Origin of the sequence: Streptomyces sp. NPDC052396 (genome assembly GCF_044593195.1) — a bacterium.
In the GTDB taxonomy this organism is placed as follows: Bacteria; Actinomycetota; Actinomycetes; order Streptomycetales; family Streptomycetaceae; genus Streptomyces.
The window spans coordinates 222345-279288 of record NZ_JBIUAW010000003.1; the positions used below are offsets into that span (position 1 = coordinate 222345).

General features: G+C 71.5%; 49 protein-coding genes (2 of these 49 only partly in view). 22 read left to right on the forward strand and 27 right to left on the reverse strand.

Annotated features, from left to right (window positions below; translation table 11 throughout):
- Positions 1 to 552 carry the 5' portion of an ArsR/SmtB family transcription factor gene (locus ACIHFE_RS09425; protein ID WP_400105239.1) on the reverse strand. 426 nt of this gene lie to the left of the window's left edge, so only the first 552 of its 978 coding nucleotides appear in the window; it begins with the start codon at positions 550 to 552; its stop codon lies beyond the left edge, outside the window.
- 121 nt (positions 553 to 673) lie between these two features.
- On the reverse strand, positions 674 to 1576 hold the full coding sequence (locus ACIHFE_RS09430; RefSeq protein ID WP_400105240.1) for a DMT family transporter: 903 nt from the start codon (positions 1574 to 1576) through the stop codon (positions 674 to 676).
- Between the two features lie 317 nt (positions 1577 to 1893).
- On the opposite strand from ACIHFE_RS09430, the gene ACIHFE_RS09435 reads away from it, so the two are divergent.
- Positions 1894 to 2586: a hypothetical protein gene (locus tag ACIHFE_RS09435; RefSeq protein ID WP_400105241.1), complete on the forward strand. Its 693-nt coding sequence runs from the start codon at positions 1894 to 1896 to the stop codon at positions 2584 to 2586.
- A gap of 3 nt (positions 2587 to 2589) precedes the next feature.
- Here ACIHFE_RS09435 and ACIHFE_RS09440 read toward each other — a convergent pair whose 3' ends face one another.
- From ACIHFE_RS09440 to ACIHFE_RS09450, 3 genes are all read right to left on the reverse strand, one after another.
- Positions 2590 to 3009 (reverse strand): nitroreductase/quinone reductase family protein, encoded by a 420-nt coding sequence (locus tag ACIHFE_RS09440; protein WP_400105242.1) that lies wholly within the window; start codon positions 3007 to 3009, stop codon positions 2590 to 2592.
- A 629-nt stretch (positions 3010 to 3638) separates the two neighbouring features.
- Positions 3639 to 5273, reverse strand: coding sequence for an AMP-binding protein (locus ACIHFE_RS09445; RefSeq protein WP_400105243.1), 1635 nt, complete (start codon positions 5271 to 5273; stop codon positions 3639 to 3641).
- Positions 5270 to 6955: an AMP-binding protein gene (locus ACIHFE_RS09450; RefSeq protein WP_400105244.1), complete on the reverse strand. Its 1686-nt coding sequence runs from the start codon at positions 6953 to 6955 to the stop codon at positions 5270 to 5272. Before ACIHFE_RS09450 ends, ACIHFE_RS09445 begins: the two co-directional genes overlap by 4 nt.
- A gap of 353 nt (positions 6956 to 7308) precedes the next feature.
- Here ACIHFE_RS09450 and ACIHFE_RS09455 point away from each other — a divergent pair, with 353 nt between their 5' ends.
- The 3 genes from ACIHFE_RS09455 to ACIHFE_RS09465 all read left to right on the forward strand — a co-directional run bounded on the left by ACIHFE_RS09455 (position 7309) and on the right by ACIHFE_RS09465 (position 10477).
- Positions 7309 to 7713 (forward strand): SAV_915 family protein, encoded by a 405-nt coding sequence (locus ACIHFE_RS09455; protein WP_400105245.1) that lies wholly within the window; start codon positions 7309 to 7311, stop codon positions 7711 to 7713.
- A gap of 39 nt (positions 7714 to 7752) precedes the next feature.
- Positions 7753 to 9099: a diaminopimelate decarboxylase gene (gene lysA / locus ACIHFE_RS09460; protein ID WP_400105246.1), complete on the forward strand. Its 1347-nt coding sequence runs from the start codon at positions 7753 to 7755 to the stop codon at positions 9097 to 9099.
- A 244-nt stretch (positions 9100 to 9343) separates the two neighbouring features.
- Positions 9344 to 10477: an NYN domain-containing protein gene (locus ACIHFE_RS09465; RefSeq protein ID WP_400105247.1), complete on the forward strand. Its 1134-nt coding sequence runs from the start codon at positions 9344 to 9346 to the stop codon at positions 10475 to 10477.
- Here the strand turns inward: ACIHFE_RS09465 and ACIHFE_RS09470 are convergent.
- The 7 genes from ACIHFE_RS09470 to ACIHFE_RS09500 form a co-directional block, all read right to left on the reverse strand.
- Positions 10464 to 11039, reverse strand: coding sequence for a hypothetical protein (locus tag ACIHFE_RS09470; RefSeq protein WP_400105248.1), 576 nt, complete (start codon positions 11037 to 11039; stop codon positions 10464 to 10466). The genes ACIHFE_RS09465 and ACIHFE_RS09470 overlap by 14 nt on opposite strands.
- 543 nt (positions 11040 to 11582) lie before the next feature.
- Entirely contained in the window at positions 11583 to 12026 is a 444-nt protein-coding gene (locus ACIHFE_RS09475; RefSeq protein WP_400105249.1) for a hypothetical protein, read from the reverse strand.
- Positions 12027 to 12278: 252 nt separating this feature from the next.
- Positions 12279 to 13052 (reverse strand): alpha/beta fold hydrolase, encoded by a 774-nt coding sequence (locus tag ACIHFE_RS09480; RefSeq protein ID WP_400105250.1) that lies wholly within the window; start codon positions 13050 to 13052, stop codon positions 12279 to 12281.
- Between the two features lie 39 nt (positions 13053 to 13091).
- On the reverse strand, positions 13092 to 14507 hold the full coding sequence (locus tag ACIHFE_RS09485) for a family 2B encapsulin nanocompartment shell protein (RefSeq protein WP_400105251.1): 1416 nt from the start codon (positions 14505 to 14507) through the stop codon (positions 13092 to 13094).
- 300 nt (positions 14508 to 14807) lie between these two features.
- Entirely contained in the window at positions 14808 to 15608 is an 801-nt protein-coding gene (locus tag ACIHFE_RS09490; RefSeq protein ID WP_400105580.1) for an MgtC/SapB family protein, read from the reverse strand.
- A 136-nt stretch (positions 15609 to 15744) separates the two neighbouring features.
- Positions 15745 to 17532 (reverse strand): trypsin-like serine peptidase, encoded by a 1788-nt coding sequence (locus tag ACIHFE_RS09495; protein WP_400105252.1) that lies wholly within the window; start codon positions 17530 to 17532, stop codon positions 15745 to 15747.
- Positions 17533 to 17589: 57 nt separating this feature from the next.
- On the reverse strand, positions 17590 to 18141 hold the full coding sequence (locus tag ACIHFE_RS09500) for a hypothetical protein (protein ID WP_400105253.1): 552 nt from the start codon (positions 18139 to 18141) through the stop codon (positions 17590 to 17592).
- A gap of 444 nt (positions 18142 to 18585) precedes the next feature.
- Here ACIHFE_RS09500 and ACIHFE_RS09505 point away from each other — a divergent pair, with 444 nt between their 5' ends.
- From ACIHFE_RS09505 to ACIHFE_RS09520, 4 genes are all read left to right on the forward strand, one after another.
- The gene (locus tag ACIHFE_RS09505; protein ID WP_400105254.1) at positions 18586 to 19629 is read left to right on the forward strand and encodes a hypothetical protein; all 1044 of its coding nucleotides are present in this window, start codon (positions 18586 to 18588) and stop codon (positions 19627 to 19629) included.
- Positions 19626 to 20180 (forward strand): flavoprotein, encoded by a 555-nt coding sequence (locus ACIHFE_RS09510; protein WP_400105255.1) that lies wholly within the window; start codon positions 19626 to 19628, stop codon positions 20178 to 20180. Before ACIHFE_RS09505 ends, ACIHFE_RS09510 begins: the two co-directional genes overlap by 4 nt.
- A 14-nt stretch (positions 20181 to 20194) precedes the next feature.
- Positions 20195 to 20785 (forward strand): class IV adenylate cyclase, encoded by a 591-nt coding sequence (locus ACIHFE_RS09515; protein WP_400105256.1) that lies wholly within the window; start codon positions 20195 to 20197, stop codon positions 20783 to 20785.
- A 109-nt stretch (positions 20786 to 20894) separates the two neighbouring features.
- Positions 20895 to 22055: an alpha/beta hydrolase family protein gene (locus ACIHFE_RS09520; RefSeq protein ID WP_400105257.1), complete on the forward strand. Its 1161-nt coding sequence runs from the start codon at positions 20895 to 20897 to the stop codon at positions 22053 to 22055.
- A 33-nt stretch (positions 22056 to 22088) separates the two neighbouring features.
- Here ACIHFE_RS09520 and ACIHFE_RS09525 read toward each other — a convergent pair whose 3' ends face one another.
- Complete coding sequence (locus ACIHFE_RS09525) at positions 22089 to 22886, reverse strand: phytanoyl-CoA dioxygenase family protein (RefSeq protein ID WP_400105258.1); 798 nt, start codon at positions 22884 to 22886, stop codon at positions 22089 to 22091.
- A gap of 129 nt (positions 22887 to 23015) precedes the next feature.
- Between ACIHFE_RS09525 and ACIHFE_RS09530 the strand changes: the two genes are divergently transcribed.
- Positions 23016 to 23900, forward strand: a complete 885-nt coding sequence (locus ACIHFE_RS09530) for a RimK family alpha-L-glutamate ligase (protein ID WP_400105259.1) — start codon at positions 23016 to 23018, stop codon at positions 23898 to 23900.
- A gap of 104 nt (positions 23901 to 24004) precedes the next feature.
- On the opposite strand, the gene ACIHFE_RS09535 is transcribed toward ACIHFE_RS09530, so the two are convergent.
- A complete protein-coding gene (locus tag ACIHFE_RS09535) occupies positions 24005 to 24583 on the reverse strand; it encodes a PadR family transcriptional regulator (protein WP_400105260.1) in 579 nt (192 codons plus the stop codon).
- Between the two features lie 96 nt (positions 24584 to 24679).
- Between ACIHFE_RS09535 and ACIHFE_RS09540 the strand changes: the two genes are divergently transcribed.
- Positions 24680 to 25264, forward strand: coding sequence for a GNAT family N-acetyltransferase (locus ACIHFE_RS09540; RefSeq protein ID WP_400105261.1), 585 nt, complete (start codon positions 24680 to 24682; stop codon positions 25262 to 25264).
- Positions 25265 to 25299: 35 nt separating this feature from the next.
- Positions 25300 to 26355 carry a hypothetical protein gene (locus ACIHFE_RS09545; RefSeq protein ID WP_400105262.1) on the forward strand — a complete coding sequence of 352 codons (1056 nt, stop codon included), beginning with the start codon at positions 25300 to 25302 and terminating at the stop codon, positions 26353 to 26355.
- Here ACIHFE_RS09545 and ACIHFE_RS09550 read toward each other — a convergent pair.
- Positions 26325 to 26924, reverse strand: coding sequence for a CGNR zinc finger domain-containing protein (locus ACIHFE_RS09550; protein WP_400105263.1), 600 nt, complete (start codon positions 26922 to 26924; stop codon positions 26325 to 26327). The genes ACIHFE_RS09545 and ACIHFE_RS09550 overlap by 31 nt on opposite strands.
- 85 nt (positions 26925 to 27009) lie before the next feature.
- Between ACIHFE_RS09550 and ACIHFE_RS09555 the strand changes: the two genes are divergently transcribed.
- Positions 27010 to 28002, forward strand: a complete 993-nt coding sequence (locus ACIHFE_RS09555; protein WP_400105264.1) for a zinc-binding alcohol dehydrogenase family protein — start codon at positions 27010 to 27012, stop codon at positions 28000 to 28002.
- 34 nt (positions 28003 to 28036) lie between these two features.
- On the opposite strand, the gene ACIHFE_RS09560 is transcribed toward ACIHFE_RS09555, so the two are convergent.
- On the reverse strand, positions 28037 to 28651 hold the full coding sequence (locus ACIHFE_RS09560) for a TetR/AcrR family transcriptional regulator (protein WP_400105265.1): 615 nt from the start codon (positions 28649 to 28651) through the stop codon (positions 28037 to 28039).
- Between the two features lie 107 nt (positions 28652 to 28758).
- Here ACIHFE_RS09560 and ACIHFE_RS09565 point away from each other — a divergent pair, with 107 nt between their 5' ends.
- Positions 28759 to 29703, forward strand: coding sequence for a beta-ketoacyl-ACP synthase III (locus tag ACIHFE_RS09565; RefSeq protein WP_400105266.1), 945 nt, complete (start codon positions 28759 to 28761; stop codon positions 29701 to 29703).
- A gap of 25 nt (positions 29704 to 29728) precedes the next feature.
- On the opposite strand, the gene ACIHFE_RS09570 is transcribed toward ACIHFE_RS09565, so the two are convergent.
- Positions 29729 to 30787 (reverse strand): aldo/keto reductase, encoded by a 1059-nt coding sequence (locus ACIHFE_RS09570; protein WP_400105581.1) that lies wholly within the window; start codon positions 30785 to 30787, stop codon positions 29729 to 29731.
- Between the two features lie 148 nt (positions 30788 to 30935).
- Here ACIHFE_RS09570 and ACIHFE_RS09575 point away from each other — a divergent pair, with 148 nt between their 5' ends.
- Both ACIHFE_RS09575 and ACIHFE_RS09580 read left to right on the forward strand, forming a co-directional pair.
- Entirely contained in the window at positions 30936 to 32093 is a 1158-nt protein-coding gene (locus ACIHFE_RS09575) for a sensor histidine kinase (RefSeq protein ID WP_400105267.1), read from the forward strand.
- Positions 32090 to 32737, forward strand: a complete 648-nt coding sequence (locus ACIHFE_RS09580; RefSeq protein ID WP_400105268.1) for a response regulator — start codon at positions 32090 to 32092, stop codon at positions 32735 to 32737. The genes ACIHFE_RS09575 and ACIHFE_RS09580 overlap by 4 nt, the downstream gene beginning before the upstream one ends.
- Here ACIHFE_RS09580 and ACIHFE_RS09585 read toward each other — a convergent pair.
- Complete coding sequence (locus tag ACIHFE_RS09585; protein ID WP_400105269.1) at positions 32703 to 33797, reverse strand: LysR family transcriptional regulator; 1095 nt, start codon at positions 33795 to 33797, stop codon at positions 32703 to 32705. The genes ACIHFE_RS09580 and ACIHFE_RS09585 overlap by 35 nt on opposite strands.
- A gap of 184 nt (positions 33798 to 33981) precedes the next feature.
- On the opposite strand from ACIHFE_RS09585, the gene ACIHFE_RS09590 reads away from it, so the two are divergent.
- Positions 33982 to 34572, forward strand: a complete 591-nt coding sequence (locus tag ACIHFE_RS09590; protein WP_400105270.1) for a hypothetical protein — start codon at positions 33982 to 33984, stop codon at positions 34570 to 34572.
- A 72-nt stretch (positions 34573 to 34644) separates the two neighbouring features.
- Here ACIHFE_RS09590 and ACIHFE_RS09595 read toward each other — a convergent pair whose 3' ends face one another.
- From ACIHFE_RS09595 to ACIHFE_RS09620, 6 genes are read right to left on the reverse strand one after another with little or no spacing between them, the layout of a single operon-like run.
- Positions 34645 to 35802 carry an alpha/beta hydrolase family protein gene (locus ACIHFE_RS09595; RefSeq protein ID WP_400105271.1) on the reverse strand — a complete coding sequence of 386 codons (1158 nt, stop codon included), beginning with the start codon at positions 35800 to 35802 and terminating at the stop codon, positions 34645 to 34647.
- A gap of 10 nt (positions 35803 to 35812) precedes the next feature.
- Positions 35813 to 36970 carry an XdhC family protein gene (locus ACIHFE_RS09600; RefSeq protein ID WP_400105582.1) on the reverse strand — a complete coding sequence of 386 codons (1158 nt, stop codon included), beginning with the start codon at positions 36968 to 36970 and terminating at the stop codon, positions 35813 to 35815.
- A 5-nt stretch (positions 36971 to 36975) separates the two neighbouring features.
- The gene (locus ACIHFE_RS09605; RefSeq protein ID WP_400105272.1) at positions 36976 to 38439 is read right to left on the reverse strand and encodes an NCS2 family permease; all 1464 of its coding nucleotides are present in this window, start codon (positions 38437 to 38439) and stop codon (positions 36976 to 36978) included.
- A 58-nt stretch (positions 38440 to 38497) separates the two neighbouring features.
- The gene (pucD, locus tag ACIHFE_RS09610) at positions 38498 to 40858 is read right to left on the reverse strand and encodes a xanthine dehydrogenase subunit D (RefSeq protein ID WP_400105273.1); all 2361 of its coding nucleotides are present in this window, start codon (positions 40856 to 40858) and stop codon (positions 38498 to 38500) included.
- A 1-nt stretch (position 40859) separates the two neighbouring features.
- Positions 40860 to 41330: a (2Fe-2S)-binding protein gene (locus tag ACIHFE_RS09615; protein ID WP_400105274.1), complete on the reverse strand. Its 471-nt coding sequence runs from the start codon at positions 41328 to 41330 to the stop codon at positions 40860 to 40862.
- Positions 41321 to 42208, reverse strand: coding sequence for an FAD binding domain-containing protein (locus ACIHFE_RS09620; protein WP_400105275.1), 888 nt, complete (start codon positions 42206 to 42208; stop codon positions 41321 to 41323). The genes ACIHFE_RS09615 and ACIHFE_RS09620 overlap by 10 nt, the downstream gene beginning before the upstream one ends.
- Positions 42209 to 42416: 208 nt before the next feature.
- Here ACIHFE_RS09620 and ACIHFE_RS09625 point away from each other — a divergent pair, with 208 nt between their 5' ends.
- Positions 42417 to 44111 carry a PucR family transcriptional regulator gene (locus ACIHFE_RS09625; RefSeq protein WP_400105276.1) on the forward strand — a complete coding sequence of 565 codons (1695 nt, stop codon included), beginning with the start codon at positions 42417 to 42419 and terminating at the stop codon, positions 44109 to 44111.
- A 33-nt stretch (positions 44112 to 44144) separates the two neighbouring features.
- On the opposite strand, the gene ACIHFE_RS09630 is transcribed toward ACIHFE_RS09625, so the two are convergent.
- Together ACIHFE_RS09630 and ACIHFE_RS09635 are read right to left on the reverse strand one after the other, a co-directional pair.
- A complete protein-coding gene (locus tag ACIHFE_RS09630) occupies positions 44145 to 48251 on the reverse strand; it encodes a hypothetical protein (protein WP_400105277.1) in 4107 nt (1368 codons plus the stop codon).
- Between the two features lie 5 nt (positions 48252 to 48256).
- The gene (locus ACIHFE_RS09635; protein WP_400105278.1) at positions 48257 to 51739 is read right to left on the reverse strand and encodes a hypothetical protein; all 3483 of its coding nucleotides are present in this window, start codon (positions 51737 to 51739) and stop codon (positions 48257 to 48259) included.
- Positions 51740 to 51916: 177 nt separating this feature from the next.
- Here ACIHFE_RS09635 and ACIHFE_RS09640 point away from each other — a divergent pair, with 177 nt between their 5' ends.
- From ACIHFE_RS09640 to ACIHFE_RS09650, 3 genes are all read left to right on the forward strand, one after another.
- Positions 51917 to 52558 carry an alpha/beta fold hydrolase gene (locus ACIHFE_RS09640; protein ID WP_400105583.1) on the forward strand — a complete coding sequence of 214 codons (642 nt, stop codon included), beginning with the start codon at positions 51917 to 51919 and terminating at the stop codon, positions 52556 to 52558.
- 55 nt (positions 52559 to 52613) lie between these two features.
- The gene (locus tag ACIHFE_RS09645) at positions 52614 to 53468 is read left to right on the forward strand and encodes a YwqG family protein (protein WP_400105279.1); all 855 of its coding nucleotides are present in this window, start codon (positions 52614 to 52616) and stop codon (positions 53466 to 53468) included.
- 163 nt (positions 53469 to 53631) lie between these two features.
- A complete protein-coding gene (locus tag ACIHFE_RS09650; RefSeq protein WP_400105280.1) occupies positions 53632 to 54174 on the forward strand; it encodes a DUF1707 domain-containing protein in 543 nt (180 codons plus the stop codon).
- A 228-nt stretch (positions 54175 to 54402) separates the two neighbouring features.
- Here the strand turns inward: ACIHFE_RS09650 and thrS are convergent, their stop codons facing one another.
- Positions 54403 to 55665, reverse strand: coding sequence for a threonine--tRNA ligase (gene thrS, locus ACIHFE_RS09655; RefSeq protein WP_400105281.1), 1263 nt, complete (start codon positions 55663 to 55665; stop codon positions 54403 to 54405).
- A gap of 280 nt (positions 55666 to 55945) precedes the next feature.
- Here thrS and ACIHFE_RS09660 point away from each other — a divergent pair, with 280 nt between their 5' ends.
- Both ACIHFE_RS09660 and ACIHFE_RS09665 read left to right on the forward strand, forming a co-directional pair.
- On the forward strand, positions 55946 to 56521 hold the full coding sequence (locus ACIHFE_RS09660; protein WP_400105282.1) for an HAD family acid phosphatase: 576 nt from the start codon (positions 55946 to 55948) through the stop codon (positions 56519 to 56521).
- An 85-nt stretch (positions 56522 to 56606) separates the two neighbouring features.
- Positions 56607 to 56944: the 5' portion of an alpha/beta fold hydrolase gene (locus tag ACIHFE_RS09665; RefSeq protein WP_400105283.1), read on the forward strand. It continues 514 nt past the right edge of the window; the window shows 338 of its 852 coding nt (coding positions 1-338); the start codon lies at positions 56607 to 56609; its stop codon lies beyond the right edge, outside the window.

Genomic DNA, 56944 nt, shown 5'->3' on the forward strand with positions numbered 1-56944 from the left:
CGGCCGCCAGCGGAACTGCGGGCCCAGCCCGGTGAGCAGCCCCTCGGTGCCGCCCTCCAGCAGGCTGTGCAGCCGGTGCGCCCTGTCCGCCTCGATGCGGTCCTGGAGCAGTCGCCAGAGCGGGGCCAGCGCCTCCTGATGGTAGGTGTGCACGGCCCGGCCCAGCAGCCGCAGCGTCCCGGGGTCGCCGTCGGCCAGCGCGGCGGCCCAGGACGGTAGTTGCCGTGTTCCGGCCAGCCGCGCCAGGTCGGCGCGGAGCCGGGCGCGGGGCGTGCTCAGCAGGGTGTCCACCGCGGCCGGCAGGGTGCTCCGGTCACCGGTGGCGGGGGTGAGAAAGTCCGGCGAGTAGCCCCGGGGCGGCAGCAGTTGGGCCAAGGTGCGGGCGCCGCCCGACAGCCGGGGCGCGGCCCAGCGGCGCCACTCGCCGAACACCCGGCCGCCGTCCCGGCGTTGCAGGGTCTGCACACTGTTGCCGATCTCCCAGAGGAAATCCGGCCCCGGGGCCACCCGAACCCGGACCAGGTCCTCGGAGGTGAAGTGCACCCTTAGCATGGTCGCTCCGTTGAGAGGTGAGGTCCTGCCGCACCCGGAGTACCACCCGCCGCCGGCCACTGCCATCCGTCCCCTTCCGGGGTGGGCGCCCGGCCGACCACCGGGCGCCCACCCCCCCCGTTCACCCGGACCCGCGCACCTCGGCCACCCCCAGCGCCAGCACCGCCCCCAGCAGCAGCACGGCGCCCGTCACGGTGGCGGCGGTCAGCCGCTCGCCCAGCACGGTCACCGCCAGCACCGTGGCGCTCACCGGCTCGATCAGCATCACCACCGAGGTGGTGGCGGCCCGCAGCACGGCGGCTCCGGCGAAGTACAGCGGATAGGCCAGGGCCGTGGTGACCAGGCCGACATAGGACATCAGCAGCAGCACCCGCCCCGGGTGGGCGGTGTGTGGCAGCAGCCCCTCGGCCCAGGCGAAGGGCAGCAGCAGCCCCGCGCCCATGCCAAAGGCCCATACGGTCAGGGCGTACGGCTCCTCGCCCGTACCCCGCCGCCCGGCCCAGCGGGCCAGCACGGTGGCCGCCGCATATCCGGCGGCGGACACCAACGCCCAGGCCAGGCCCAGCGGATGGACCGCGCCGGGCCGGTTGCCCAGCATCAGCACCGCCAGGCCGGTCAGCGCCCCGGCCACCGCCGGCAGGCCGCCGCGCCCCAGCCGCTCACCGAGCAGCAGCCGCCCGCCGGCGGCGGTGAACACCGGGCCCGCGCCCAGGGTGACCATGGTGCCCACGGCCAGCCCGGTCTCCCGCACCGCCGCGAAGTAGGCGGTCTGGAACACGGCCAGGCCCAGACCGGTGCCCAGCAGCACCAGCGGCCGCCGGGGCCCGGTCCGGGCCCGCGCCGGGCGCAGCCCCCGGGCGGCCAGCAGCAGCACCAGGCCGCTGAGCTGACGCCAGAACGAGACGGCCACCGGCCCCAGTTGGCTGGAGCGGTAGACCAGGTCGACGGCCGCCCCGGTGGTTCCCCAGGCGGCAGCGGCCAGGGCCAGACAGGCCAGGCCGCGGAATATGACGTTACTGCGCATGGTGCGTTCTCCGCATGCGTCTCAAGAGTGGTCGCGGTCTCCTGCGTGCGGGCACAACCAGCGGGCGCACCGGGCCTGTTGACCCCGGCGCGCCGGTGACGGTGGCGTCCCGCCCTAGACGGCGGGAGGCGCGAGCACGGTCGGACGCATGGGCCCGAGCCTACCCGCTTGTCCTATCCGGGGGCACTCGGTCCGCCGGGCCCCTACCACTCCCCCCGGCCGAAACCACGCCTTCCGCCATTCACTCCCCAACGGCCGTCCATTTCCTGGACGATGGATTGCCCCTGAACCCCGCGACCCCGTCCGCTGGAGCGACGATGGCCAAGCGCGTGCCGGTGCACTGCCCGATGTGCCACCGGGAGCACTCCTACACCCCGCCCACCTTCCCCTGCGCCTGTGGCACCCCCGTGACCCTGCCCGTGCCCGCCGACGCCAGTCCCGGCGTCCTTGGCTCCCGTAGCTGGCGCGAGTCCTGGGTCACCGTCAGCTGCCCCGCCTGCGGCACCCAGGGCCAGTGGCCCAGGCCCGAGATCGGCTGCTCCTGCGGCGCGGTGGTCCAGCTGCCGCTGGACCCCGAACCCCACGCCGAGAGCCCGGCCTCGCACACCAGGACCCGCCCCGCCTTCCACCCGGTCACCATCCGCACCGAGCGGGACGCGGTGCCGGCCGCCCAGCGCTATCTGCGCTGGCTGGGCTTCGACCGGGTACGCCGTTCACAGCACTGCGTCGCCCATGCCGGATCCACCATGGTGGACCTGCGGGCCGAGAACCTGGTGGTCCGGGTGGACCCCACCACCCTGCCCACCACCGTCCGCGACATCGAGTGCCTATGGCTGTACGGGCTCGCCGAGGACGCCACCGCCCTGTGCTTCTCGCTCGCCGGCTACACCTATGACGCCCGCTGCCGCGCCGACGCCCTGGGCCTGCCCCTGTTCGTCCTGGACCTCAATGGCACCCCGCGCCCGCTCAACGACCCGGCCGAGCGGCTGACCCGGAACAGAGAAGACTGAGGCCTAACCCCGGTCGAGTTCCACCCGCACGGTCAGCAGATCGTCACCGAAGGCGCGCACCGCGGCGCTGTTGAACGTCGGGAGGGTACGCAGCCGGGCCCGGGCGTCGTCCTCCGGCATCAGATACGCGGTACCGGAATACCACCTGCCCCGGATGCGGACCCGGACCCGGGGATCCGCCTGGATATTGCGCACATACTGCGACTTCTCGCCGAACTCCGAGACCAGCCAGAACACTTCCCCGACCCGGCGCCCGCCGACCGGGGTCCGGCGGGGCAAACCGGAATTGCGCCCGGTGGTCTCCAGCAGAATCTGGCTCGGCATCCGGCGGGTGAGGGGATTGGCCAGCCGCCGCTGAAAGGCGGTGACCAGACGGAACTTGGTGCCGCCGGACTCCGGCCGGGCCGCGTGCGCACTGCTCATGGGACGGCTCCTTCGGCAAACGCCTGATGTGGCTGGTGCGTTGATCCGCATACACGGTACGTGGCCGCTCAGGCGGAGGCGTAGCCGACCCGCTTGAGCCAGAGCCGCACACAAGTGCGCGTAAACACCAAAGAGTTGAGCTTCTTTTCGCGAAGTGCGCTCGACCGCCTACTCCGTGTAGCGTTCTTCTCAGCGCTTCCGGCGCCCCCTCCTAAGGAGGCCCCCGATAGGTCGGGCCCTCCCGCTGGGGGTCCGAAATACGGGCTCCCCCGGCGTCGTCACTGGCATTGGCGACATCGAGGTAAGGAGGGGGTGCCCATGGGGCGCCACCGAAAGAAGCCACTGATCGAGCGGATCGCAGCGGTGATCCGGGAACTTGGGAGGTGGCTGATCGGCAAGTAGCCGGCAGTCCTCAGAAGGCTTGAGGGCTCCCGGCTACAAACTGCCGAACTTTTCGGTAGGCCCTCGTCCATAGTCCCAGCTATGGGCGGGGGCACTTCTGTTGTGCTGTTGCGCCACCCAGGCGAGTTGCCAGCCCCGCCGAGGCGAGTGTCATCAGGAGGGGGACACCGCCTCCACCATAGCCAATCCCCCACCCCATCGCGACCGAACACCCGGGAAAATCACCCCTACCGAACGACCGCCAACTCCTCCACCAGCGCCGCCCCCTCCTCCCGCAGCTCCACCTTCCGTACCTTCCCGCTCACCGTCATCGGGAAGGACTCCATGATCCGCAGATAGCGCGGCACCTTGAAGTGGGCCAGCCGCCCCCGGCAGTAGCGGGCCAGCTCGTCACGGCTGAGTACATCGGCCGAGTTGCGCAGGATCACACAGGCCATGACCTCCTCGCCGTACTGGCCGTCCGGCACCCCGACCACCTGCACATCGGCGATCTTGGGGTGAGTGTGCAGGAACTCCTCGATCTCCCGGGGATAGACGTTCTCCCCGCCCCGGATGATCATGTCCTTGCTGCGGCCGACGATGCGCAGATAGTCCTCCTCGTCCATGACCCCCAGGTCACCGGTGTGCATCCAGCCGGCCTCGTCCACCACCTCGGCGGTGCGCTCCGGCGCGTTCCAGTAGCCGGCCATCACCGAATAGCCCCGGGTGCACACCTCGCCCGGCTCGCCGCGCGGCACCGTCTCACCGGTATCCGGGTCGATGAGCTTGATCTCCAGGTGAGGCAGCGGCCGGCCCACCGTGCCGGTGCGGCGGTCCAGGTCGTCATCGCGGCGGGTCTGGGTGGAGACCGGGGAGGTCTCCGTCATCCCGTAGCAGATGGTCACCTCGTCCATATGCATCTCGGCGACCACCCGCTTCATCACCTCCGTCGGGCAGGGTGACCCGGACATGATCCCGGTACGCAGGGAGGTCAGGTCATAAGTGGCGAAGTCGGGCAGGTTGAGCTCGGCGATAAACATGGTGGGCACCCCGTAGAGCGAGGTGCAGCGTTCGCGTTCCACGGCGTGCAGGGTGGCGGTGGCATCGAAGACCGGGGCCGGGATGACCGTGCAGGCGCCGTGCGAGGTGGCCGCCAGATTGCCCATCACCATGCCGAAGCAGTGGTAGTACGGCACCGGCAGGCAGACCCGGTCCTCCTCGGTATAGCCCAGCAACTCGCCCACCCAGTAACCATTGTTGAGGATATTGCGGTGGGAGAGGGTGGCACCCTTGGGGAAGCCGGTGGTGCCGGAGGTGTACTGGATGTTGACCGGGTCGTCGCAGCGCAGTTTGGCCGCCCGCTCGGCCAGCCGCTCCCGGGCCACCCCGGCGCCCAGCCGGACCAGCCCGGTCCAGGTGGAGTCGCCGATATAGACCACATCGCGCAGCGCCGGACAGCCGGAGCGCACCTGCTCCACCATGCGCCGGTAGTCGCTGGTCTTGTACTCGGTGAAGGCGATCAGTACCGAGATCTCCGCCTGCCGCAGCACATAGGCGAGTTCATGGACGCGATAGGCCGGGTTGATGGTGACCATCACGGCACCGATGCGCGCGGTGGCGTACTGGACCAGTACCCACTCCGGGCAGTTGACGGCCCAGATGCCCACCCGGTCGCCCTTGGCCACGCCCTTGGCGAGCAGCCCCAGCGCCACCTCGTCCACCGCTCGTGCGAACGCCGCATATGTCCAGCGGCGCCCGCCCTGCACATCCACCAGGGCCTCGCGTTCACCGAACTCCTCGGCGATACGGGCCAGATTGGCGCCGATGGTCTCATCGAGCAGGGGGGCATCGGCGGGGCCTGCCGCGTACGAGGGTGTGCTCACCGGTGGTCTTCCTCTCTGTACTCGGTGCCACCGCCCTGCGCGGTGTGGTCTCGCAGGACGTTGCGGCGGATCTTTCCGGACACGGTCTTGGGCAGCGGGCCGAACTCCAGCCGGCGGACCCGCTTGTAGGGGGCGAGGGTGGCGCGGGAGTGCGCGAAGAGGACCTTGGCGGTCTCGGGGCCCGGCTCCCAGCCGGCGGCCAGCACCACATAGGCCTTGGGCACCGACAGCCGCACCGGGTCGGGGGCCGGGACCACTCCGGCCTCGGCGACCGCCTCGTGCTCCAGCAGCGCGCTCTCCAGCTCAAAGGGCGAGATCTTGTAGTCGCTGGATTTGAAGACATCATCGGTGCGGCCGATATAGGTGAGATAGCCCTCGGCGTCCCGGGAGGCGATGTCACCGGTGCGGTAGTAGCCGCCGGCCATGGCCTCGGCGGTGCGCCCGGGTTCGCCCGCGTAGCCGGTCATCAGGCCGGCCGGGCGGGCGCCCAGGTCCAGGCAGATCTCGCCCTCCTCGCCGGGGCGGCCGGTGACCGGGTCCAGCAGCACCACCTCGAAGCCGGGGACCGGACGGCCCATGGAGCCCGTCTTCAGCGGCTGGCCGGGCGAGTTGGCGATCTGCACCGAGGTCTCGGTCTGCCCGAAGCCGTCCCGGATGGTGACGCCCCAGGCGCGCCGCACCGTCTCGATCACCTCGGGGTTGAGCGGCTCCCCGGCGGCCACCACCTCGCGCGGCGGGGTGCGCAGGCCGGTGAGGTCGGCCTGGATGAGCATCCGCCAGACGGTGGGCGGGGCGCAGAAGCTGCTCACTCCGGCCCGGTCCATCTCGGCCATCAGCCGGGCGGCGTCAAAGCGGGTGTAGTTGTACACAAACACGGTGGCTTCGGCGTTCCACGGGGCGAACAGGCTGGACCAGGCGTGCTTGGCCCAGCCCGGCGAGGAGATGTTGAGGTGGACGTCGCCGGGGCGCAGGCCGATCCAGTACATGGTCGACAAGTGCCCCACCGGATAGGAGACATGGGTGTGCTCCACCAGTTTGGGGCGGTCGGTGGTGCCGGAGGTGAAGTAGAGCAGCAGGGTGTCCTCGGCGCGCGTGGGGCCGTCCGGGGTGAACTCCTCGGCCGCTCCCGCGCTGTCCGCATAGCTCAGCCAGGGCGCGGACGGTGTGCCGCCGACGGCGATCCGGGTGTAGTCGCCGGGCACCTCGGTGAACTTGCCGGTGTCCTCGGCCCGTACCAGCACATGCCGGGCCCCGCCACGGGTGATGCGATCGGCCAGGTCCAGCGGGCCGAGCAGCGGGGTGGCCGGGATGACCACCGCGCGCAGCTTCATCGCGGCGAGCATGGTCTCCCACAACTCGGCCTGGTTGCCCAGCATCACCACGATGCGGTCACCGGCCCTCACCCCCTGGGCACGCAGCCAGTTGGCGACCTGGCCGGAGCGGCGGCGCAGGGCGTCGAAGGACAGCCTGGTCTCGGTGCCGTCCTCCTCGACGATCCACAGGGCGGTGCGGTCATTGCCCAGAGCCAGCGGGTCGAACCAGTCCAGCGCCCAGTTGAACTCCGCGGGGCGCGGCCAGGCGAAGCCTTCACGGGCCTTGGCATAGTCCTCGCGGTGGGCGAGCAGGAAGTCTCTCGCCGCGCGGAATCCCTCGGCCGCACCGGCCGGTTGCGCTGCCGTCACTTGTCCTCCAGGTTGCCGGGCGAGTCGGCGACCCGCTGCTGAGCATCGTGCGACGTTGATCCCGGGACCCGCCAGCCCCTGGAGCTCGCTGTCCGCGCCCCGCGAACACGGCATGGCCCGCCATGCCGCGATTCTTTCAAATTCTTTAACTGCCCAGCGCATCGCGGTAGTGGGATCCGGCGCGCAGCTGGGGCGCACACCCGGCGCACGGATGCATCAATGACGCGTCAACGTGCCGTCAAGGGACCCGGAGCCGGGGTCAACACCCTGTCAAGGAAACGGTCGTCCACCGATGGAGCGGGCATAGCGTGACCGACGCACGCTCCCTCCCACCTCCGAGGACCGTCATGCACGTGAGCCGAACCCCCGCGGAAGCAGCCGCCGTGGCAGCCGTCAACAGCCCGCAGGCCGAGGCCGGGGAACCGGCCGGAGAGCCCTCCCATCCCGTCCGGCACCCCTCGGGCCCGGCACCGGCGCTCTTCGTCCCGGTACGCCACTGCCCCAGCGGCTTCGCCCTCCGCGCCTTCCGCAGCTCCCTCGGCGAACGCACCGCGGTCGCCTTCACCAGCGCCCGGCTGCTCACCGACTGCCTGGGCCCCCGGCAGGCGGCCGTCCGCCTCTCCCTGCCCGCGCTACGGGCGCTGGCCGCCCCGCTGGGCATCACCGAGGTCCGTGTCGACCCCCAGCTGACCGCGCCCCCCGTACAGCCCCCGGCCGCGGACTCCCCCGCCGCGCTGCTGCCGACCTTCCCCGGCTGACTCCTCACCCCGTACCACGCCTTGAGAAGGAGTCCTTCCATGTCCCTTCCGCTTGCCCCCGCCGGCCTGCCGCCGCTGCCCCCGGAGCCCGCCCGGGCACCGGTCTGGCCCGCCTCCGCCCGGACCCTGCCCTCCGGCGACCTGGCAGTGGGCGGGGTGGCGCTGGCCGAACTCGCCGACCGCTTCGGCACCCCCTGCTACCTCATCGACGAGGACGAGGTACGGGCCAGGGCACGCGCCTGGCGCACCGCCCTGCCGCAGGCCGACATCGCCTACGCGGGCAAGGCCTTCCTCTCCCGCGCCATGATCCGCTGGGTCGAGGAGGAGGGCCTGCACCTTGATGTCTGCTCGCTCGGCGAACTGGACCTGGCGGTGCACGCCGGCTTCCCCGCCGAACGGATCGTGCTGCACGGCAACGCCAAGAGCCCCGCCGACCTGGGCACCGCCCTGCGGCTGGGCGTGGGCCGGGTGGTCATCGACAGCACCGGGGAGATCGCCCGGCTGGCCGCCCTGGTGCCGCCCGGGAGCCGGCAGAAGGTACTGATACGCGTGGTGCCGGGCGTGACGGCCGGGGCGCACGCGGCGGTACGCACCGGTATGGCGGGCCAGAAGTTCGGCCTGCCGGTGACCGGCGGCGAGGCCGGGGAGGCCGTCGCCCGCGTGCTGGGCCAGCCCCGCCTGGAACTCACCGGCCTGCACTGCCACTTGGGCTCCCAGATCGCCTCGCTCTCCCCCTATGTCACCGCGGTACGCCGGATGGTGGCCCTGCTGGCCCGGCTCCGGGACACCCATGGCGTCACCTTCCCCGAACTCGGCCTGGGCGGCGGCTTCGCCATCGCCTACCGGGACGGCGAACCGGCCGTCGACCCGGCGGCCTACGCCGAGCGCGTCACCACCGAACTGGCCGCCCGCTGCGCCGAGTCCGGCCTCCCGGTGCCCCGGCTGTCGGTCGAACCCGGCCGCTGGATCGCGGGCCCGTCCGGGGTGGCCCTCTACCGCGTGCTGGCCGTCAAGAAGAGCGGGGCCCGCACCTTCGTCGCCGTCGACGGCGGCATGAGCGACAACCCCCGCCCCGCGCTCTACGGCGCCCGCTACACCGTCCGGCTGGCGGGCCGCTCCTCCACGGCGCCGGACCGGACCGTGACGGTGGTCGGACGGCACTGCGAGGCCGGCGACATACTGGCCGAGGAGGTCCCGCTGCCCGGCGATGTCCGCCCGGGCGACCTGCTGGCCGTACCGGCCTGTGGCGCCTACCAGTTGTCCATGGCCGCCCCCTACAACCTGGTCGGCCGCCCGCCACTGGCCGCGGTCTCGGACGGCCGGGCCCGGCTGCTGCTGCGCCGGGAGACCGCCGAGGATCTGCGCGGCCGGGACGTGGGGGCCTAGGTACCTGTCCGATGACCGGGGGCGCCCCGTAAGGGGCGCGGGGAACTGCGCGACCAGCCACGGACGGCCCGCACATCAAACGCACCCCCAGGCCGGCGCCCTATGCCGATCGGGGGATCCGGCGGCCCGTGGCGGTCCGCCGGATCCCCCGGTCTCCGGATGGGCCAGGACCATTGCGGCGCGAAATCCTTTACCCGGCACGGCGACCGGCGTCGTGCGGCACGGTGGAGGAGAGAACGGGCCGATGACGAAGACGGTCGAGACGGATTTCCGGCCGGGCACGACACCCTTGCGGCAGCGGTGGTGGTCCGGCTGGCCCCACTGGTCCGCATATGCGGCGGCCGTCTGGTCGCTGCTCTATGGAATGGCCGGACTCTACTGGTCGTTCGGCGGTGCCGGTTATCCCTTCGCCCGGGTCGCGGAGAACCGCTCCTCCGGGTCGCTCCTCGAACCCAGCCAAGCCGGGGTGGTGGCCCCGCTGATCGCCGCGGTCGGCCTGCTGGGCGTGGTCTGCGGCGTACTGATGGCCCAAGGGCGCGGCAGGCGCGGCCTGTTGCTGGCGGCCGGCTGGTGCCAGGCAGCCGTCTTCGCCCTGCTCGTCCCCGACTACACGCTGATAGCCCTGGTGGCCTTCGCACCGCTGTTCCTGGTCTTCGCCTTCACCGGCCTGCCCGGGCAGCAGGGCGGCCTGGGCGAGGTCCTCTTCTGGCATCGCGACAACCTGGTGATCGTCTTCGTCGGCGGTGCGCTCTGGGCGCTGGCCACCCTCGCCTACCAGCGCCGCTCCCGGGGCCTGTGCGTGCACTGCGGCCGGGGCAGCAGGACGGCCCCCTGGACCACCCCGGAGGCGGCGGCGCGCTGGGGCCGCCGGGCCGTGTGGACGGCCCTGCTGTCCACCATGCCCTATGAGGCCACCCGGCTGGCCTGGTACCTGGGCTACCCGCTGGGCATCACCGATGCCTTCCTGAAGGACATGCAGGACACCCCGTACATGCTGGACATCGGGCTGGGTCTGGGCGTCGCCTCGCTGCTGGGCGGGGTGCTCACCCACGGCCTGACGGCCCGCTGGGGCGAGGTCTGGCCGCGCTGGGTGTGGCGCAAGGCGGGCCGGCCGGTCGCCCCCGCGGTGGCCATAGTGCCGGCGGCACTGGTCTCGGCGGTTCTGATCCCCGGCGGCATCATGATGATCCGGGGCGGCATCCAGCCGGAGGGCTGGGGAACCAATGTTCCCGCCATGTTCTGGATCGTCTGGGGCGCCGCCCTGGGAGCCGCCACCCTGGCGTACTACCTGCGACGGCGCGGAACTTGCGGCTACTGCGGAGGCGGCCGGGCGCCGGAGGAGCTTCCGGCACCCGGCGTCCCGGTCAGCAGTTCTTGATGAACCAGACCGGCCGCCAGTCCCCGTGCGGGTCCCCGAAGGGAGCCGGCGGGGTGGTGTACACCTTCTGCATGTGCTTGCCGTACATCACCGCGCGGGTGCCCCGCGACTGGTTGTTGAACCAGGAGCCGCCGCGGCCCCAGCCGTCACCGGGCAGTTCCCACACCTTGCAGGCCCACATGGTGAACTCATAGCCGGTGTAGTTCCGGCCCTGGTAGGCGCAGAAGTTCTTGTCCCCGCAGTTGCCCGGGGTGAACTTGGCGGTCTTGGTACCGGCCAGGTCCCGTACCCGGCTCTCACCGGGCGCCGTCAGGGTCACGGCCGAATGCCCGGACAGGGACACTCTGTTGAGCGCGACCTGCTTGCCGCCCGAGGTCTTGATGAACGCGTCCACCTCCTTCTGCAGCCCGGATATCTGGGCAGGGGTGAGTCCGGCGTGCCGCCCCTGGGCCGCGAAGGGACTCCGCGGCTCGGCGGAGCCGGTGCCGGCACCGGCGACCACCCCGGTCAGCCCGATCACCGCCGAAGCCAGGACGAGGCCGCTCTTGCGCAAGGTACGCATCGTTCAGGTTCCTCCCCTAGGGATCTGAGGTGCGATCGGGTAGGAGACTATGCCCGGCGGCAATGGACCGCATCCAGCGGTCGATTGACGCTCCATCAACCCGCCACCGGAGGTCCGGGGTAAACCCTGGCAGTATCCGGGAGCCTCGTCCGCCGGGCACGGCAGCGCGGTTCCCGTCTGCCAAAGGTTCACGCCATCGGGGGAATCGAAGCCCTAACGGTGCTGATTCCACGGCGGGTTGAGCAGTCTGTCTCTTTGTGAGGGGATGGCTGAGAGCCGGGTATGCGGTGACGTTGGGGACGAGCGCCGTGCTGGCGTTCACGGGCGTGGCGGCCGCGGACGACGTGGACGCGCATGCCGCGCTTCCGGGGAGCACGGTGAACGCGACCCTGCACCGGGTGCCGAGGCTGCTGCCCGACCACCCGCCTTCGCATGTGACCGCCGGTCTGGCGGGCGGCGCGGTGCGGGCGAGTGTGATCGACACGGGTACCGGCAGTGTGTGCGTCAACGCTCACGCGGTGCTGGTGGATGTGGCGTTGGGCATCAACAGCGCCGGCTGCGCCCCGGCACCACCACCGGCACCCGCACCACCGGCGCCGGCGCCCCCGGCTCCAGCACCGCCCGCACCCGCGCCCCCGGCTCCAGCGCCCCCTGCTCCGGCACCACCCGCGCCCGCGCCGCCCGCCCCGGCTCCTCCGGCGCCCGCACCGCCTGCTCCCGCACCACCGGCACCGGCACCACCCGCCCCGGCTCCCCCGGCCCCGGCACCGCCTGCCCCGGCACCACCGGCACCACCCGCGCCTGCCCCGCCCGCACCACCGGCACCAGCCCCACCCGCTCCCGCGCCCCCGGCACCCGCGCCACCCGCCCCCGGGCCGGCCGCACCCGGCCCCGCCGCACCCGGGCCGGCCGTCCCACCCGGGCCGGCCTTCCCACCCGGTGCAGCCGCACCACCCGCCAACACCCCACCCCCCGCGGCGACTTCACCCCACCCAGCCACCACCCCCACTCCCTCTCCCACGCCCACCCCGCCCAGCACCCCACCGCGCCCACCCTCGCACCGGTTCAACTACCGGGCCGCCCTGCCCACCGAGCGCAAGCCTGGCTCCAACGGCACCAGGCTGGTCACCTTCACCCTGCTGCTCACCGCCCCCGCCGTGCTGGCCGCGGCACTGCTGCGCCCCCGCTCTTCGCGGGGACGCCGGCAATGAGAAGGGTGAGAGGGGATGGTGATCGTGCTCAGGAGGGCAACTCCGCGCACAGCTCCAGGGTGAGCGCGACCACCGTCTCGGGATCCCGTAGCGAGGGGAAGTGGTCCCAGTCCTTCATCCGCACCAGGCGGCAGCCGGGGATGCGGGCCGCCATCTCCTCGTTGCAGCGCACCACTTCGGGCTGGTCCAGTTCGCCCAGCGCCAGCAGGCAGGGCACGGCAAGCTCACCCAGCCGCCCAAAGGCGGGCTCGTCCTGCTCCTGGTGGGGGTAGGTGGTGAACCAGGCCGGGACGACCGCCCGCAGCGTGGCGGCGATCTCCTCGTCCGGACCGGCCGCGGCCCAGATGCGCAGGCACAGGGCGACGATGCCCTCATGGTCCCCGGCCTCGGCCAGTGCCGTCAGCTCGGCGAGGAACTCCGGTGTGGCCAGGCCGTCATAGCCGGTCACTCCGGGGCAGAACAGCGCCAATCCGGCAACCCGGGCCGGGTGGCGCAGCGCCAGGCCGAGCGCGGTGGCCCCGCCCAGGCTGCTGCCCAGCAGCACGGCCCGGTCCAGCCGGAAGTGGTCGAGGACCGCGGCCAGGTCCTCGATCTGTGAGTAGCGGCTGGTGGGCGCCGGGGAGCGCCCATATCCCCGGGCGTCATAGCGGATCACCCGGTGGTGCTCGCTGAGCCGGGGCACGACCCGGTCCCAGATGGTGGAGCTGCCGACTCCGGGATGCAGCAGCACCAGCGGAAGGCCCGCGCCCCCGGTGTCGTCCGCCCATACCTCGCCGTCCCGGACCCGCACCATGTCGTCCATGCCCCGAGTGTGCCCGGTCCGGCGGAGTACGGCGATGGGTCAGCCCGCGTGGTTTCCGGCCACCTCGCAGTTCTCCAGGATGCCGATGGCATCGGGTACCAGCACCGCGGCCGAGTAGTAGGTGCTCACCAGATAGGAGATGACGGCCTTTTCGTTGATGCCCATAAAGCGCACGCTCAGGCCGGGTTCGTACTCGTCAGGGATACCGGTCTGGTGCAGGCCGACCACGCCCTGGTCCTGTTCGCCGGTGCGCATGGCGATGATGGAGGAGATGCCTCCGCCGCCATTGACCGGGATCTTGTTGCAGGGGAACAGTGGCACGCCGCGCCAGGCGGGCAGCTGGTGGTCGCCCACCTCCACCGGTTCGGCGTAGACGCCGCGCTTGTTGCACTGCCGGCCGAAGGCCGCGATGGTCTTGGGGTGGGCCAGCAGCACCCGGGTGCCGCGCCGCATGCTCAGCAGTTCGTCCAGGTCGTCGGGGGTGGGCGGGCCGGTCCGGGTGGAGATGCGCTGCTCGTAGTCGGCGTTGTGCAGCAGTCCGAAGTCCCGGTTGTTGACCATCTCGTGCTCCTGGCGCTCGCGCAGCGCCTCGATGGTCAGCCGGAGTTGCTGCTGCACCTGGTTCATCGGCTCGTTGTAGAGGTCGGCCACCCTGGTGTGCACCCGCAGCACCGTCTGGGCCACGCTCAACCCGTACTCGCGCGGGGCCAGTTCATAGTTCACAAAGGTGCCGGGCAGGACGGGCTCGCCCTCGTGGCCGGAGGCCAGTGCCACATCGGCCTCGCCCTTGCGGTTGACCGAGCGCTTGGTGGTGGCCAGATACCGGTCGAGGTGGGCGCGCAACTCGGGGGACCGGTCCAGGAATTCCTGGACGACGCTCCAGTTCACCGCCAGCACGGTGCCGGCCGTGGCGGCGGTGACGGTCTCATGCCAGACCGGCTCCGCCTGGCGCAGCGCCTCGTCTCCCAGGTGGTCGCCATCGGCGAGCACCCCGGTCTTCTGGGCCTCGCCGTACTTGCCGGTGGCGATCCGGTCCAGCTTGCCGTGCGCGACCAGGTACACCTCCTCAATCGGCTGGCCCTCCTGCACCAGCACATGCCCCGCGTCGAAGTCCCGCTGGACGAACCGGGTGGCCAGTTCCCGCAGCAGGGCCTGGTCCGGGAAGCCGCGCAGCGGCGGGACCTCGGTCAGGGTCTCGGGCACCACCTTGACCTCGGCGCCGGTCTTGAGAAAGCTCACCCGGCCCCGTCCGACCGCGAGGGACAGCCGGCGGTTGACCCGGTAGGTGCCGCCACGCGCCTGCACCCAGGGCAGGGTGCGCAGCAGCCAGCGGGAGGTGATGCCCTGCATCTGCGGTTCGGACTTGGTGGTGGTCGCAAGGTTCCGCGCTGCCGCGGTACTCAGGCTGAGCTGCGGGTCGTCGGCCGGCTGGTCCCGTTCCACTGCGGTCGCCATGGAGAATTCCCTCCCGGTTGTCCGGTAGGCGCATGTGTTCGGCGCGTATATGAGGACGTACTGCGGTCGGAATCCAACGCGATACCGAGGGTCTCCTCAACGGCGTGCCGCAGTGCCCCGCACCTCCGAAAGCCCCAACCAAGCTGTTTTGGCGGGCAGTTGCCGGGCATGTCGCGGGCACCGCCCGAGTTACCGCTGCCCCAGCGGACCATGGGGCCCCACCCGCCGCATATTCGCGGATTCTTTCGGCGAGTGGCTCCGGCCGGTGCTCCCGAACGGGAATTCCCAGGAAATCGGAACTCAGTTCCCGCTGTCCTGGCTCCGTCCGCCGAAGAAGTCACGCACCCGGCGCCGGGACCGCTGCTCGTCCTCGGGCTCGTCATCGCCCTCCGGTTCATGCAGCACCGTCCAGCTGACCGCGGAGACGGCCGGCTCCAGGGACAGCCGGCTGACCGCCTCCTCCAGCAGGCTGTCGTCCCGCCGGTCGGTGGTCAGCTCGGCCGACACCCTCACCTTGCCCGCCGCCTCCGCGTCCTGGCTGTGCACCGACCGCAGCCGGAAGCCGGGCCGGATCAGCGCCTGGACCACCAGGGTGCGGACATGGGCCTCCTCCGGCTCGGTGCACACCACCTCGAAGTGGTAGTCGGTGGCCACCTCGGCCCCGCCGCGCGGCTCCCGGTCCAGCCGGCGGGCCAGCGGCCGCAGCAGGGTGTTGGCGGCCACCACACCCACCGTGCCCAGCACGGCGATCACATAGAGCCCGGTACCGGCCAGCGCGCCCACGGCCGCCGAACACCACAGGGTGGCCGCCGTGTTGAGGCCGCGCACCCGCAGCCCGTCCCGCATGATCACACCGGCGCCCAGAAAACCGATACCGGAGACGATCTGCGCGGCCACCCGCGATCCGTCGTAGCCAGTGGTGCTGGTGGCGCTGGAGAAGCCATAGGTGGACAGCAGGACGAAGAGCGCGGAGCCGGCCGCCACCAGTGCGTTGGTCCGCAGCCCCGCCATCCGGGCCCGCCACTGGCGCTCCAGCCCGATGACCGCGCCCAGCCCCAGACCGGCCCCGATGTTGGCCGCCAGATGCCACTCGTTGACCATGGTCCACCTCTCTCTGTCCAGTGTCCTGCGGTCGATCTCTATCGGCACCCGGCCATCCCGGCCCGGCGGCGCGCCAGCGCGCGAAAAGGAGGGGGCGGCTCATGAGCCGCCCCCCTTCTGCTGCCCCCCGGTGGTCTCAGGAGACCAGGGGACCCCAGTCCCCGAGCCCGCTCAGCCCGGGACGGTCGTAGTGCGAGGTCTCACCGTCGCGCCAGCGCACAAGGAGACCGTCGGACCCGCCGCCGGGAGCGAAGCCGCCGAGCACCATGGCGGTGCCGGTGTACGAGGCGTTCCCGCCCTGCACCACCCGGGCGGAGCCCAGCCCGCTTGTCCCGGTACCCGGGTATGCCTTCAGCTGACCGTTGGCCAGCCGCATCAGCAGGTCGGTGCCCGAGGACCCGGAGAATCGACCGGCGGCAAGGGCGTCCGCACCGGTGAACTCGGCGTTGGCCGCGCGGAGTTGCTTCTCCTTGCCCTTGCCGGTGGCGGTGACGCCGCTGTAGAGGCTGAGTTCGCCGTCCTTCCACAGCACCACCAGGTCTCCGGACCCGGTGATCGCGATCTTGCGGGCGTTCTTCCACTCCCCATAGGAGCCGATCATGGTCTCCTTGCGGAGGCCGGCGGAGCTGACGTCCCCGAACAGGCTGAGCTTGCCACTGGCCCACAGCACCGCCAGCTTGGCCCGGCCGCCGCCGACGGGGCCGCCGGCGATGGCGCGCACATTGTCGCCCTTCCAGTAGCGGTTGTTCTCCTTGACAAGGGTGCTGTCCTTGCCGAAGCCGCCGTTGCCGTCATTGGGGTAGAGGCTGACCTGTCCGTCGTCGAAGGCGACCAGCAGGTCGTCCCGCCCGTTCCCGCCGAAGTCCCCGGCGGCCAGCTGCTTGGCGTGCCGCCACACACCCGAGGTCTCCCGCAGCACCGGCTGCGGGCTGGGGCTGACGGTCAGCCCGTCGGCAGGCTCCCGGCCCGCCGTCGCCGCCTGGTACAGGGCCTGTATCTCACCGTCGAAGACCGGCGAGTAGCTGATCCAGTCGTCCTCGGCCCGGTTCCCGCCGCCGTTGAACCCGCCGACGATGCCTATCACATCACCGGTGTTGCGCTTGGCGTTCCAGTTGGCTATCCACGGGCCGCCGGAGACTCCGCCGTAGTACCCGCCGCACAGCATCTGGAGCTGCTTCCAGCCCTTGTACTGGGCGGTGGGCACGGTGCAACTGATGGCCTTCTGCCCGGGGTTGCTGGATCCCCCGGGGTAACCCAGCACCGTGACGGTGTTGACCGGCCCCGGCGTATTCGTCAGCCGCAGGCTGCCCGTCCTGTCCTCGATCTTCGCTTTCCGGTCGTTGACACCGACCCGGATAAACGCGAAGTCCAGATTGGACTCGGGCCCGAACTTGGCGTCCGACGCCTTGAGCCACCGCTTGTCGATATAGACGCTCTGCACCGGGAAGGCGCCGAACTTCTGCTTGTTGGCGTCCAGTCCCTTGCGGTACTGCGGGACGAAGATCCGGTCGGTGGCCTGCTGCATGGAGCGGGCGCAGTGCGCGGCGGTGAGCACCAGGTCGTGTCCGGCGCTGTGGACCACACTTCCGGTGCAGGAGGTGCTGCCGGCCACCTTGCTGTGCGAGAAGAACGTCCCGACCATGGATATGCCATCGCCGAGCGTCCCCTTGGGCGTCCCGGCCGGCGCCGCGGCGCTGGGGGCCGCCGCGATACCCGCTCCGGCTCCGCCCTTGACCTCGACCGGCTTGGCCGCGGCCATGCGCGCGGCCGTCCAGTAACCGGCGGCTTCCGGGCCGTCCTTGGGCGCGGCTTGCGCGGCCTGGGCGGCCTGGGCGGCCTGGGCGGCCGACACGGTGGCGGTGGTGCCGCAGGCCGCCATGGCGACGACTACGGCGAGGCTCCGGGACCATCTGGAAGGCGTCAAGGCGAACGACTCTCCAAACCTTATTTAGACATGTGTTCGCCAGATTTTTCCATGGGCCTACGGGTGGTCGATCATGGGGTCCGCCCCGTCACGGGCGCCCCGCCTCCCCCACACCGGCCGCGGCACCTCCTCCACCCCGTGCCCGCTCAGCTCCCTTAGGTTCCGCGGTTCGCAGAGGTCCGCTTCCCCACCCGGCGGCGTCAGCAGCCAGTACGACCCGGGCGGCTCGGCCCGGTACGGCCCCGGCACCCCGAGGTAGCAGCCCTCCCCCAGCGCCTCACACCCCTCCTCCCGCCACCCGGCGGCCGTCCCCGGCGGCACCAGCGCGTAGTACCACCGCCCCGAGTGATCGACGATCACCGCCCCCTCGATCCCGGCCCGCCGGAACGCCGCCTCAACCACCTCCCGCCCGGCCCCGCCCGCGGCCCGGTGCACCACCGAGGCGGGCAGCCGCACCGCATCGAAGTGCACTCCGATGCGGAGCATCGCGGGCGCGTCCCGCATCCAGGCTTCGCGGGCCTCGCGGGGGTGGGGTTCGCGGGAGACGAGCCACAGCCCCGCGTCGGCGCCCAGGTGGAAGTGAGCCAGCCTCTTCTCAACATGCGTCATGGCAGCAGCACATCGTGGTGCGACGGCGAAGGCCAGGTCAGACAGGAGGACGGTCAAGAGGACGTTTTCGAGGACATTCCTCCGAGCCAAGGCAGAGCACCGGGATACGGTATTTGGGTACGCCACACTCGGAGGCAGCCCATGTCAGAACCCGCCCCTCCGGGCAACTCCCTCTTCGTACAAGCCCGCCTGGACAGGGGCATCCACACCCAAGAGGAGCTCGCGGAAGCGTTCCAGGCCACGGCATATGAACTGGGTCTGGCACTCAGCGTCTCGGTCAGACAGGTCAGGCGCTGGGAGTCAAGGTCCCCTGGCTGGCCTCACCCACCAGCACGGCTGGTCCTTCAATCCCTCCTGCAACGCCCCGTTGAACAACTGGGTTTCACGCGTCCCACCAAGGCGGTCAATGCGGCACCAACCCTCGCGAAGCCGCAAGATGATTCCGTGAAACGACGCGAGTTCATGACCGGATCTCTGGCCGTCGCGGCTTTCACCAGCCTGCCCACCACCCCGGATGAACTACTGCATCACGCCCCTGTTGATCCAATGGACCGGCTCCGAGACGCACTCGTCGAGGCTGGGCCCGCATGTGGCGAACCCGCCCCTATCGATCACCTAAGAAGGGCAACGGCGGCTGCCAAACGACTTGTTCAGGCTTGCCACTACACCCCGCTCGCCCGCACTTTGCCCGCCCTGCTCACCGAGCTGACTGTCCAGCGCGCATCGGCCGGGGAACGGTGCCAGAGCGACTTGCTCTCAGTCGACGCATACCACGTGGCCGCCTCGCTACTACTGAAAGCCGACGATCCCGCTTCGGCTTGGGTGGCCGCAGAGAAGGCCATGATGGCTGCCCGCAGGTCCGGGAACGCCACCGCATTTGCCACGGCTGCTCGCATCCTCACCCATGCTGTGGCCGCAGTCGGTCATCATCGCCAGGCGGTCAGAGTGGCTGTACAGGCCGTCGGGCAGCTCCAGGGGGGCGTCAAGCGCAGCGACCCCGACCGCATTGCCGTGTTCGGATCTCTGTTACTGAGAGCGGCTTGGGCCGCTGCGAAGGCGGACGACCGCGACACCGCCGAACTCTTGTTGGCGGATGCAGGCCGAGCCGCCCAACTCATGGACAAATCCCCTAACCGTCGCTGGACCGCCTTCGAGCCTAACAATGTTGATCTGCACAGAGTTTCGATCGCCCTCACCTTCGGGGATGCCGGGCGTGCGCTCGACGAAGCAAGGAGAGTCAATGTCGGCACCTTGGCTGTAGCAGAACGTCGAGCGGTCTTCTGGACGGACGCGGCACGAGCGCTCTTCAGCTGCGGACGTCTGGAGAAGGCAGCTGTCGCCCTGCTCACAGCTGAACGGGAGGCGCCCGAGGAGGTACGGTCTCGTCCTGTCGTTCGGCACCTGATCGGAGAGCTGTTGATGCGCGACCAAGGCGGCAAGGTTCCGCTTCTGCGTTCACTGGCGTCCCGAGCGCAGGTAGCCGTATGAATACCGGCAAGGTGCTCTACCACGTCATCTGCGCCGCAGGCCCGGCCGCAGACGCCATCCGCCTGGTACAAGGCGCAGTTGAGCGCGGGTGGCAGGTATGCGTGATCGCCACCCCCAGCGCAGCAAGCGGCGGCTTCATCGATGCCGACGCCCTGGAGTCGGCCTCAGGACGCCCCGTCCGCTACGACTGGCGCCGCGTCGGCGAGGACAAACGCAACCCCCCGGCCGACGCCCTCATCGTGGCCCCCATGACCATGAACACCGCCAACAAATGGGCGGCCGGCTTCGCGGACACCTATGCGCTGGGCCTGCTGTGCGAGGCCACCGGCCTGGGCCTTCCCACCGTGGCGCTCCCCTTCTGGTCCACCACCCTCCAGAACCATCCGGCGACGCAGCGCTCCATCAACACACTGCGCTCGGCGGGGGTGCGGATTCTGCACGGCCCCGGCGAGTGGACACCCCACGCGCCCGGCACGGGAGGACAGCAGGTTCCCCATTACCCCTGGAGTATGGCGCTTGACGCGATGGAGTCCCTGACGCCGCAGACCTGAACGGAGGAACGGCAGTGATCGAGGCAGAGCTCAAGGCCCGCGTTGAGGATCCCGCAGCCGTAAGGCAGCGCCTCGAGCAACGAGTGGACGGCCGGAACGAGCTGTACCGGGACACCTACTACGACACCCCCGCCGGGACGCTGGCCGGCGAGGACAGAGAGCTGCGGGTAAGGACAGTGCAAGGCGCCAACGGGGCTCGCAATACGCTGACTTACAAGGAAGCTCGCGTGGCTGGGGCCTCCGGCTCCAAGCCAGAACATGAAACCGCCGTGGACAACCCGACAGCGATGCACGCCACGCTGCGTGGCCTCGGGTACGTACCCACCATTTCCTTTGAGAAGCACTGCCGGAACTACAGCTTCGCCGCGTATGGCCGTCAGATGCTGGCAACACTGGTACGTGTTCCCGAGATCTCCGGCACCTTCATCGAGCTGGAGACCATGGCCGAGGAGCCGGAATTGCAGGCTGCTCTGGCCGACGTCAGCACAGTACTGAGCGAACTCGGCGTCGCCGATGACTGCTTGACCACCGAGCTGTACACAGAAACGGTAGCCGCCGCTCGGGAGCAGGGCCGTGGTCATCATCCGCGACCACCAGGTCAGTAGCGTCCCAACTCCCCTGCGGACCAGAGCACTTCTCCTACCGAGGTCTGACACACGAGTACCCCTGGCGGCTGACGCGACCGGCTGGGCGCGCCACCTAGCGTTCCCTGGTATGACAAGACTCCGTCGCACCGCGACAGCCACCGCCGTGCTCGCGCTCGTCCTGCCGCTGCCGATCGCCGGGGTGGCATCCGCCGCGCCCCGGCCCGCCCCCGTCGCGTCCACGTCCACCGCCACACACCTGGCGCTCCCCCGGCCCACCGGAACACACGCCGTCGGCCGTGAGGTGCTGCACCTGGTGGACCGGAACCGCCAGGACCCCTGGGTGCCGTCGGCCGGGCCCCGGCAGCTCATGGTGTCCATGTACTACCCCGCCAGGCCGCACAGCGGCACGTCCGCTCGCTATATGACCATGGAAGAGGCCCGGGACCTGCTGAAGAAGGTGCCGCAAACGCCGGTCTCGCCCGAGGTGTTGAGCCACACCCGCACCTGGGCGCAGGCCGGCGCCCGCCCGGAGCGCGGGCGGTTCCCGCTGGTCGTGCTGTCGCCCGGCTTCGGCATGCAGCGGGCCACCCTCACCGGGCTCGCCACGGAGCTCACCAGCCACGGGTACATCGTCGCGCTCATCGACCACACCTATGAGAACGCCGGTGAGACCCTCCCCGATGGGAAGACCCTGACCTGCGACCTCTGTGGCCATATGCCGGCCGACCCGGGGGATGTCGCCCGGAGCAGGGCCAAGGATGTCTCCTTTGTCCTCGATGAGTTGACCGGCCGTCATCCGGCCTGGCGGTACGCCGGCCTCATCGACAAGAAGCGGATCGGCATGGCCGGCCACTCCATAGGCGGCGCCGCCAGTGCCTCCACGATGGCGGCCGACAAACGGGTACGGGCCGGAGCCGACCTGGACGGCACCTTTGTCGACCCGGTTCCCGAGAACGGGCTCGACGGGCGCCCGTTCCTCATGGTGGGCCACCCCCTGCCGGGTGGCCACGAGGACAACACCTGGACGGAGGGCTGGTCCCGGCTCAATGGCTGGAAGCGCTGGATCACCGTGGCCGGTACGGTCCATATGAGCTTTACCGACATCGGCGTGCTCGCCGAGCAGGCGGGCGTCCCCGCCCCCGGCGGCGGCCTCTCCGGGCTGCGCGGCGAGCAGATCACCCGGGCCTATGTGGCGGCCTTCTTCGACCAGCATCTGAAGGGCGAGCGGCAACGGCTGCTGGACGGCCCGTCCCCGGCCTACCCGGAGGTGACGTTCCACGGCCGCTGAGCCACCAACGGCCGGGATCGCGTCATGCGGCCGCTACCGGCCCAGCCCAAGCCGAACCGCCCGCTCAACCGGCGAGTACGCCCCGTCCGCCCGCTCGAGGTCGAGCAACCCGGTCGGCAGCAGCGGTGGTTGGGCCATGAACTTGGGGGCGCCGCCACGGTGTGGCTGGGCGGAGTGGATCAGGAAGGGGTGGCACAGGTAGACATCACCGGCCCGGCCCGTGGCCAGGGCAAGGGGGCGGTCGGGGGAATCGAGCGCGCCCTCGGCGTCCATGGCCTTGCAGAGCTCGAAGCCGTCGATGCCCCGCTCCCCCAGCGGCTCCAGGTACCTCGGAACGTCCAGGTGCGAGCCGACCTTGATCCGGGTGGGGGCCTGGTCCTCGTCCACGTCCGAGAAGAGGAACAGCATCAGCAGGGCGCGGCCACGGGAGCGGAGGTTGAGCCAGTAGCCCTGCTCGCCCTCGGGCGTATAGCTGGCGTCCATGTGCCAGCCGGCGTCACCGGGATCGTCGGGGTGCGGGAACCGGATGGGGAAGGTGCCCAGGCCGGTGCGCGGCTGCCAGCGGCCCTCGCCGAGCAGTTGGTCGAAGGCGGCATGGAGGCGCGGCGTGGTCGCCGCCCGCTGGAACGGCTCGTCGGCGTAGCCCCAGAGCCGGATGACCGGTTCCTTCCAGGTCGAGGGGTCGTCCGGATCACACCCGGTCTCGCGCCAGAGGAACGCCCGGCACTCCTCGGCCAGTGAGCGCGGGAACGCCTCCGGGAGATGGACGAAACCGTCGGTGACGAAGCGCTCTATCTGCTCGTCGGTGAGAACATTTTGCACAAGCGGCATGCTGCGGGAAGCCGTCATGCGGGGCAAATGAATTACCGCGCGCGGCTCGTTCGCGATGGCGGGGCGGCCCGGTCCGGGTAATGCTGGAGATCTCCGGATCACACCGGCCAGGCCAGGACGGAGCATCGCGTGGGCGCCAGAATCGCCATGGTCACCAGCACCGACGGCATCGATATGGATATCGATCTTCCCCTGATCGTGGACGCGCTGTGCGCCGAGGGCTGCGCCGCCCAGGCCGTGGCCTGGGACACCGGCTCCCCGGCCTGGGGCGACTTCGACCTGGCCGTCATCCGGTCGACCTGGGACTACACCGAACGGCTCGGCGAATTCCTGGCCTGGGCCGGGGAGACGGCCCGGGTCACCCTGCTGTGCAACCCGGCGCCGCTGGTGCGCTGGAACAGCGACAAGCGCTATCTGCTGGCACTCGCCGAGCGCCAAGTGCCCGTCGTACCCACGCGGTTCATCGAACCGGGTGAGCGGTGCGATGAAGCGGAGTTCGGCATGGCCGGGGAGGTGGTGGTCAAGCCCGCGGTGTCCGCGAGCGCCCGGGACACCGCGCGCTATGAGCGCGACGGGCACCCGGACGCCCTGCACCACGCCCGGAGGCTGCTGGCACAGGGCCGCATGGTGATGCTCCAGCCGTATCTGCGCCTGGTGGCGGAGGGGGAACGGTCGCTGGTGTTCTTCTCCGGCGTCTTCAGCCACGCGGTCCGCAGACAACCCGTGCTGACCGAGCCCGGGTTGACCGACCATGGCCGGGTACCCCACCCGGGCGTCACCGGGTACCGGCCCACCCCGGCGGAGATGCGCACCGCTCTGGCCGCGCTGGCGGCGGTCCCGTCGGCTGAGGCGCCGCTGTTCGCCAGGGTGGACCTGGCACTGGACGAGGCCAGGAATCCGGTGGTCATGGAGCTGGAGCTGATCGAGCCCAATCTCTTCCTGCACCTCGATCCGCAGGGGTTGCGGCGGTTTGTCGAGGCGGTGGCGGGCCGGGCGCGAAGGACCGCTTGCTAGCAGGTCAGTTGCCGAACTCCTCGATCAGCGCGCGGTACACCTCGAAGGCCGGATTGGCGCGGTCCGCGTCCCGCAGCGAGAAATGGGGGTAACCGCTGTTCCCTTCATCCGGCGGCCGTCGGCCATGCCAGGGAGCCCGTGCGGATCTCCTCGATGACCGACTCCACCCAAGTGATCTCGGAGCGCACGCAGTTGATGGCGTACTCGGCTTCGATCACAAACAGCCGGGGCACCCCGCCCGCCAGCGCCTGCGCCAGGTTTCGTTCATGGGCCGCCACCCGTTCCTGCAGCCGCCCCGCCCGCTCGGTCAGGGCGTCCGCCGCACGGTCCGGCCCCAGGGCGCCCAGATGGCTGACCGCACCGAGGAACTCGGTCAACTCGCGGGCGGGAATGCGGATTTGGGCGTCCAGTCGGCGTACCAGTTCCTCACGTCCGGCGGTGGTGAGGGCGTAGATGGTGCGCTCGGGGCGGTTTCCCTCGCGTTGGCGGTCGTGTACGGCGACCCAGCCGGCCGCCACCAGCGCCTCCACGATGTTGTAGAGCGAGCCGCGGTTGACCGCGGCCGCCCGGTCCTCACCGCGGCTCCGCAGTTCGGCGAGCATCTGGTAGGGGTGCATGGGCTGTTCCAGCAGCAGGCCCAGGACGGCGAGGACATGCGGGTTCTCCAGCGCGTTTCGTGGCATGGTCGAACTCTACCAGTCTATTTCGACTAATTGGCAAGGCGCGGCCGCGGGGAAATCCCCTCGCCGGTGCCTCAACCGGCCTATAGGGTCCGGCTGGTGTTCGACATCGACTTCCCGCTCGTCACCGACCGCCTGCGTCTGAGGCCCTTCGTCCCGGAGGACACCGATGACGTATGGGCCTATCAGCGCCGCCCCGAAGTGGCCCGCTTTATGCGGTGGGAGCCACGGGGCCGGGAGCGGAGCCGGGCCTCGGTGGAGCAGATGGCCCGGGAGAACCGGCTGGCCAAGGAGGGCGACTGCCTGACCCTGGCGGTGGTCACGCCGGAGACCGGGCGGGTGGTGGGCCAGGTGGAACTGGTGTGGCTGAGCCGGGCGGACCGGCAGGGCGAGATCGGGTATGTCCTCAACCCCGACCATCAGGGCCGGGGGCTGGCGACCGAGGCCGTCCGGGCCGTACTTGGCCTGGGGTTCGGAGAGTTGGACCTGTACCGGATCATTGGCCGCTGCCACGCCCGCAATGAGTCCTCGGCCAGGCTGCTGGAGCGGCTGGGCATGCGCCGGGAGGCGCACTTCATCGGCGCCGGGCTGTTCAAGGGCGGCTGGCGCGAGGAGTTGGTATACGCCATGCTGCGGCAGGAGTGGTTCCGCCGCCCGGCGGAGGTTGATCGTTCCACCGGTTGACAGTGTGGCCGGGCACCGGTTGTGAGAGTGCGGGCATGACCACTTCTCACCACCGCCCGGCCGCGCACTGGGCCGCCCCGGCGGCCGTCGGCTGGGCCCTGCTCTTCGGCGGCTTCGCGCTCGGCTGCACCCTGTGGCACAAGGCGGTGTTCAACCCGGCCGACAAGTCCGGCCCGGTCGCCCTGAACTGGCTGGTCGTGGTCACCTCGGTGGTGGCGCTGACCGCGGTGCTGGACGCCCGGCGCCATGGCGCCCGGCGGTTCAACCAGGCGCTGCTCTGGATCGGTTGCGCGCTGTCCGCCGTCTCCGGGTTCACCCTGCTGATGGATGTGATCGAGCTGATCTTCAACCAGCGGGTGGACAACAATGTGGCCGCCGTACACCATCTGCTCGGCCTGCTCGGGGTGGTGCTGCTGGCCGCCACGGCCCGGTCGCTCCGGCCGGCTGGCTGCGCCCGGTGTGGGCGGGAACACCGGTCCGGGGTGCGGCCGGAGCCGTCCCCGGCTCCCCGGCCGGCCCAAGTCGCCGCCTGGGTGGGGGCCGTGGCTTTCGCTCCCTATGCGGCCATGAAGGTGATCTGGGCGACGGGCGGCCGGTTCGCGGGGGTCAGCGGCGCGGACACGCTCGACGAATCGCGGCGCAATGGCGCGTCCGGGCTCTGGCTGAAACTGGAGTCCTGGGGGATCGACGGCACGGTTCTGCTCGCCGCGCTGGGGGTGTTCCTGCTGTTCGGCCTGGTCCGGCCGTGGGGCCAGGTCTTCCCCCGCTGGACGCTGGTACTGCACGGCCGGCCGGTGCCGCGCTGGCTGCCGCTGACACCGGCACTCATCGGCGCCACCACCCTGGTTCCGTACGGGCTGTTGGGCACCGGCTATACGGCTCTGGGCAGTGCCGGGCTGGTGTCGTTTCCCCGGGGCGACTTTCCGACTGTGGCGGACTGCATCGAGGTGAGCTGGATAGGCCATGGCGCCTTCACCATGTACGGCACGGCGCTGGCGCTGGCCACGCGCTCGTACTGGGTGCGCACCCGGCCGCGCTGCCCGGGCGGGGCCGTTCCGCGTCAGGATGTGGTGCGGCTGCGCGAGCGGTAGCCGGCGACCTTGGCCAGGTTGCCACAGCGGTCCATGGAGCACCAACGGCGGCGGCGGGCCTGGGAGTCGTCCAGGAAGAGCAGCGAACAGTCCGGGTTGCCGCACTCCTTGACCCTGTCCAGCAGCGGCCCGCCGACCAGCAGCACGGCGTCCCGGGCGACGGTGGACAGCACCGCGCGCACCGGCTGCCCGGACGGGGTGTGCAGCTCCGGACGGCCGTCGCGCAGAGCGAGTTGGGGTACCAGGTCAGGGCGGCGGGCCGCCTGGTTGACCTGGTCGGCATCGGCCGGATCGGGTGCCCGGCCGGCCATGGCGGCGGTCAGCAGCCGGTGTGTCGCCTCGCGCAGGGTACGGGCGGCGGCCAGGTCCCCGGTGGTGACACGGGCCTCGTCCGCCGGGCCGCCCAGCCGCGCCTGCTCGATCCAGCGGGCCAGGGCGGCGGGGTCGGGCAGCCGTTCCACCGGGGTGGCGTGGCGCCTGCCGAGTGTGGCGACGAAGTCCAGGCAGGGCCGCCCTCCGAAGAAAGGGAAGGCGAGCATCGGATCGGCGGGTGCGGCGGGGGGAACCATGCGCACACCCTACCTCTTGACACCTGTTCAAGAGGTGTCGATATTCTGACACCTGTTCAACCGGTGTCAGAGGAGTGGTGAGGGCATGCGCGCGATACGGATCGAGGAGTTCGGAGGACCCGAGGTGCTGGTCCCGGTGGAGGTGCCCGATCCGGTGCCGCAGCCGGGCCAGGTGCTGGTGCGGATCGCCGCCGCGGGCGTCAACCGGGCTGATGCGCTGGTGCGTTCCGGGTCCTACCACCGTGCGGGCCGGCCGCCGCTGACCCCGGGGCTGGAGGCCGCCGGAACCGTGGTGTCGGCCGGGGACGGCGTGCGGGGTCTGGCGCCGGGGCAGCGGGTCATGGTGATCGGCGGCGGCACCGGGATGCCCGGTCTCTATGCGGAGCTGGCGGCCGTCCCCGAGCACCGGGTGGTCCCGCTGCCCGAGGGCATCGCCCTGACCGAGGCGGCCGCACTGCCCTCGGCCTGGTTCACCGCCTGGTACTGCCTGCACCGGCTGGCCGGGGTGGCCAGGGGTGAGACGGTGGTGGTGCAGGCCGCGGCAAGTGGCGTGGGCAGTGCGGCGGTTCAGATCGCGGTGGAGGCGGGCGCCCGGGTCATCGCCGTGGCCGGTTCACCGGAGAAGGCCGACTGGGCGGCCGGCCTGGGCGCCCAGGCCACCATCGACACCTCGGCCCACCCGGGGGAGGCGTCGGTGGCGGAGGTGCTGCGGCTGACCGGGGGACGCGGCGCCGAGGTGGTGCTGGACACGGTGGGCGGACGGGTCTTCGCACAGAGCCTGCGCCAGACCGGGTACGCCGGACGCGTCATCGCGCTCGCCAATGTGGCCCTGGAGACCAGCACCATCGACACCCGCGACTTCTACCCCAAGAACGCCTCGATCCAGGGGTTCCAGCTCACCAACCTGCTGGAGCACGGATACGACTCCCGGCCGGATCTCCAGGAGATCGCCGCCCGGGTGGCCTCCGGCACGTACCGCGTCCCGGTGGAGTCGGTCTTCCCGCTGGAGCGGGCCGCCGACGCGCACCACCGTCTGGAACGGCGGGACAACCGGGGCAAGGTCGTGCTCACGGTGTGACGCCATGCGCACGCCGCCCCCGAACCTGTCGCCCTCAGCGGGGCGAGGGCGCCAGCAGCCGGTCCAGCGCGCGGCGGGTGCGCTCCGGGGCCGAGGTGTCGCCGAAGAGCTGGACGGCCTGATTGAGCCCCATATAGAGGCCGATCAGCTCGAAGGCGAGCTGCTCGGGGTCGGCGTCCGGCGGCAGTTCGCCCACCGCGACGGCGGTACGCGCCTCGGCGGCCAGGCGTCGCCGCCAGAGCAGCATCAGCCCGGCCACCGCGTCCCGCACCGGGCCGCCGCGGGCGTCGAACTCGACGGCGGTGGTGACAAAGAAGCAGCCGCCGGGGAAGGTGGTGCGCTCCCGCTCCAGATAGCCGGTCCACGCCTCGCAGATGGCGCGCAGCCGCACCAGCCCGGGCGCCGCGCCGGCCGCCGGCTCCCACACCGCGCGGGTGAAAACCTGTGACGCCCGTTCCAGGGCGGCGAGTTGGAGCGCCTCCTTGGTGCCGAAGTGGCCCAGCACGCCCGCCTTGCTCATGCCGATGTCGGCCGCCAGCCGGCCGATGGTCAGCCCTTCCAGTCCCTCCACCGAGGCGATGGCGACTCCGCGCTCGATGATGCGCTCCCGCGTTCTGCGGGCTTCGGCACGGGAGTTGCGTGGACTCATGCGGCCCATGGTAGCCGCCACCCTACCTTTTAACTTCCGACCGATCGGTTGCTATATTCCCGGCACTGCCGAACCCCCCGCCGAGCCCACCCAAGGAGCTGAGCCGAATGCCGGGTTCCCGCATCACCGCACTGGGCCACTACCAGCCGTCCCGTGTGCTGACCAATGACGACCTGGCGGGCATGGTGGACACCAGTGACGACTGGATCCGCCGGCGCACCGGGATCGTCACCCGCCGCATCGCCGACACCGAGTCGGTCACCGACCTGGCCGCCGCCGCGGCGGACAAGGCGCTGGCCGCGGCCGGACTGTCGCCCGCCGACATCGGGCTGATCACCGTGGCCACCTGCTCCGCCATCGACCGATGCCCGTCCACCGCCGCCCAGGTCGCCGCCCGGCTGGGCCTGCCCTCCCCGGTGGCCTTCGATCTCAACAACGGCTGCGCCGGCTTCTGCACCGCGCTGGCCACCGCCGACCACGCCATCCGGGCCGGGGCCGCCCGGCACGCCCTGGTCATCGGCGCCGAGAAGATGTCCGATGTGACGGACTGGACCGACCGCGGCACCTGCGTCCTGCTCGGCGACGGCGCCGGGGCCGCGGTGCTCTCCGCCACGGAGCGGGACGACGCCATCGGCCCCGTGGTCTGGGGCGCGGACCCCACCCGCGCCAACGCGGTGCGGCTGGCGGGCGACTGGCATCCGCACTTCGCCCAGGAGGGCCAGACCGTCTTCCGCTGGGTCACCACCGAACTCCCCGCCCTGGCCGAGGAGGCATGCCGACGTGCCGGCCTGACCCCGGACGGCCTGGCGGGCGTGGTCACCCACCAGGCCAATCTGCGCATCATCGAGGCCGTGGTGCGCCAACTGGGGCTGCCCGCCGGGACGGTGGTCGCCCGCGATGTCACCGACTCCGGCAACACCTCGGCGGCCTCCGTCCCGCTCGCCCTGTCCAAGCTGGTCGAGCGCGGCGAACTGCCGTCGGGCGGACGGGTGTTGCTGCTGGCCTTCGGCGGCGGACTGTCCTGGGCGGGGCAGGTGGTGGCCTGCCCCTGAGGCCGCCCCGCGCTAGCGCACCGGGTCAGAGGATCTCGCCGGTCGTCCGGCGATAGGTCGACAGGCGGTTGTCGATCTCGGCCCAGCGTGCGCCATAGACGTTCTCGGTGATCCCCGGCTCACGCAGGAACTCATGCGGAAAACCGAGGGACACCGCGCTCACCGCGTTCAGCCGCTTGACGGCGTCCGCGTCCAGGGTGATCTCCACCGAAGCCAGGTTGTCGGCGAGCTGGCTCTCCTTGGTGGCGCCGATGATCGGGATGACGTTCCCGGGCTGGGCACGCAGCCAGGCCAGTGCCACCTGGGCGGGGGTCCAGCCGCCCTGCTCGGCGACGGACAGCAGGGTGCCGATCACCTCGTCCTCGTTGTGGTCCTTGCGGTCCTGCCAGGTGTCGGAGTTCAGCCTGCCCGCCTCGCCCCGGCGGTACTTCCCGCTGAGCTTGCCGCCCGCCAGCGGGCTCCAGGCCAGCACGGCCTGGTCGAAGGCGCGCGCCTGCGGCAGCAGTTCCCGCTCCGGGGTCCGCTCCAGCAGGCTGTAACGCAGCTGCGAACCCGCGAACGCGGTCCAGCCGCGCAGCTCGGCCAGGGTATTGGCCTGGGCGATCTCCCAGGCGGGCCAGTCCGACACCCCGAGGCAGAGCACCTTGCCGGCGCGCACCAGGTCGTCCAGCGCGCGCATGGTCTCCTCGACCGGGGTGAAGTTGTCCCGGGCGTGCACCCAGAGAATGTCCAGGTAGTCGGTGCGCAGCCGCTTGAGGCTGGCCTCCACGGACTGCACCAGGTTCTTGCGGTGGTTGCCCGCGGCGTTGACATCGTTCCGGTCGGTGGCGCAGCTGTACTTGCTGGCCAGTACGAAGCGTTCCCGGCGGCCGGTGAGCAGCTCACCCAGGATGCGCTCGGAGCTGCCCTCGGTGTAGATGTCCGCCGTGTCCAGGAAGTTGCCGCCCGCCTCGGCATAGGCGTTGAGGATCCGGGCGCTGGTGTCCTGGTCCGTGCCCCAGCCCCACTCCTCTCCAAAGGTCATGGTGCCCAGGCACAACTCGCTCACCCGGAGGCCGGTCTTGCCGAACAGCGTGTAGCGCAGCACGATGTGAGGTCCTTTCGGTTGGGTGGTGTGCGGGACGCTAGTCGCTGGAGTGCGCTCCAGGGCAAGACCGGGCCGTCCCTTCCCCTCCCGGATGTAAGCCCCCGGGCGGACGCCCGGCGGCGGAAGGGCTGGATACCCTCGCCCAGTGGATCAAGCACTGCCACGCGCTCCGTGGCTCAGACGGTTGCCCTCGGGCACCTGGACGGCCATGTCCTGGTGCGCCGCCGCCGCGTTCGCGCTGTTGTTGTTCGGGTCGACGACCTACGGGATCGCCCCGGCGGGACAGCGGCCGGTGCTGCTGGAGCTATGGCTGCGGGGGGCGTTGGCCGTGCTGCTGGCGCTGGTGGTCGGGTGGGTGCGGCGGTGGCCGGTGGCGGTGTTCGGGGTGCTCGGGGGCGAGTCGGTGCTGGTGCTGGCGTTCGGGGCGAAGACCTGGCCGCTGTTTCTGGCCATGAACTGTCTGATCGGATATCTGGCGGCGGTGCGGCCGCGCCGGACGTCCCTGGCCGCGGCCGGCGCCGAGCTGGCCCTCGGGTTCGGGCAGTGGGTGGCCGGCGGCGGTCATACGGGCGAGAGGCTCAGCGATACCGCCAGCATGGGGCTGGGGCTGGCGGCGTCCATCGCCCTGCCCTGGGCGGTCGGCAACTCCGTGCGGCAGCAGCGGCAGTACGGGGAGGCGCTGCGCGGCCACGCCGCTGCCCAGGCCGTGGTGGCCGAACGGCTGCGGATCGCGCGGGAGTTGCATGACATGGTGGCGCACAGCATCGGGGTGATCGCCATTCAGGCGGGGGCCGCCGGACTGGTGCTGGACAGCCGGCCCGAGGGGGTGCGCGAGGCGCTCGGCGTCATTGAGAGCACCAGCCGGGAGACGCTGACCGGACTGCGGCGGATGCTGGTCTCGCTGCGCCAGGCCGAGGCCGGGACCCCGGCGGAGGGACTGGACGGCGTGGAGCGGCTGGCCGAGCGGGCCCGGGCGGCGGGGCTGGCGGTCCGGGTGGAGTGGCGGGGGCGGCGGCCGCTGCCCGCGGAGGTCGATCTGGCCGCCTTCCGGATCGTCCAGGAGTCGGTCACCAACGCGGTACGCCACTCCGGCGGCCACAACTGCCGGGTGCGGCTGGCCTGTCGGACCGGGGCCCTGGACATCGAGGTGGTGGACGACGGGCGGGGCGGGCCGGACGGCGGTACGGCGGACGGTTTCGGGATCGCCGGGATGCGGGAGCGGGTCGCCCTGCTGAACGGGCGGTTCAGCGCGGGGCCCCGGACCGGGGGCGGGTTCCGGGTGGCGGCGGTGATACCGGTATGAACGTCCGGGTACTGCTGGCGGACGACCAGCCGCTGATCCGCGCCGGGCTGACCATGGCCATCGCCGGGATGCCCGGCCTGGAGATCGTGGCCGAGGCCGGAAGCGGCACCGAGGCGGTCCAGCTGGCCCAGGAGGCACGCCCCGATGTGGTGGTGATGGACATCCGGATGCCCGGCATGGACGGCATCGAGGCCACCCGGCGGATCACCTCCGCCGCCGAGACACCACGGGTGCTCATCCTGACCACCTTCGATGACGACGACAATGTCCATGCCGCGCTGCGGGCCGGGGCCAGCGGGTTCCTGGTCAAGGACATGGCACTAACGGAGATCATCGCGGCGATCCGGGTGGTGGCCGCCGGGGACGCCCTGATCGCGCCCGGTGTCACCCGCCGGCTGATCGAGGAGTTCGCCGGGCGGCCCGAACCGGCCCCGCCCAGAAGGGAGTTGCCCGGGGTCACGGAGCGGGAGCGGGAGGTGCTGACCCTGGTCGGGCGGGGTCTGTCCAACGGGGAGATCGCCGCCCGGCTGTACATCGGCCACGCCACGGTGAAGACCCATGTGGCCCGGCTGCTCAGCAAGCTGGCCGCCCGCGACCGGGTGCAGCTGGTCATCGCCGCGTATCAGGCGGGTCTGGTGGCATAGCCGTCGGAAGTGTGGGACGGCCGGGACCGTACCCGGGAACGGCCCCCGGTTCCTCCGCCGCGTGCCATCGCTCGTTCTGCCCCGTCAGCGCGGCCCAGAGCAGGTTGAGCGGATGGTCGTCGGCACGGCACCGCCGCTCCCCACGGCGGGCGAACGCCCCCACCAGCACCTCCAGTTCGGGCCCGGACTGATGGACCACCTCGATCACGCGCAGCCCCTTCGCACCGGGCATCCTGCCGTCCAGGGCCGCCTCGGCGATTCCCTGGGTGATGAGCATGCAGCCGGCCAGCAGACCCGAACCGAGTAATTCCAGACCGTAGTTCACGGCATCGATTTCGGCGACGATGTTCAACTTGCCGCGGAACTCGGCTCCGAACCAGCCGCGCAGGAAGTCCGCCATCAGACCGCTGCCCGACACCACCAGCGGCAGCCCGCGCAACTCACCGTTTCCTATGGACGGGCCGGGCAGCCGGGCAATGGGAAGGTTGGTGAGCACGGCAATCCCGCTGCGGCGCCATTCCATGACCTCGAAGTCGTCAAGTGCCGGATCGCTGCCCGGTGTCGTCATCACACTGCCGCACACCAGGTCCGTCTCCTTGGTCCGCAGCTTGCCCAGGAGATCCCTGGTGCGGGTGTGTTCGATCCTGAGCTCCACACCGCGCCGCCGGAACTCCTCGGCCACCAGCTCGACCCCATGGGTCAGATAACCCAGGGTGTATCGGGTGGTGCCGACCACCAGTGACCCGCCGAGTCGCCGGCGGGATTCACGGATACCGTCCAGCCAGTTGGCGAGTGTGGCGCGTGCCAGCTCCACAACGGCCGTACCCGTGCTGGTGAACAGCACATCCTTGCCCCGCCCCTGTTTGAGCACCAGCTCCTCGCCGCACAGCCTATAGAAGTTCCGGTTCAGTGTGTCAAGTTGCTTCTGGACGCTCGACTGCTCGCGGCCCAGGAGGCGGGCGGCCCCCAGGGCGGTACCCACCTCATGCACCACGATCAGTGTGCGGAGCTGGTCCATGGTGGTCTCCAGCAGCGCCTGAGGACTCCCCACCGGAATCATTCGCGCACCTCCCCCTCGCCCTCCCTGGCGGGCAGAAAGTTTAGCCGCGGTTAGCCGCACGGAAACTGATCCGGAGCGCACTTGGAATGATCTGCGGATCATCAATGACAAGTATGGATTTACCTGCCCACCCTGTGGAAGGCTCTCCGTCGCTCAAAGGATTCCGAATGGGAGAAGCACACAGGTGAACTATCCACGGACCGCCCCGCCGACCGGTGGACCAATTCAGGAACCGGTCAACCACCGCCGGAGCGCTCCCCCGTCCAAGAGGCCCGCCCCGCTGCTCTGCCTGCTGCTGGCGGCCGTTCTCTCGGCGCTTGCCGGCGTCGTGGGATCGGTCATCGTCTACAACGGCGGCAAGGACCTCGCGAACAGCAATGTGAAGGATGTCATCAATGAACATCCTGCCGAACTGGGTGTTCCGTCGAATCTCAGCGCATCATCCCTGAAGCAATTCAGCGGTCCGATGTGGGATTCGCTGATCGACGACAGGTACGACACACTGACCGCCCGCGCGGGATTCGCGGTGTTTACCGCGGTGCTGCTGCTGGTGTCCGTTCTTTTCGCGCGAAACGCGGCCGTCTGGGCGCGTGTTCTGCTGACCCTGTCGGCGATCGTGGCACTGATAACGCATTCTCTGGTCGTCAGGGATTATGAGCCCGCGTCCGTGACCGGCCTCAGCTGGATTTCCATAGTGAGCGCGCTGGCCGTTCTGGTGCTGTGCTGGCTGCCGGCGAACAACCGCTTTGCGCGGGCACGCAAGGCCGCTCGCTGAGCCGGGGATTCCACCACGGCGCCCGGAGGAGGACTCCTCCGGGCGCCGTTCGCGGCATGGGCGGGGTGTGAATCAGGGGTGCTGGACGGTGACTTCGGGGTTCGCGGCCGACGGTCCGTCCAGCAGCCGCTGATGACGGCCCTTGAGCTGCTGGTCGAAGTAGGCGGTGAGGTAGGTGCGGGTGATCTGTTCTTCCCGCAGACCGGTGGTGTCTCCCGGGGATGTGGGCTTGCCCAGCTCCGAGTAGAGCAGATCCAGGTCGGTGAAGCCGGTGTGGTGCGCGCCGGCCACGGTCAGCCAGCGCTTCCAGCCGTCCAGGCGTGGCCAGTCGGCGTCCCAGCTGCCCGGCATGCCGGGGCTCATCTGCGCCTGGTTGCCGAGCAGCAGGAACGGTCGGTGCCGGAGGGCGCCGGCCGGGACATGGACGAAGAAGGTGCCGTCCAGGTTGGCGCCGGCCCGCACCCGGTGATCGGCCGCCATGGTCAGTGCGGTGGCGTCACCGCCCAGGGAGTGCCCCGCCATCCCGATCCGCCGGGGGTCGATCAGTCCGGCATGGCGCCAGGCAGGGTGCCGGCCGGTCAACTGGTCCAGGGCAAGGGAGATATCGCTGACCCTGGCCCGGACGACCGGCTTGGGACCGGCGCGTTCGACGACCTCACAGGCGCAGGGCAGCGTACGGCCGTCGGGAAGGGTGACGCCGAACGCCTCATAGGTGTGGTCGACCAGCGCGACCACATAGCCATGGCTGGTCAGTTCCTCGGCCAGCCCGCTGAGGGTGGCGCGGGGCAGGTTGTGCCCCGGCGACAGAACCACCAGCGGGAATCTGCCCCGCACCGGACGGGCACCGTCGCGTGCCCAGGTACGGGTGGAGCTGACCACCTTCGCCGGGATGGCGTGGCCCGGCATCTGGCCCTTCACCAGCAACCGGGCCTCCTCCTCGGACATATAGGGCGCGGGGCCGCCGGTCCCGGCCTGGGCCGGGTAGTACATGGACACCATCAGCTGACGGGCGCCCGCGCCGGGCACCCAGGGATCCTTGCGGTGCTGGTCGACCAGGTGCAGCACATCACGGCCCACGGCATAGTGCCCGGTGGGGCGGGGCAGCGACAGCTGCGCCCAGGTGGCCTGGGCGGCGGCCTGGGGCGGCGCGGCAACGGCCGTCACGGCGAGGGGAAGCGGCGCGAGCAGCGCCAGGGCGGCGGCCACGACCGCGCGTCGGATTCCGTTCATGCCCAGGACGCTAGATCGCGGACCGCAGGCCGGGCATCAGCTCTGGAGCGGACCCGGCCGTCCCCTCCAGGGCGGACGGCGGGACCTGGTGGTGGATCGGCACCGCCGCCCCCGTCAACGGCACCCCGGACCCGCCGCGCCGCACCGCGATGATCTCGGCGGCGATGGACAGGGCGGTCTCCTCCGGGGTCCGCGCCCCCAGATCCAGCCCGATCGGGGAGTGCAGGCGCGCCAATTCCCGCTCGGGGACACCGGCTTCGCGCAGCCGGGCCAGCCGGTCGCGGTGGGTGCTCCGGGAGCCCATCGCCCCGACATAGGCGACCGGCAGCCGCAGGGCCCGTGCCAGCAGCGGGACATCGAACTTGGCGTCATGGGTGAGAACGCACAACACGGCCCGGCCGTCGAGTCGTTGGGTGTCCAGGTAGCGGTGCGGCCAGTCGACGATCACCTCGTCCGCCTCCGGGAAGCGGGCCGGGGTGGCGAAGACGGGGCGGGCGTCGCAGACGGTGACCCGGTAGCCGAGGAACTTTCCGGCCCGGACCAGGGCCGCCGCGAAGTCGATGGCGCCGAAGACCATCATCCGGGGGGCGGGGGCGCCGGCTTCGACGAACACCCGGATGCGCCGGCCACAGCGGGAGCCCAGTTCGGCCACTCCGGTGCGGCCCGCGTCCCGGAGGGCGGCCGCATCGAGTGCGGCGGCGCGGTCGAGGCCGGGGGTACGGGCCAGGGTGCCGGCGGCGCTGCCGTCGGCGCGTACCAGCAGGGCGCCGGAGGGGGCGTCCAGGGTGCGCGCCAAGGTCACCGGCTCGCCGTCCGCCGCGGCGGTCAACGCTTCGGTGTAGAGGGGGCGTTGGGCGGCGGTGACCGGAGTGATCAGGATGTCGATGACGCCGCCGCAGGTCAGGCCGGCCGCGAAGGCGTCCTGATCGGAGTAGCCGAACCGTTCCAGGATGCTCTCACCGCTGTCCAGCGCGGCCCGGCACAGTTCATAGACCGCGGCCTCCACACAGCCGCCGGACACCGAGCCGATGGCGGTGCCCGCCCGGTCCACCGCCAGGGCGGCGCCGGGCAGGCGGGGTGCGCTGCCATGTACCGCGACCACCGTGGCCACCGCGAAGTCCCGGCCCGCCCGGCACCATGGGCGCAGCTGCGCCGCCAGCTCCAGCATTGTGCTCAACTCCCCTTGACGACCAGCCAGTTCTCGATGGGGTGCAGGGCGAAGTAGATGCCGAAGACGGCCGTCAGCGCCCACATCAGGGCGCCGGGTTCGCGCCATCGGCCTTCCGCCGCCCTGATGGCGGTGTAGGCGATCACTCCGGCACCGACCCCGGCGGTGATGGAGTAGGTGAAGGGCATCAGCACCACGGTGAGGAACACCGGGATGGCCACCGACCGGTCGTTCCAGTCGATATGGCGGGCGCTGCCCATCATCATGGCGCCGATCACCACCAGCGCCGCGGCCGCGACCTCGCCGGGCACGATGCGGGTGAGCGGGGTGAGGAAGAGGGCGGCCGCGAAGAGCAGGCCGGTGACGGTGGCGGACAGGCCGGTACGGGCGCCCTCGCCGACCCCGGTGGCGGACTCGATGAAGACGGTCTGCCCGGAGGCGCCGCTCAGCCCGCCGATGGCGCCGCCCGCGCCGTCCACCAGCAGGGCCCGGCTCAGCCCGGGCATCCGGCCCTGGGCGTCGGTGAGTTGGGCCTCGGTGCCCACGCCGATGATGGTGGCCATGGCGTCGAAGAAGCCGGCCAGCACCAGGGTGAAGGTGATCACGGTGACGCTCATGATGCCAATGGATCCCCAGCCGCCGAACTCGGCCTTGCCGAAGAGTGAGAAGTCGGGCAGGGAGACGGCGCTGCCATGGAGTTCCGGCGGGCCGTTGCGCCAGGCCCCGGGGCCGGGGCGGGCGAGGTGGTTGACCAGGACGGCGAGCAGGGTGCCGGCGATGATGCCGATGAGGAGGGCGCCGGGGACGGCCCGGGCGTGCAGCATCAGCACGGTCAGCAGGGTGAGGCAGAAGACCAGTACCGGCCAGCCGGCCAGCTCGCCGGCCGGCCCCAGGGTGACCGGCCCGCCGCCGGTGGAGGCATGTACAAAGCCGGCCTTCACCAGTCCGATGAGGGCGATAAACATGCCGATGCCCATGGTGATGGCGTGTTTGAGCGCCAAGGGGATGGCGTTCATGATGAGTTCGCGGAGCCCGGTGAGGACCAGCAGCATGATCACGACGCCGTAGATGACGCACATGCCCATCGCCTGGGGCCAGGTCATATGGGGGGCGACCTGGGTGGAGAGCACTCCGGAGACGCCCAGACCGGCGGCCAGGGCGAGCGGGACCTTGCCGATCAGGCCCATCAGGAGAGTGGAGACGGCGGCGGCCAGCGCGGTCGCGGTGATCAGTGCGGCATGGTCCAGGGTCCGGCCGTGGGCGTCCTTGCCGGACAGGATCAGCGGGTTGAGCAGCAGGATGTAGCACATCGCCATAAAGGTGGTGATGCCGCCGCGGATCTCCCGGGCGTAGCCGGAGCCGCGTTCGGTGATGTGGAAGTAGCGGTCCAGCCAGGGTTTTTGGGGCACGCCGGGCGGGAGGCCGTCCTCGGCGGTGGCGGCCCCCGGTTGCACGGAGGGGTGCGTCATGTCCTGCTCCTTGCGGTCTGCTGCCCGGCGGCGCAATGACGTTGGCGACAGTCGGCGATCAGGTACCGGTGAGATGCTCCGGCCGAACTGGCACCCGGTTCAGCGGCAGGCCCGTGGCCTGGCGGATGGCCGCCACCACGGCAGGGGTGGAGGAGAGCGTCGGCGCCTCACCAACCCCCCGCAGCCCGTACGGCGCATGCTCATCCGCGAGTTCAAGGACATCCACCGGAATGGCCGGAGTGTCCAGAATGGTGGGGATGAGATAGTCCGTGAAGGAGGGATTGCGCACCTTGGCCGTGGCCGGGTCGACCACGATCTCCTCCATCACCGCCAGGCCCAGCCCCTGTGTGGTGCCGCCCTGGATCTGTCCGGCCACCGACAGCGGATTGAGCGCCTTGCCCACATCCTGCGCACAGGCCAGCTCGACCACCTTGACCAGGCCGAGTTCGGTGTCCACCTCCACCACGGCGCGATGGGCGGCGAAGGAGTACTGGACATGGCCGAAGCCCTGCCCGGTGTGCGGGTCGAAGGGCCGGGTGGGCCGGTGCCGCCACTCCAGCTCCAGCTCCACGGCCTCGCTGCCCAGCACTTCGGCCAGCGGGGCCAGCACCTCGCCGCCGTCGGTGACCACCTTGCCGTCCTCCAGCAGGAGTTCGGCATGGGCCCAGGCGGGATGGAAGGTGCCGAACCGGGCCCGGCCCAGGGCCAGTACCCGTTCGCGCACCGCCTCGCAGGCGTGCTTGACGGCGCCGCCGGTGACATAGGTCTGCCGGGAGGCGGAGGTGGAGCCGGCCGAGCCCACCCGGGTGTCGGCGGGGTGGATGGTGACTTGCTGGACGCCCAGTTCGGTACGGGCGATCTGGGCGTGCACCGTCACTCCGCCCTGGCCCACCTCGGCCATCGCGGTATGCACGGTGACCACCGGCTCGCCGCCGATGACCTCCATCCGGACCCGGGCGGTGGAGTAGTCGTCGAAGCCCTCGGAGAAGCCCACGTTCTTGATGCCCACCGCATAGCCGACGCCCCGCACCACGCCCTCGCCATGGGTGGTGTTGGACAGCCCGCCGGGCAGCGCCCGGATGTCGGGGGCGCCACCGGCGTTCTCCCACTGGCGGGGCGGCGGCAGCGGCATCGCCTTGACCCTGCGCAGCAGTTCGGCGACCGGTGCCGGGGAGTCCACCACCTGCCCGGTGGGCATCACCGAGCCCTGGGACATGGCATTGCGGCGCCGGAACTCCACCGGGTCCAGGCCCAGTCGGTCGGCCAGCTTGTCCATCTGGGCCTCATAGGCGAAGCACGCCTGCACCGCGCCGAAGCCGCGCATGGCACCACAGGGCGGGTTGTTGGTGTAGAGGGCCAGCGTCTCCATGTCCACATGGGCCACCTCATAGGGGCCGATGCCCAGGGAGGCGGCATTGCCGACCACGGCCGGGGAGGAGGAGGCATAGGCGCCGCCGTCCAGCACAATGCGGGCCTGAACATAGAGCAGTTTGCCGTCGCGGTCGGCGCCATGCTCGTAGTGCAGCCGGGCCGGGTGCCGGTGGACATGGCCGAAGAACGACTCGAAGCGGTTGTAGACCATCTTCACCGGTTTGCCGGTGCGCAGGGCCAGCAGGCAGGCGTGGGCCTGCATGGAGAGGTCCTCGCGGCCGCCGAAGGCGCCGCCGACGCCGGAGAGGGTCATCCGCACCTTGTGCTCGGGCAGTCCCAGCACCGGGGCGATCTGCCGCAGGTCGGCGTGCAGCCACTGGGTGGCGATATAGAGGTCCACCCCGCCGTCCCCGGCGGGCACGGCCAGTCCGGACTCGGGGCCGAGGAATGCCTGGTCCTGCATGCCGACCTGGTAGTCGCCACTGACCACCGCGTATGCCCGGGCCCGGGCCGCGGCCACATCGCCCCGGATCACCGGCTGGCGGTGGACCACATTGGGGTGGGGGACATGCGCGGCATGTGCGTCGGTACGGTCCGGGTGGAGGACGGGCGCGTCCGGTGCCAGGGCGCTGGACTCATCGGTGACGACCGGGAGTTGTTCGTAGTCGACCCGGATCTTCGCGGCGGCGCGGCGGGCGGTCTCCGGGTGGTCGGCGGCCACCAGGGCGATGGGTTCGCCATGGTGGCGCACCACACCGTCGGCGAGTACCGGGGTGTCCTGGATCTCCAGGCCGTAGCGGGTGGCGGCCGGCAGGTCGGCATGGGTGAGGACGGTGTGCACGCCCGCCGTGGCCAGGGCCTCGGAGAGGTCGATGGCGCGGATCCGGGCGTGGGCGTGCGGGCTGCGCAGGGTGCAGCCCCAGAGCATGTCCTCGTGCCAGAGATCGGAGGCGTAGGCGAACTCGCCGGTCACCTTGAGGGTGCCGTCGGGGCGCAGGGTGGACTCGCCGATGCGGCCGCCTTGTTGGGTGAGGCCGGTGGACTTCATCTCAGCCCGCCTCTCCCCGGCGGGCGGCCGCCAGCCGTACCGCGTCCAGGATCTTCTCGTAGCCGGTGCAGCGGCACAGGTTGCCGGAGAGCGCCTCGCGGATGTCCGCGTCCGAGGGCTGGGGGTTGTGCTCCAGCAGATCGTCGGCGGCGACCAGCAGTCCGGGGGTGCAGAAGCCGCACTGCACGGCGCCCGCGTCGATGAACGCCCGCTGTACGGCGTTGAGCTGACCGTCGCTCAGCCCTTCGACGGTGACCACCTCGCGGCCCTCGGCCTGGCCCGCCGCCACCAGGCAGGCGCATACCGGGATGCCGTCCAGGCGGACGGTGCAGGAGCCGCACTCCCCTTGCTCACAGGCGTTCTTGGAGCCCGGCAGGCCCAGCCGTTCCCGCAGGACATACAGCAGGCTCTCGCCCTCCCAGACGTCATCGGCCTGCTGTGGGCGGCCGTTGACGGTGAGGCTTACGCGCATCGGGTCCTCCCCTCCCCCGTGGTGTGTTCCGCCCAGACCCACTGAAGGGTGCGCCGGGCCAGCACGCCGACGGCGTGCCTGCGGTAGGCGGCGCTGCCGCGTACATCGTCGATCGGGTTGCAGGCCCCGGCGGCCAGCCGGCCGAACTCAGCCACCAGGGAGGTCTTCAGGGGCCGTCCCGACTCCCAGTGGCCGCCGTCCGCCAGCTCGGCCGTCAGGAAGTCCTCGGCGGCGCGGGCCCTTACCGGGGTGGGCGCCGCGGAGCCGATGCCGGTGCGCACGGTGCGCTCCTCGGGGTGCAGGGCGATGGCGAAGGCGCAGACCGCGATGACCATGGCGTTGCGGGTGCCGACCTTGGCGAACTGCTGTGGCCCGGTGGCCTTTTTGATGCGCACCGCCCGGATCAGTTCGTCCGGCGCCAGGGCGTTGCGTTTGACGCCGGTGTAGAAGTCCTCGACGGGGATCAGCCGGGTGCCGCGCACCGACTCGGCCTCCACGGTGGCGCCGGCGGCCAGCAGGGCGGGGTGGGAGTCGCCGGCCGGGGAGGCGGCGCCGAGGTTGCCGCCCACGCTGCCCCGGTTGCGGATCTGTGGCGAGCCCACGGTGTGCGCGGCCAGCGCCAGGCCCGGCAGTTCGGCCCGCAGTCGCTCCATGATCCGGGCGTAGGGTACGGCGGCGCCGAGCCGTACCTCGTGCTCGCCCGTCTCCCAGGTGTACAGCCCTTCGATGCGGTTCAGGTCCAGCAGACGGTCCGGCCTGCGGTGATCGAAGTTGATCTCGACCATCACATCGGTGCCGCCCGCGATGGGCACGGCCGTGGGGTGCTCGGCCCTGGCGGCCAGAGCCTCCTCCCAGCCGGCGGGGCGCAGGAAGTCCATGGCTGGTTCTCTTCTCAGCGGGGGGTTGCGCGGCGTGGGCCCAGTACAGGGGAGCTTTGGCAGGGGGGTGCAGTCACCGAAAACATGAAGCGGTTGGCTGGCCAGGGGCAGGGTCTTGTAGATTCGAACGAAAGAAGGGGTGCGGAAACCCCTCGGCATTCCACCGGCATCCCACCGGTAACACGAGAGAGATCGGCGGCGACCCACGATGCGGCTGCGCGCACTGCTGGAGACGGACGCGCTGGGCCTTCGGCTGCTCGGCGGCGAGGAGGAACTCGACCGCACCGTACGCGGCGTGATGACCACCGATCTGCGCGATCCCAGCCGCTATCTGTCCGGCGGCGAGCTGGTGCTCACCGGCCTGGCCTGGCGGCGGGAACCGGAGGACTCGGAGCGGTTTGTCCGCATCCTGGCGGGCGCCGGGGTGGCCGGGCTGGCGGCCGGTGAGGCGGAGATCAGCTCCACTCCGGACGATCTGATCGCGGCCTGCGCCCGGCACCGGATGCCGCTGTTCTCGGTGGACGAGACGGTGTCCTTCGCCTCCATCACCGAGCATGTGGTGCGCCAGGTCTCCAGCGAGCGGGCCGGCGACCTGGCGGCGGTGGTGGACCGGCACCGCCGGCTGATGACCTCCGGCCCGGCCGGCGGCGGCCCCGAGGTGGTGCTGGACCTGCTGGGCTCGGACCTGGACCTGCGGGCCTGGGTGCTCTCCCCCACCGGCCGGCCGATCGCCGGCTCCAGTGTGGCGGGCGCCGGGCCGGCGCTGCCCCCAGCGGTCAGCTCGGCGCTGGCCGGCGAGCACCTGGCCGCGTCCCGCACCGGCCGCCCCGACCCGCACCGGGTCCAGGCCGAGGGCCACACCTACTCGCTGTTCCCGGTCCGTGGCGCCGCCCGCGCCTCCGGCGACCCTCGCGAGACCCTGCTGTCCGACTGGCTGCTGGCCGTGGAGGCGGACGCCGGGGAGTGGCCCGAGGAGCGGCTGGACCTGCTGCATGGCGTCACCCAGCTGATCGCGGTGGAGCGCGACCGGCGCGACGCGGCCCGTACGGTGCGCCGCCGGCTGGCCCAGGAGGTCCTGGAGCTGGTGCAGGCCGGGGCCGCCCCGGCGGAGACCGCGGCCCGGCTGCGGGTGGCCGCTCCGGTGCTGTTGCCGGGGCTGGGCACCGCCCCGCACTGGCAGGTGGTGGTGGCCCGGGTGGAGTGGGCGGACAGCGAGCTGCCCGGCGGCCCGGTCGCCCAGAGCCTGCTGGAGGAGGTGCTGGTGGACCCGGGCGCCGCCGGCACCGAGCCCGCCGACCGGATCGCGGTGGCCCACACCGGGGACGAGGCGGTGGCCCTGGTGCCGCTGCCCGGGGTGGCCCCGGTCACCGAAACGGAGGAAGACGCCGAAGCCGGTGCCCGGACGGAGGAGCTCCACGCCGAGACCCTGCTGGCCGCCATCCGCGAGCCGCTGACCCGGGGGCTGGACGGCGACGGCCGGCTGACCATCGGCGTCAGCGCCGCCGTGCACTCCGCCGAGGGCCTGCGCGGCGCCCTGGAGGAGGCCCGGCACGCCCGCCGGGTGGCCGCCGCCCGGCCCGGCCGGGTCAGCGCCGCCGGCCACCAGGAGCTGGCCTCCCACGTCCTGCTGCTGCCCTTCGTCCCCGACGATGTGCGCCGGGCCTTCACCGCCCGGCTGCTGGACCCGCTGCGCGACTACGACCAGCGCCACCGGGCCGAACTCATCCCGACCCTGGAGGCGTTCCTGGAGTCCGACGGCTCCTGGACGCGCTGCGCCACCCGGCTGCACCTGCATGTCAACACGCTGCGCTACCGGGTGGGCCGGATCGAGCAGCTGACCGGGCGCGATCTGTCCCGGCTGGAGGACAAGCTGGACTTCTTCCTGGCGCTGCGGATGAGCTGACCCGGCGGATGAGCCGACCCGGCGGCCGGGAGCTCATTCCACCAGGACGATCCGGCCCAACAGGGAGACCGCCAGCGGGAACCGGTCCGCGTGCACCAGCCGCCGGCCCACCGGCACCGGCCGCCCGTCGGCCCCGGTGACCGTGCCGGTGGCGGTGGCCGCGTCGGTGGCATGGACCTCGTGTTCCTCCACCACCAGCCGGTAGGCCGCCAGTGGCAGCAGTGGCGGGGTGGGCGGGGTCAGGGTGCCGGTCCAGGCGAAGCCGGGGCCGCGCGGCACACAGCCCAGTTCGGTGGCGGCGCCGGTGTCCGTCCAGTCCAGGTCGCCGCCGGTGGCCTCGCGCCACTCCACCCGGGCCAGCACCCGGCGGGCGGCGGCCGCCGCCGTCTGCCCCGAACCCGCCTTGATGCCCAGGGAGTTGACCGCGGCCGGGCCGGTGAGCTCCAGGGCGATGGCGCCGTCCGGGGTCATGGCGGCGGTGACGGTGCGCTCGGGCAGCGGCTGGATGAAGTCCGCCGGGACCACCTTGGACAGGTGCAGCGGGTCCACCGAGTACGGCTGGTAGCGGGCCAGCGCCAGGCGCACCAGCGGGAAGTAGGCGGCGTCCCCGGCCGCTTGCCCGGGGTCGATGTCGATATCGCAGTGCCACAGCCGCAGTTGCGGGTCGTAGTCGGGCCGGAAGGCGGCCACCGAGACGGTGGCGGGCAGGCCGCCCACCGGTTCGGCGAGCTGCCGGCCGGCGGCGGTCAGGGTGGCGTTGGGAAAGGACACGGGGGTCAGCGGCGGTGGCGCGGGCGCGGCCGACCAGACCGGATCGGGGGCGCGGCGGCTGACCAGTTCCTCGGGCAGGTCGCCGCCGGGGTCGAGTACCACCGCCAGCAGTTCGTCATCGCCCGAGGAGAACCAGGGGCGTTGCAGATACACCCGCACCCCGGCCGGCCGCCGGGTCCGGGTGACCTGGTGCAGGTCATGGTCGACGGCGCGCTCCCAGCGGAAGGTGGGCACCAGATGGCTGATCACCGGTGGTTCGGGGCGGCGTGAACTGGGCACCGGCCAGCCCCGGACGGACGCTCCGGGGCTGGCCGGGCCGACCCGGGTGATGAGCGCGGGCTGGTCGGTGATCGCCGGGTGGAAGTACTCCCGGAACCGGGTGGTGGCGGTCGGGGTGTAGGTGATGTCGCGGTGGCGGGTGTCACGGAACTCATGCCGCAGGAACACCCCCCGCTGGTCCTGGCCGGGTCGCAGGGTGAGGTCGCCGACATGGGCGTGGCCGGGCGTCCGGACGGGGCCGGGCTGGGCCGGGTCGTCGGTCCACTCGTTCCAGGTGGCGTCCAGGTCGATCCGGCCGGTGCTCTTGGCATGGGCCTGGACGGTTCCGCTGACCTCGGCGAAGGTCTGTCCCTCGGCACGGACAAAACTCAGCGGGCCCAGCCGCGGCGGCAGCAGCGGCTTCTCCACCGCGTGCACCAGGGTCAGTTCGGCCCAGGGGGTGAGCATCCAGTTCTCCCCGGCGGCGGCCGCGGCGGTCAGCTCGTCCTTCTTGTCCTGGGGCAGGCCGGTGGCCGGATCGTTCCACAGCGGGGAGCCGGTCAACAGCCGCCACTGGCCCAGCAGTTCCAGGTCGGCCGGGTCCAGCCGGCAGCTCATCCGCACCGTGGCGGTCTCCGCCTTGGGCAGGAAGACGGTCAGCTGCCGCTCCAGCAGCCCGTCCCACACCGGCGGCCCCTCGCCCTCCACGATCCTCAGCCGCAGCGGCTTGGCCTGCGGCCAGGGGCCGGGGAAGTCAAAGGTCTCATTGGGCGCGGCCCCGGGCAGGCCGCGCAGCGAGATGCCCCGGGCGAGCACATCGGGCAGATAGGGCAGCAGCAGCCGGGGGGCGTCGTGCACCACATACTCGCCGGGCTTGAGGCCGTCGCCGCGCGGTACCGGCAGTTCGGTGAGCGGTTCGCTGTCGTGGACATTGAGCTTGGCGACATGGATCTCCCGGAAGAACTTCAGGTCATGGGTGACGTCCGGGTTCTCCGGGAGGCTGACCACGGTGTCCAGATAGCTGCCCGCCTCACGGGAGGCGGCGGCCAGGAAGCGCTGCCGTACGTCCTCCGGTCTGTCCGGGCCGAAGGCGGCGTCGAACGCGCCATGTTGTTCGGCCGCGCGCAGCGGGGACTTGGGCGGGCTGAGGTGGCGTTCGTCGAAGTCGCGGTAGCGCCGGTCCAGTCCGTCCACCGGGGTGACCGCCTGGTGGTCGGGGACCTGGGGGTTGCGCAGCAGCGCCCACTGGGTGGCGGAGAGCGGGGTTCCGTCGTCCTGCACGGTGCTGCGGATCACCAGGCGGGGCTCCGACTCCCCTTCCAGGAAGGGCCATCTGGGGACGATCGCCGGGGGCAGCACCGGTTCCCAGCGCCGGTAGGTCAGCGGCGCGGTGGCGGCGGTGTCCTCGCCGGCCGCCTGGGGCCCCGGGCCGTTGCCGGCCAGGTCGGCCAGGCGGGCGCGCAGCCGGTAGGTACGGCCGTAGCGCAACGCGGGCAGGGTGCCCGGGGTGGGCCGGAAGGCGGCATCCAGCGGGAAGGCGTCGGACACCGGCGGGTCGGGCACCTGCGGCCGGTCGTCGGCGCCCAGGGTGCGGCCGGGCGGCGGGGCGGCCAGGCTCCAGCCGTGCCAGCCGAACAGCGCCTGGTGGGCGTAGAGTTGCCGGTCATCGGCCCGGTCGTGGCTGAGCGCGCTGGCCTTGACCTGGCCTTCGTCGGGAGCGGCGGCGATGGGTACGGGCGCCTCGCCGGCCCGGCGGATGGCATAGCGGCCGGTACGGGCGCACAGCGGGCGCCAGTTGGTGACCTGTCCGGTGGTGTCGTCGACCAGGCCCACATCCACCCGGTAGCCGCGCACCAGATGGGCGGCGTCCAGCAGGGCGGCGGTGCCGGTGGCGGCCAGCCGGCGGGCGTCGGCCTCCAGTTGGTCGGCGAGCGCGGTCTCGCGGTCCTGGTGCAGCAGGGTCAGTCCGGCGCCGTGCAGGGCGGGGGTGGCGGTGCTGTCGGGGGCGGTGGAGCCGGGGCCCAGGCTCTGGTCCACGATCCTGGCGAACTCGGTGAACTTGATGGCCGCGCCGTCCACATCGAGGTCGGTGAGCAGCATGCCGGGCCCGCTCAGCCGGAGCATCCGGCGGCCGTAGAGCCCGTCGTCGGCGGCGTATGCCTCGAACCGCTGCCCGGCCGTGTAGCGCAGCCGGGTCCAGGGCCGCAGGGTCTCGTCCTGGTTGAGTCCGTCCTGGGCGGTGGTGAAGGTGACCCGGGCCTGCCACTGGTCGGCCAGCCGGTCCGGCGGGGCGGCCAGCAGGTCCACGGCCAGGCCGAAGCGGCGCAGCAGTTCGGGGTAGTCGGCGAGCAGGCCGCAGGCGGTGTGGAAGTCGAGGTCGGGCGAGGCCGGCGGGGCGGCGGCCGAGGGCGGGGCGGGCGGTCGGTCGTAGAAGCGGTAGAGCTCGGCGAAGTTGAACACCTCGGCCTGGTAGCGGGGGTCGGAGCGCTGCATCACCCGTGGGCGGAAGGGGTTGTCGGGCGGGGCGGTGAGCAGGGGGTCGAGCAGGGGGTAGGCGGTGGCCACCTGGCGGGCGAAGGTGGTCACCGGCTGGGTGAGGGTGTGCAGCAGGTCGCCCTGGTCGGGGTGGTCCCAACTGGGCGGGGGCTGCGGTCCGTTGATACCTTGGCCGCCCCCGCCGCCGCTGGGGAAGGCCCGGCGGAAGGCGGTGGCGGTGGCCACGTCCCGGTAGAGGGAGCCGATCCGGTCGTGTACGGCCTGGGCCGGGAAGGAGCGCAGGGCCGGCGGGGCGGCGGGGGCGGCGGGTGGTGGGCCGACCCTGCTGCCGGCGCGGAACAGTGCCTTCCAGAGCGCGCTGTCGGCGGGCGGGAAGCGGTCCGGCTGGGGAGTGAGGGGCAGCTGGGTGCCCGGGCCGGTGGCGTCGGGCGGCCGCAACTCCAGCCGGAGCGCGGCCAGATACCGGCCGAGAGTGGCCGGCCAGTCCAGGAAGCCGGCGAAGTCGGCCAGCGTGGCGCCACCGGTCAGCCGGGGGGTGACCAGGACCGTCAGCCGGAGCGTGCCATCGGCGGCGGTGCCGTCGGGGAGTACCGTCCAGCGGATCGTCTCGGGCATGGCGGTCAGCTCACTTCCGCGAAGGCCGTGCAGTATTCATCGACCGGGTTCCGGCGTTCTCCGGTGACCGGGTCGGGATAGGGCGTCATCATCTCGGCGAAGGTGGGCGGCCGTACCGCGTCGGCGGGCAGCGCGGCGGGCGCGGGACCGGAGCCCGCGAAGCGCTTCTCGCATTCCAGGGTGACCGACTGCGACCAGAAGCCGATATGCACACTGATGGAGATCCGGGCCCGGCCGAAGACGGTGCCGCTGGAGAGTTCATAGGTCAGGTCGAGGCAGAGTTCGACGGAGGCGGAGACGATGCCCAGCACATCGACCTCGCCCCGGGCCCGGAAATAGCCGGTGAGCCGGGATTCCCCGGTCTGGGTCTCCAGCCGGAAGTAGATGCCGGCCATCACCGACAGACTTCCGCTGGCCACCCCGAAGTTCATGGCGACCTCGGCGCCGAATTCCAGCGCCGCCTCCAGGACCGCGACCCGCTTGGCGGTCAGGGTGATGCCGAAGAATCCGCCGCCGCCCAGCATGGAGACGGTCAGCCGGAAGGGCGCCTCCCGGGTGCAGAAGGAGAAGCCGACCTCCAACGGGCCGCCGATGAAGGGCAGATCGAGGGAGGCGTCCAGCCGGAGGTTCTCCAGGCTGAACACCCCGATCGCCAGGCTGGGCAGCGGAAGGCCGTACCGGGCGCTGATTCCGGCCGGGGTGACCTGGAGCGAGGGCGGGTCGCTGAATCCGTCGACCGGGATCAGCCGGCGCAGCGTCTCCACAAAGGCCAGCGGGCCGATGAACTCGATGCCCTGGAAGGCCACATCGACATCGGGCTTGCGGCCGGCCCGCATGGTGAAGCGAATGTGCTCGAAGTGCAGCCGCATGGCGTGGAATTCCGGCACCAGCACCAGGTCGAACTTCTCCAGGCTGCAGCTGATGTCGGCGCCCGCGGTCAGATCGGGGCGCAGGGAGCCCCGGACGTCCACGGCCAGGGCGAGCCGTCCGCCGGGCCGGGGCGCGAAGATGGCCTGGTCGCCGGCCGGCCAGGGCCCGATGTCCGGGGTCCATTCCAGATGCGCGTGCACGGTTTCCGGCAGCTTCAGGCCCATGGCGGCGCTTTCCACCGCCTGCCGCAGGGACATCAGCTGTCCGGCGGTGCTGTTCCAGGTGGCCACCTGCTCCCGCACCCGCTCCAGCAGCGCCCGGATGCCGGGATCCGCCCCGGGCGGCAGCTGGTTGACCAGGCCGGTCAGCGCGTCCGCGAAGGCGTTGAAGGCGTTGTCCACCTCGGTCAGGGTGAGCGGCCCACCGCCACCGGCCAGTTGCTGGGCCAGATAGTCGCCGATGGTCTTCACCAGCTGCCGCCCGGTGTCGCGCACCCGCTGGGCGGCGGCGGGCAGGGTGGCGGCCGCGCTGTCGATCTGGTCGGCGAGCCGGCCCAGGTCGGTGAGGAAGCCGGTGACGGCGCTGACGGTCCGGCTGAAGAAAGCCGGTGCGCGCAGGGGCTGGTCGAGTCCGGCCGTTTTGATGATGTCGGCCAGGGACAGCACACCGAGGAAGTTGGCGCCCAGCGCGCCGAAGAACTGCGCCGGGTCGAAGGTGCCGTCGGCGAAGGTGGCCAGCGGGTCGGCGGTGCCGGCCGCGCCGGCCACCGGTCCGGTGCGCCGGGACAGCCCGGCGATGTCGAAGCCGGGGCTGAGCAGGGCGCCACAGCGGTCGCCCTGTCCGGTGAAGTCCATGCTCTGCACGGCCGGCAGGCTCAGGAAGACCTCACCGGCGTTGGCGGTACGGGCGCCCTCGGTCGACCGGGCGAAGCCGGAGAGTGCGTAGCGGCGCGCATAGGCCACCGTGACGGTGGCGGCGTCACCGGCGAGCGCGCCGACCGCGGGGAGGGTGACCCGGGCCCAGCTGAGCTGGGGGATGAACCGGGCCTCGCCGGGCAGGGGTTGGGCCAGTGCGGGCGGTGCGGCCACCCCCCACACCAGGTGGGCCACATCCACGCTGGTGTCACCGGGGGCGTTCCCGGGTGCCAGGGCCACGGTCTGGCCGCCCAGCGCGGCGCTGGTCAGCTTGGGTGGTTCGGCGGTCGCCGCCAGGGCCCTGCCCGATCTTCCGTTGTAGTCCGCGACCACGCCCGCCAGTTCACCGCCGCCGCTCAGCGACTCGGGTACGAACATCAGCGGAGTGCGGAACTCCACCAGCTTTCCGCCGTGGTCGACTGCCGTGATCTTGAAGTGGAACGGCTGGTCGGCGGCGGTCTCGGGAAAGAAGGTGGCCGGCTGGGCCGGAACACTGCGCAGATTGGGTGTCACCAGGGTCTCGATGCGCACACTGGTGAACGGGAACAGCAGATTGGCGAGGTCGGCGGTGGGCGAACCGTCGGCCGGCAGCGGGGACTTGGGGTCATAGGTGCGCAGTGGCTGCCGGACCAGGATGTACTGCCGCTGCAGGAGGTAGGCGGCCCGGGCGTCGGTGAACTTGCGCTCGGTGACGGTGACCAGGGCGGCGCGGTGCCCGAAGGGGCAGAGGAAGCCCTCGTCCATCACCCTGACGTGGTGATCCCGCCCCATGGTGGCGCGGTGCCGCCACTCCGAGAGGTCCACCAGGGCCGGCCGCACCGGCCACTGGCCCAGGCTGTCCAGCCAGCCGCCGACCGCCGAGAGCATCAGGTTCTCCACGCTGACCGGCAGGGGCTGGTAGGGCTGTCCCCCGGCGGTGTGCAGCGTGCCATTGGCGGTGAGGTCGACGAGGTTGTCGCGGTGCCGGGGGTCCAGTGCCATCCGGAAGTCCTCGGGCGCGCCCGGGTCGTGGTCCCGGTCGCGGTTCCACACCGCCCGGGCGGTGGTGCGCGAGAGCCGGGTGTGCCACAGCTCCACGCGTTCGTCCGGGGCGGGCTCCTCGGTCGAGGTGCTGTGCGTCCACTGGGCGTTCTGCGGCGGGGAGAGCACCAGGCGGTAGGGCAGCTCCACCCCGGTCGCGGGGTGCGCGGGGTCGGCGAAGGGGTCCTGTGGAGTACGGGCGTCCGGCGGCGTCCGGTCCGCCCCTTCCATGACGGCACCCGCCGCGGAGGCCGCGGCGAGAGTGGCCTCCAGGCCGACGCGGGCGGTGAGTTCGGCGGTGATGCGCAGCAGCCGTACCAGCGCCAGTGCACGGGCGGGTGCGTCGGGAGTGACCCCTGGGGCTTCGGCCAGCCGGAGGGTGCGCGGCGTCCCCGGCTCCCGGGCCGCGTCCACCACCCGCAGCGGCAGCCGCCGCATGGCGTCCAGCAGCCCCGCCTCCGAGTAGTCCACCGAGCCGTCCGGGCCGACCTCGAAGACCAGCACGCTCTTTCCGCTGATCAGCGCGGAGACCGGCAGATCCCTTGGTTCGGGCGGGGTTTGCTCCTCGGCGAAGGCGTGCTCCACCACGTGCTGCGGACCGAAGGTGACGACCAGCAGGGCGTCCTGGCCCGGTTCCGCCGGAACCAGCCGCCGTTGTCCGGGAATCCGGTCGTCGATCCGCAACCCGGGAAAGGAAAAACTGAGGTCCAGGAGATCAGTGCCGCGCAGAACTCGAATTGGTGCCGGAGTAGTCATGGCGCCCCCATCGCGATGCCACTACTTGGATACCTCCATCTGGCGGACCAGGTGTATTACCCAAACGGGTGACTATGGGCCAATCGTGCTCCATTCGGGTGCAATATCCCTCGACGTTGCCGCGCGAATTCCCACGGCGTCAGCACCCGGCGCCTCTGCGGCACGGACCCCGACGCGTACCGCTTCCCGCGGTTCGCCGCCGAACTCGTGGAACTCCTCGGCCTTCTCGGCGGCGAGCGGCCGGTCACCGGCATGGGCTCCTCGCTGGGCTGTGCCACCGTGCTGCATGCCGCCGTCGCCCACCCCGGGCTGTTCGACCGCCTGGTACTGCTGATCCCGCCGACCGCCTGGGAAACCCGGCCCGCACAGGCCGCCAACTACCGCAAACTCGCCGACCTGATGGAGGCCAACGGCCCCGGGGCATTCCGGGCGGCCCTGGCCGCGGCCCCCGTGCCGCCCTCCCTGGCCGGGATTCCCGGCTACCCGCCCCGCGAGGCGGCCGTCCCGGCCGGTCTGATGCCCGCCCTCTTCCGCGGCCTGGCCGACTCGGATCTCCCCGACCGAGCCCTGCTCCCCCAACTCACCCAGCCCGCCCTGATCCTCACCCTCGCCGACGACCCCGGCCACCCCCGCTCCACGGCCGAGCAGCTCGCCGGACTACTGCCGGGCGCCCGGCTGCACATTTCCAAGGACTCGGCGGATGTGCGCACTTGGGGCGAGCGGGTGGCCCGCTTCCTGGCCGGCTGAGCGGCAGCGGTGCCGGGCGGGCCCGTTGTCAGTGGCCCCGTGCATCATCGTTCCCATGACACGCCGCACCGACGACGCCCTGCCCGCACTCGCCCGCAAGCACCTGCCCGAGGAGATCGCCGAACGCTGGACCGGCCTGCTGCGGCCGAGCCTCCGCCTGGACAAGCCCACCGGTACGGGCCGGGATCCGGTCGTCGGCCGGCTCGGCGGTCTGCCGGCCCTGCCGGAGGACCAGGAGTGGCCGGTCTGGGAGGGATATGGCCCGCTCTCCTTCATCGGCTCCCTCGACTGCGCCGCCCTGCCCTCCGCCGCCCTGGACATCGCCCTGCCGGCCGACGGGGCGCTGCTCTTCTTCTACTTCGACGGTCAGCTGGACGACGGCAGTGCGGTGGTCTGGCCCGGTGAACCCGAAACCCAGGCCGGTGCCCGGGTCCTGCACATACCGGCGGATGTCCCCGTCACCGACCGGGCGGCGCCGGCGGGGATCCTGCCCTATCCCGAAGTCCCGCTGACCGCCCGGGTGGAGACCACGGCACCCTCGCCCTGGCACCCGGTGGTCCACCGGGAGTTCGCGCCCATGCCCGAGGACCACCCGCTGCACGACGAGCAGTTCCAGGACGCGCTGTGGGACCACTTCGACGGCACGGAGCACCGCATCGGCGGCTACCCCACCCCGGTGCAGGACGAGGTGGAGTACGAGGTCGCCCAGGGCGCTCTGGGCAATCCGCCCCCGGAAGACCCGCGCATCGGGCCGGAGGCCCTCCGCTGGGTGCTGCTCGCCCAGTTCGACTCGGATGACGACGCCGACATGATGTGGGGCGACGGCGGTGTCCTCTACTGGCTGATACGGCCGGCGGACCTGGCCCAACGGCGCTTCGACCGGGCGGCGTTCACCTGGCAGTGCAGCTGACGCTCGTACCGCCGGCCGGGCGCCGGCTGAAAAGGCATGTGCTCCGCACCTGCCGACCACGCTACGGTCACCGCACTCTGAATGCTCGACCGGCTCGTCTTCGACAACCCCGAGCCCCTCATCACCCTCGCATCCCTCGCCGGCACCGCACTAGAGTGAGGCAGTGACCTCCTTGCCGGAAGACCCGTCCTCGCCGATCGGCGAGAGCGCTCGCGACACGGCCGTGCGGCGCCTGCAGGAGGCCTTCTCCGAAGGGCACATCTCTCACGAGGAGTTGGACGGGCGCCTCCACTGGGCGCTCACCGCCAAGACGCACGGCGAACTCGTAGCGGCTCTGGCCGCGCTCCCGGCGGAGAAGGCGGGCACCACGTCCACGATCGCCGCCGCCGGCGGGCAGATCCGGCGGCGCGGGGCATGGCAGGTACCCCGGACCCTCAAGGTCGCGTCCGCGTTCGGCAGGGTGCGTCTGGACTTGTCCCGGGCGGTCATTGAGCATCCGGTCATCGACATAGAGCTGCAACTCGGCACCGGCAGGGCCCACATCACCGTGCCTCGTGATGCGATCGTCGATCTCGAGGGCCTGCACACCGGGTGGAAGGACCTGCGCTACAAGACCCGGCGGAGCTCCCGTCCCGGCGGGCCGACGATCCGGATTTCCGGCATGGTGGGGTTCGGACGGCTGAAGGTCCGCCACGCGCGGCGTTGAGGGCCGTTCAGCACCCGTCCATCGCCTGGAGACCGGACCCCCGGATGGTGGTCCCCGCCGGCGTCGGTATCCGGCCCCAACTTGTGGACCAGGCACATCACTTGCCTACCTGGTGATCTACCAGGCGGGATCGCCGATCTGGTCCACCAACACCCAGTGCGGCCAGGGGCGGTGCGGTCCTGACCGACCGGGACAGTGAACGCCGGGTGGCGGCGGCGCTCACCGCACTCACCCGGCGGCACCGTCCCACAGTTCGGCGCCGTGTTCCGCCACCACCTCGCGGACGCGCTGGATCACTTCCGAGGCGGGCAGCGCCGCCGGCCGGCGTCCGTCCCGCAGCCGCAGCGCCACCAGGTCGCCGGCGGCCTCGCGGCCGCCGATCACCGCCTGGTAGGGGACGAGCCGGGCGGACCGGATCCTGGCCCCCAGGCTGCCGTGTTCCGGTCCGGCGAGTTCCGCGCGCAGGCCCAGGTCGAGGCAGCGCCGTACCAGCCGCTCGGCGGCGGGCAATTCAGCCTCCGACACCGGCAGCGCCACCAGCTGGACGGGGGCCAGCCAGGCGGGAAACGCCCCGCCATGCACCTCGATCAGGTGCGCCACCGCCCGCTCCACGCTGCCGATGACGCTCCGGTGGACCATCACCGGACGGCGCTTGGCGCCGTCCGGCCCGATGTAATGCAGGTCAAAGCGTTCCGGCTGATGGAAGTCGATTTGCACGGTGGAGAGGGTGGCCTCGCGCCCGGCGCTGTCCACCACCTGCACGTCGATCTTGGGGCCATAGAAGGCCGCTTCGCCCGCGCCCTCCTCATAGGGAACCCCCGAGCCCTCCAGCACCTCGGCCAGCATGCGGGCCGCGCGCCGCCACATCTCGGGCCGGGCGACATACTTGCCACCCTCGCCGGGGAGCGACAGCCGGTAGCGCGAGGGCTGGATGCCCAGCGCGCGATACGCCCTGCGGATCAGCTCCAGGGCCGCCAGCGCCTCGTCGACCGCCTGCTCCTCGGTGCAGAAGATATGCGCGTCATTGAGCTGGATCGCCCGCACCCGGGTCAGCCCGCCCAGTACGCCGGACAGCTCCGAGCGGTACATGCCGCCCAGTTCCGCGATGCGCAGCGGAAGCTCCCGGTAACTGTGCGACCGGGAACGGTAGATCAGCGCATGGTGCGGGCACAGGCTCGGCCGCAGGACGACCTGCTCTCCCCCGAGGTCCATGGGCGGGAACATGTCCTCGCTGTAGTGCGACCAGTGCCCGGAGATCTCGTACAGCTCCCGCTTGCCCAGCACCGGCGAGTACACATGCCGGTACCCGGACCGCCGTTCGGCCTCGCGGATGTACTCCTCCAGGGTGTGGCGCACCACGGCACCGTCCGGCAGCCAGTACGGCAGTCCCGCGCCCATCAGCGGGTCGGTGTCGAACAGGCCCAGTTCGCGGCCCAGTTTGCGGTGGTCGGCCATGGTGGTCTCCTCGTGCTGGGGAGCGAGTGACCACATGGCGAAGCCCCGGGGCACTCGCCCCGGGGCTTCGACTCAAGACATCGATCAGCGCGCCGGGACACTCTCCGGCGTCGTCGTGATGGCGGCACGCTTGATCATGACGGGAACGGTAACAGAGGCGGGGGCGGTGCGCGACCCCATGGAGGGGCGATGATCCCAACACGCCTCAGGAGCCTCCTTCTTCACAACTTCACCACCGTTCCTTCGCCCCAACGTCCCCCGATGGTGCTGACCTTGCTCACCGGCACACCACCCATCGGCTGGAAGGAACAGGTTGATGCCCAGGGGAACGTTCAAGAGATTGCGCCTTGCCGCACTGGCGGCCGCCGCGCTGCCGGCCGTATCACTGGGTGGCGCCACCACCGCCCAGGCCGCCGGGGAGCGGGGCGTCCCCGACTACCGGACCTGGCAGGCCGATGTGCGCCAGGCCATCGCCCCGGCGATCCCCTGGCTGCGGCAGCGGATCGGCGAGGGCGTGACCAAGCCGGCCATGGTGCTGGACATCGACAACACCTCGCTGGAGACCTACTACCACCCGGGGCAGGCCAACCAGCCGGTGCTGGCGGTGGCCCGGTGGGCGCATCAGCACGGGGTGGCGGTGCTGTTCGTCACCGCCCGTACCTCCGCCTCGTCCGCCGAGCGTCAACTGGCCGAGGCCGGTTACCCGGTGGACGGCGTCTGCACCCGCGAGCACGGCGAGGGCAAGGGTGACGGCAAGGAGCGCTGCCGGGAGGAGCTCACCGAGGAGGGCTACACCATCACCGCCAACATCGGGAACCGGTCCACCGACTTCTCGGGCGGCTATTACGAGAAGGGCTTCAAACTGCCGGACTACCACGGTCAGCTGTCCTGACCCGCCTCCTCGAACTCATCTGCCGCTTTCTATGATCACGGTCAACGAGCCCATGGCGATCGGGTGATTCCACTGCGGGGGCGGGATGAGTGACCACGGCGGACCAGCGGTGTTCCATGCGGCCTACCGGGCGGTGCTGCGGCGCTGGCCCCAACCGGTGCGCGGCCTCGATGTGCCAACGGCCTACGGCAGCACCCGGGTTCATATCTGGGGCGATCAGGACGGCGCGCCGCTGGTGCTGCTGCCCGGCGGTGGCGATACCTCGGCGGTGTGGTTCGCCGCCGCCGGGGAACTGGGCCGCCGGCACCGGGTGTACGCGGTCGACCTGCTGGGCGACTTCGGACTGAGCGTGCCGGAGGGACGGCCGCTGCGCCGGCCCGGCGATCTGATGGCCTGGCTTGACCAGGTGTACGACGCCCTGGA

Coding starts and splice junctions, on each gene's coding strand:
- ACIHFE_RS09430 (WP_400105240.1), bottom strand. CDS start 1,576: ATGCGCAGTAACGTCATATTCCGCGGCCTGGCCTGTCTGGCCCTGGCC.
- ACIHFE_RS09435 (WP_400105241.1), top strand. CDS start 1,894: ATGGCCAAGCGCGTGCCGGTGCACTGCCCGATGTGCCACCGGGAGCAC.
- ACIHFE_RS09440 (WP_400105242.1), bottom strand. CDS start 3,009: ATGAGCAGTGCGCACGCGGCCCGGCCGGAGTCCGGCGGCACCAAGTTC.
- lysA (WP_400105246.1), top strand. CDS start 7,753: ATGTCCCTTCCGCTTGCCCCCGCCGGCCTGCCGCCGCTGCCCCCGGAG.
- ACIHFE_RS09465 (WP_400105247.1), top strand. CDS start 9,344: ATGACGAAGACGGTCGAGACGGATTTCCGGCCGGGCACGACACCCTTG.
- ACIHFE_RS09470 (WP_400105248.1), bottom strand. CDS start 11,039: ATGCGTACCTTGCGCAAGAGCGGCCTCGTCCTGGCTTCGGCGGTGATC.
- ACIHFE_RS09480 (WP_400105250.1), bottom strand. CDS start 13,052: ATGGACGACATGGTGCGGGTCCGGGACGGCGAGGTATGGGCGGACGAC.
- ACIHFE_RS09485 (WP_400105251.1), bottom strand. CDS start 14,507: ATGGCGACCGCAGTGGAACGGGACCAGCCGGCCGACGACCCGCAGCTC.
- ACIHFE_RS09490 (WP_400105580.1), bottom strand. CDS start 15,608: ATGGTCAACGAGTGGCATCTGGCGGCCAACATCGGGGCCGGTCTGGGG.
- ACIHFE_RS09500 (WP_400105253.1), bottom strand. CDS start 18,141: ATGACGCATGTTGAGAAGAGGCTGGCTCACTTCCACCTGGGCGCCGAC.
- ACIHFE_RS09510 (WP_400105255.1), top strand. CDS start 19,626: ATGAATACCGGCAAGGTGCTCTACCACGTCATCTGCGCCGCAGGCCCG.
- ACIHFE_RS09520 (WP_400105257.1), top strand. CDS start 20,895: ATGACAAGACTCCGTCGCACCGCGACAGCCACCGCCGTGCTCGCGCTC.
- ACIHFE_RS09525 (WP_400105258.1), bottom strand. CDS start 22,886: ATGCCGCTTGTGCAAAATGTTCTCACCGACGAGCAGATAGAGCGCTTC.
- ACIHFE_RS09535 (WP_400105260.1), bottom strand. CDS start 24,583: ATGCCACGAAACGCGCTGGAGAACCCGCATGTCCTCGCCGTCCTGGGC.
- ACIHFE_RS09545 (WP_400105262.1), top strand. CDS start 25,300: ATGACCACTTCTCACCACCGCCCGGCCGCGCACTGGGCCGCCCCGGCG.
- ACIHFE_RS09550 (WP_400105263.1), bottom strand. CDS start 26,924: ATGGTTCCCCCCGCCGCACCCGCCGATCCGATGCTCGCCTTCCCTTTC.
- ACIHFE_RS09555 (WP_400105264.1), top strand. CDS start 27,010: ATGCGCGCGATACGGATCGAGGAGTTCGGAGGACCCGAGGTGCTGGTC.
- ACIHFE_RS09560 (WP_400105265.1), bottom strand. CDS start 28,651: ATGAGTCCACGCAACTCCCGTGCCGAAGCCCGCAGAACGCGGGAGCGC.
- ACIHFE_RS09565 (WP_400105266.1), top strand. CDS start 28,759: ATGCCGGGTTCCCGCATCACCGCACTGGGCCACTACCAGCCGTCCCGT.
- ACIHFE_RS09580 (WP_400105268.1), top strand. CDS start 32,090: ATGAACGTCCGGGTACTGCTGGCGGACGACCAGCCGCTGATCCGCGCC.
- ACIHFE_RS09585 (WP_400105269.1), bottom strand. CDS start 33,797: ATGATTCCGGTGGGGAGTCCTCAGGCGCTGCTGGAGACCACCATGGAC.
- ACIHFE_RS09595 (WP_400105271.1), bottom strand. CDS start 35,802: ATGAACGGAATCCGACGCGCGGTCGTGGCCGCCGCCCTGGCGCTGCTC.
- ACIHFE_RS09600 (WP_400105582.1), bottom strand. CDS start 36,970: ATGCTGGAGCTGGCGGCGCAGCTGCGCCCATGGTGCCGGGCGGGCCGG.
- ACIHFE_RS09605 (WP_400105272.1), bottom strand. CDS start 38,439: ATGACGCACCCCTCCGTGCAACCGGGGGCCGCCACCGCCGAGGACGGC.
- pucD (WP_400105273.1), bottom strand. CDS start 40,858: ATGAAGTCCACCGGCCTCACCCAACAAGGCGGCCGCATCGGCGAGTCC.
- ACIHFE_RS09615 (WP_400105274.1), bottom strand. CDS start 41,330: ATGCGCGTAAGCCTCACCGTCAACGGCCGCCCACAGCAGGCCGATGAC.
- ACIHFE_RS09620 (WP_400105275.1), bottom strand. CDS start 42,208: ATGGACTTCCTGCGCCCCGCCGGCTGGGAGGAGGCTCTGGCCGCCAGG.
- ACIHFE_RS09625 (WP_400105276.1), top strand. CDS start 42,417: ATGCGGCTGCGCGCACTGCTGGAGACGGACGCGCTGGGCCTTCGGCTG.
- ACIHFE_RS09630 (WP_400105277.1), bottom strand. CDS start 48,251: ATGCCCGAGACGATCCGCTGGACGGTACTCCCCGACGGCACCGCCGCC.
- ACIHFE_RS09645 (WP_400105279.1), top strand. CDS start 52,614: ATGACACGCCGCACCGACGACGCCCTGCCCGCACTCGCCCGCAAGCAC.
- thrS (WP_400105281.1), bottom strand. CDS start 55,665: ATGTGGTCACTCGCTCCCCAGCACGAGGAGACCACCATGGCCGACCAC.
- ACIHFE_RS09660 (WP_400105282.1), top strand. CDS start 55,946: ATGCCCAGGGGAACGTTCAAGAGATTGCGCCTTGCCGCACTGGCGGCC.